General features: G+C 35.9%; 57 protein-coding genes, 4 pseudogenes and 1 other annotated feature (2 of these 62 only partly in view). Of the genes and pseudogenes, 18 read left to right on the forward strand and 43 right to left on the reverse strand.

Annotated features, from left to right (window positions below; genetic code table 11):
- The 3 genes from QUF91_RS14530 to QUF91_RS14540 all read right to left on the reverse strand — a co-directional run.
- On the reverse strand, nt 1-879 hold the 5' portion of the coding sequence (locus tag QUF91_RS14530; RefSeq protein ID WP_289417678.1) for an IS4 family transposase. The gene continues 249 nt to the left of window position 1, outside the view; the window shows 879 of its 1,128 coding nt (coding positions 1-879); the start codon lies at nt 877-879; its stop codon lies off the left edge, out of view.
- 115 nt (nt 880-994) lie between these two features.
- Nucleotides 995-1,612: a YkyB family protein gene (locus QUF91_RS14535; RefSeq protein WP_289418220.1), complete on the reverse strand. Its 618-nt coding sequence runs from the start codon at nt 1,610-1,612 to the stop codon at nt 995-997.
- A 220-nt stretch (nt 1,613-1,832) separates the two neighbouring features.
- The gene (locus tag QUF91_RS14540; RefSeq protein WP_289418222.1) at nt 1,833-2,249 is read right to left on the reverse strand and encodes a phage integrase SAM-like domain-containing protein; all 417 of its coding nucleotides are present in this window, start codon (nt 2,247-2,249) and stop codon (nt 1,833-1,835) included.
- A 360-nt stretch (nt 2,250-2,609) separates the two neighbouring features.
- Here QUF91_RS14540 and QUF91_RS14545 point away from each other — a divergent pair, with 360 nt between their 5' ends.
- Nucleotides 2,610-2,981, forward strand: a complete 372-nt coding sequence (locus tag QUF91_RS14545) for a nucleotide excision repair endonuclease (protein ID WP_285395263.1) — start codon at nt 2,610-2,612, stop codon at nt 2,979-2,981.
- Between the two features lie 62 nt (nt 2,982-3,043).
- Here the strand turns inward: QUF91_RS14545 and QUF91_RS14550 are convergent, their stop codons facing one another.
- Together QUF91_RS14550 and QUF91_RS14555 are read right to left on the reverse strand one after the other, a co-directional pair.
- Nucleotides 3,044-3,826, reverse strand: coding sequence for a TrmB family transcriptional regulator (locus tag QUF91_RS14550; RefSeq protein ID WP_285395264.1), 783 nt, complete (start codon nt 3,824-3,826; stop codon nt 3,044-3,046).
- A gap of 120 nt (nt 3,827-3,946) precedes the next feature.
- On the reverse strand, nt 3,947-4,420 hold the full coding sequence (locus QUF91_RS14555; protein WP_289418224.1) for a MarR family winged helix-turn-helix transcriptional regulator: 474 nt from the start codon (nt 4,418-4,420) through the stop codon (nt 3,947-3,949).
- Nucleotides 4,421-4,547: 127 nt separating this feature from the next.
- Here QUF91_RS14555 and QUF91_RS14560 point away from each other — a divergent pair, with 127 nt between their 5' ends.
- The 4 genes and pseudogenes from QUF91_RS14560 to QUF91_RS14575 all read left to right on the forward strand — a co-directional run bounded on the left by QUF91_RS14560 (nt 4,548) and on the right by QUF91_RS14575 (nt 6,931).
- The gene (locus tag QUF91_RS14560; RefSeq protein WP_289418225.1) at nt 4,548-5,132 is read left to right on the forward strand and encodes a DUF3238 domain-containing protein; all 585 of its coding nucleotides are present in this window, start codon (nt 4,548-4,550) and stop codon (nt 5,130-5,132) included.
- 22 nt (nt 5,133-5,154) lie between these two features.
- A pseudogene (locus QUF91_RS14565) lies at nt 5,155-5,382 on the forward strand (NAD(P)H-dependent oxidoreductase); the annotation flags it as partial.
- A gap of 373 nt (nt 5,383-5,755) precedes the next feature.
- Nucleotides 5,756-6,529, forward strand: coding sequence for a sulfite exporter TauE/SafE family protein (locus QUF91_RS14570; protein WP_285395267.1), 774 nt, complete (start codon nt 5,756-5,758; stop codon nt 6,527-6,529).
- A 51-nt stretch (nt 6,530-6,580) separates the two neighbouring features.
- Complete coding sequence (locus tag QUF91_RS14575; RefSeq protein ID WP_289418226.1) at nt 6,581-6,931, forward strand: hypothetical protein; 351 nt, start codon at nt 6,581-6,583, stop codon at nt 6,929-6,931.
- Between the two features lie 38 nt (nt 6,932-6,969).
- Here the strand turns inward: QUF91_RS14575 and panF are convergent, their stop codons facing one another.
- The 4 genes from panF to QUF91_RS14595 form a co-directional block, all read right to left on the reverse strand.
- Nucleotides 6,970-8,415 carry a sodium/pantothenate symporter gene (gene panF / locus QUF91_RS14580; RefSeq protein WP_285395269.1) on the reverse strand — a complete coding sequence of 482 codons (1,446 nt, stop codon included), beginning with the start codon at nt 8,413-8,415 and terminating at the stop codon, nt 6,970-6,972.
- Nucleotides 8,415-8,678: a YhdT family protein gene (locus QUF91_RS14585; protein ID WP_289418228.1), complete on the reverse strand. Its 264-nt coding sequence runs from the start codon at nt 8,676-8,678 to the stop codon at nt 8,415-8,417. Before QUF91_RS14585 ends, panF begins: the two co-directional genes overlap by 1 nt.
- 319 nt (nt 8,679-8,997) lie before the next feature.
- A complete protein-coding gene (locus tag QUF91_RS14590) occupies nt 8,998-10,692 on the reverse strand; it encodes a methyl-accepting chemotaxis protein (protein WP_289418229.1) in 1,695 nt (564 codons plus the stop codon).
- Nucleotides 10,693-10,779: 87 nt separating this feature from the next.
- Nucleotides 10,780-11,004 (reverse strand): hypothetical protein, encoded by a 225-nt coding sequence (locus tag QUF91_RS14595; protein ID WP_289418230.1) that lies wholly within the window; start codon nt 11,002-11,004, stop codon nt 10,780-10,782.
- 196 nt (nt 11,005-11,200) lie between these two features.
- On the opposite strand from QUF91_RS14595, the gene QUF91_RS14600 reads away from it, so the two are divergent.
- The gene (locus QUF91_RS14600; RefSeq protein ID WP_285395273.1) at nt 11,201-11,761 is read left to right on the forward strand and encodes an AAA family ATPase; all 561 of its coding nucleotides are present in this window, start codon (nt 11,201-11,203) and stop codon (nt 11,759-11,761) included.
- Between the two features lie 74 nt (nt 11,762-11,835).
- Here the strand turns inward: QUF91_RS14600 and QUF91_RS14605 are convergent, their stop codons facing one another.
- The 12 genes from QUF91_RS14605 to QUF91_RS14660 all read right to left on the reverse strand — a co-directional run bounded on the left by QUF91_RS14605 (nt 11,836) and on the right by QUF91_RS14660 (nt 22,841).
- Nucleotides 11,836-12,693: an MBL fold metallo-hydrolase gene (locus QUF91_RS14605; RefSeq protein ID WP_285395274.1), complete on the reverse strand. Its 858-nt coding sequence runs from the start codon at nt 12,691-12,693 to the stop codon at nt 11,836-11,838.
- 4 nt (nt 12,694-12,697) lie between these two features.
- Nucleotides 12,698-13,147 carry a MarR family winged helix-turn-helix transcriptional regulator gene (locus QUF91_RS14610; protein WP_285395275.1) on the reverse strand — a complete coding sequence of 150 codons (450 nt, stop codon included), beginning with the start codon at nt 13,145-13,147 and terminating at the stop codon, nt 12,698-12,700.
- Nucleotides 13,148-13,461: 314 nt separating this feature from the next.
- Complete coding sequence (locus QUF91_RS14615; protein ID WP_289418232.1) at nt 13,462-13,830, reverse strand: hypothetical protein; 369 nt, start codon at nt 13,828-13,830, stop codon at nt 13,462-13,464.
- Nucleotides 13,831-14,024: 194 nt separating this feature from the next.
- Entirely contained in the window at nt 14,025-15,491 is a 1,467-nt protein-coding gene (locus QUF91_RS14620) for a class I adenylate-forming enzyme family protein (protein ID WP_289418234.1), read from the reverse strand.
- Between the two features lie 16 nt (nt 15,492-15,507).
- On the reverse strand, nt 15,508-16,239 hold the full coding sequence (gene fabG, locus QUF91_RS14625) for a 3-oxoacyl-ACP reductase FabG (RefSeq protein WP_289418236.1): 732 nt from the start codon (nt 16,237-16,239) through the stop codon (nt 15,508-15,510).
- Nucleotides 16,223-17,134: an intracellular short-chain-length polyhydroxyalkanoate depolymerase gene (phaZ, locus tag QUF91_RS14630; RefSeq protein ID WP_289418237.1), complete on the reverse strand. Its 912-nt coding sequence runs from the start codon at nt 17,132-17,134 to the stop codon at nt 16,223-16,225. Before phaZ ends, fabG begins: the two co-directional genes overlap by 17 nt.
- 12 nt (nt 17,135-17,146) lie before the next feature.
- Nucleotides 17,147-18,151: a 3-oxoacyl-ACP synthase gene (locus QUF91_RS14635; RefSeq protein ID WP_289418239.1), complete on the reverse strand. Its 1,005-nt coding sequence runs from the start codon at nt 18,149-18,151 to the stop codon at nt 17,147-17,149.
- A complete protein-coding gene (locus QUF91_RS14640; protein ID WP_289418240.1) occupies nt 18,148-19,164 on the reverse strand; it encodes a branched-chain amino acid ABC transporter permease in 1,017 nt (338 codons plus the stop codon). Before QUF91_RS14640 ends, QUF91_RS14635 begins: the two co-directional genes overlap by 4 nt.
- Nucleotides 19,161-20,033: a branched-chain amino acid ABC transporter permease gene (locus tag QUF91_RS14645; protein ID WP_285395282.1), complete on the reverse strand. Its 873-nt coding sequence runs from the start codon at nt 20,031-20,033 to the stop codon at nt 19,161-19,163. Before QUF91_RS14645 ends, QUF91_RS14640 begins: the two co-directional genes overlap by 4 nt.
- A 15-nt stretch (nt 20,034-20,048) precedes the next feature.
- Nucleotides 20,049-20,756, reverse strand: coding sequence for an ABC transporter ATP-binding protein (locus QUF91_RS14650; RefSeq protein ID WP_285395283.1), 708 nt, complete (start codon nt 20,754-20,756; stop codon nt 20,049-20,051).
- Nucleotides 20,731-21,507, reverse strand: a complete 777-nt coding sequence (locus QUF91_RS14655; protein WP_285395284.1) for an ABC transporter ATP-binding protein — start codon at nt 21,505-21,507, stop codon at nt 20,731-20,733. Before QUF91_RS14655 ends, QUF91_RS14650 begins: the two co-directional genes overlap by 26 nt.
- A 95-nt stretch (nt 21,508-21,602) precedes the next feature.
- Nucleotides 21,603-22,841, reverse strand: a complete 1,239-nt coding sequence (locus QUF91_RS14660; RefSeq protein ID WP_289418243.1) for a substrate-binding domain-containing protein — start codon at nt 22,839-22,841, stop codon at nt 21,603-21,605.
- Nucleotides 22,842-23,513: 672 nt separating this feature from the next.
- Between QUF91_RS14660 and QUF91_RS14665 the strand changes: the two genes are divergently transcribed.
- A complete protein-coding gene (locus QUF91_RS14665) occupies nt 23,514-24,065 on the forward strand; it encodes a sigma-70 family RNA polymerase sigma factor (RefSeq protein ID WP_289418245.1) in 552 nt (183 codons plus the stop codon).
- Nucleotides 24,062-24,643 (forward strand): hypothetical protein, encoded by a 582-nt coding sequence (locus QUF91_RS14670; protein ID WP_289418247.1) that lies wholly within the window; start codon nt 24,062-24,064, stop codon nt 24,641-24,643. The genes QUF91_RS14665 and QUF91_RS14670 overlap by 4 nt, the downstream gene beginning before the upstream one ends.
- Nucleotides 24,644-24,808: 165 nt before the next feature.
- Here the strand turns inward: QUF91_RS14670 and QUF91_RS14675 are convergent, their stop codons facing one another.
- The 9 genes and pseudogenes from QUF91_RS14675 to QUF91_RS14715 form a co-directional block, all read right to left on the reverse strand.
- Nucleotides 24,809-25,090 (reverse strand): hypothetical protein, encoded by a 282-nt coding sequence (locus tag QUF91_RS14675; protein ID WP_285399690.1) that lies wholly within the window; start codon nt 25,088-25,090, stop codon nt 24,809-24,811.
- A gap of 10 nt (nt 25,091-25,100) precedes the next feature.
- Nucleotides 25,101-25,490 (reverse strand): SHOCT-like domain-containing protein, encoded by a 390-nt coding sequence (locus QUF91_RS14680; RefSeq protein WP_285399689.1) that lies wholly within the window; start codon nt 25,488-25,490, stop codon nt 25,101-25,103.
- A 12-nt stretch (nt 25,491-25,502) separates the two neighbouring features.
- Complete coding sequence (locus tag QUF91_RS14685; RefSeq protein WP_285399687.1) at nt 25,503-25,868, reverse strand: DUF2089 domain-containing protein; 366 nt, start codon at nt 25,866-25,868, stop codon at nt 25,503-25,505.
- Between the two features lie 288 nt (nt 25,869-26,156).
- Nucleotides 26,157-29,345, reverse strand: a complete 3,189-nt coding sequence (locus QUF91_RS14690; RefSeq protein WP_289418248.1) for a BTAD domain-containing putative transcriptional regulator — start codon at nt 29,343-29,345, stop codon at nt 26,157-26,159.
- Between the two features lie 371 nt (nt 29,346-29,716).
- Nucleotides 29,717-29,989, reverse strand: a complete 273-nt coding sequence (locus tag QUF91_RS14695; protein ID WP_289418249.1) for a GrpB family protein — start codon at nt 29,987-29,989, stop codon at nt 29,717-29,719.
- Nucleotides 29,990-30,140: 151 nt separating this feature from the next.
- Nucleotides 30,141-30,469, reverse strand: a pseudogene (locus QUF91_RS14700) (P-loop NTPase family protein); the annotation flags it as partial.
- 411 nt (nt 30,470-30,880) lie between these two features.
- On the reverse strand, nt 30,881-31,816 hold the full coding sequence (locus QUF91_RS14705; RefSeq protein WP_289418250.1) for an alpha/beta fold hydrolase: 936 nt from the start codon (nt 31,814-31,816) through the stop codon (nt 30,881-30,883).
- Between the two features lie 93 nt (nt 31,817-31,909).
- Nucleotides 31,910-32,104 carry a hypothetical protein gene (locus QUF91_RS14710; protein ID WP_289418251.1) on the reverse strand — a complete coding sequence of 65 codons (195 nt, stop codon included), beginning with the start codon at nt 32,102-32,104 and terminating at the stop codon, nt 31,910-31,912.
- A gap of 293 nt (nt 32,105-32,397) precedes the next feature.
- Nucleotides 32,398-33,378 carry a diaminopimelate dehydrogenase gene (locus QUF91_RS14715; protein ID WP_289418252.1) on the reverse strand — a complete coding sequence of 327 codons (981 nt, stop codon included), beginning with the start codon at nt 33,376-33,378 and terminating at the stop codon, nt 32,398-32,400.
- A gap of 282 nt (nt 33,379-33,660) precedes the next feature.
- On the opposite strand from QUF91_RS14715, the gene QUF91_RS14720 reads away from it, so the two are divergent.
- Entirely contained in the window at nt 33,661-33,969 is a 309-nt protein-coding gene (locus QUF91_RS14720) for a hypothetical protein (protein WP_285399682.1), read from the forward strand.
- A gap of 572 nt (nt 33,970-34,541) precedes the next feature.
- Here QUF91_RS14720 and QUF91_RS14725 read toward each other — a convergent pair.
- Together QUF91_RS14725 and yeiL are read right to left on the reverse strand one after the other, a co-directional pair.
- Nucleotides 34,542-35,210, reverse strand: a complete 669-nt coding sequence (locus QUF91_RS14725; RefSeq protein WP_289418253.1) for a YqeB family protein — start codon at nt 35,208-35,210, stop codon at nt 34,542-34,544.
- A 385-nt stretch (nt 35,211-35,595) separates the two neighbouring features.
- On the reverse strand, nt 35,596-36,258 hold the full coding sequence (yeiL, locus tag QUF91_RS14730) for a transcriptional regulator YeiL (protein ID WP_285399678.1): 663 nt from the start codon (nt 36,256-36,258) through the stop codon (nt 35,596-35,598).
- A gap of 97 nt (nt 36,259-36,355) precedes the next feature.
- Between yeiL and QUF91_RS14735 the strand changes: the two genes are divergently transcribed.
- Entirely contained in the window at nt 36,356-37,507 is a 1,152-nt protein-coding gene (locus QUF91_RS14735; RefSeq protein WP_285399676.1) for an MFS transporter, read from the forward strand.
- Between the two features lie 48 nt (nt 37,508-37,555).
- On the opposite strand, the gene QUF91_RS14740 is transcribed toward QUF91_RS14735, so the two are convergent.
- The 3 genes from QUF91_RS14740 to QUF91_RS14750 form a co-directional block, all read right to left on the reverse strand.
- The gene (locus QUF91_RS14740; RefSeq protein WP_289420080.1) at nt 37,556-38,731 is read right to left on the reverse strand and encodes an oxalate decarboxylase family bicupin; all 1,176 of its coding nucleotides are present in this window, start codon (nt 38,729-38,731) and stop codon (nt 37,556-37,558) included.
- A gap of 84 nt (nt 38,732-38,815) precedes the next feature.
- A complete protein-coding gene (locus QUF91_RS14745) occupies nt 38,816-39,331 on the reverse strand; it encodes a GNAT family N-acetyltransferase (protein WP_285399675.1) in 516 nt (171 codons plus the stop codon).
- Between the two features lie 1,189 nt (nt 39,332-40,520).
- Complete coding sequence (locus tag QUF91_RS14750; protein ID WP_289418256.1) at nt 40,521-40,877, reverse strand: hypothetical protein; 357 nt, start codon at nt 40,875-40,877, stop codon at nt 40,521-40,523.
- A 38-nt stretch (nt 40,878-40,915) separates the two neighbouring features.
- On the opposite strand from QUF91_RS14750, the pseudogene QUF91_RS14755 reads away from it, so the two are divergent.
- The 6 genes and pseudogenes from QUF91_RS14755 to QUF91_RS14780 form a co-directional block, all read left to right on the forward strand.
- Nucleotides 40,916-41,314: pseudogene (locus QUF91_RS14755) on the forward strand (transglutaminase-like domain-containing protein); the annotation flags it as partial.
- Nucleotides 41,315-41,809: 495 nt separating this feature from the next.
- Nucleotides 41,810-42,430 (forward strand): annotated as a pseudogene (locus QUF91_RS14760) (alpha/beta fold hydrolase); the annotation flags it as partial.
- A gap of 227 nt (nt 42,431-42,657) precedes the next feature.
- Nucleotides 42,658-43,050, forward strand: coding sequence for a YkvA family protein (locus QUF91_RS14765; RefSeq protein ID WP_285399670.1), 393 nt, complete (start codon nt 42,658-42,660; stop codon nt 43,048-43,050).
- A gap of 64 nt (nt 43,051-43,114) precedes the next feature.
- Nucleotides 43,115-43,618 (forward strand): DinB family protein, encoded by a 504-nt coding sequence (locus QUF91_RS14770; protein WP_289418258.1) that lies wholly within the window; start codon nt 43,115-43,117, stop codon nt 43,616-43,618.
- Between the two features lie 566 nt (nt 43,619-44,184).
- On the forward strand, nt 44,185-45,033 hold the full coding sequence (locus QUF91_RS14775; protein WP_289418260.1) for an MBL fold metallo-hydrolase: 849 nt from the start codon (nt 44,185-44,187) through the stop codon (nt 45,031-45,033).
- 179 nt (nt 45,034-45,212) lie between these two features.
- Nucleotides 45,213-45,380, forward strand: a complete 168-nt coding sequence (locus QUF91_RS14780) for a hypothetical protein (protein ID WP_289418262.1) — start codon at nt 45,213-45,215, stop codon at nt 45,378-45,380.
- Between the two features lie 124 nt (nt 45,381-45,504).
- Here the strand turns inward: QUF91_RS14780 and QUF91_RS14785 are convergent, their stop codons facing one another.
- Nucleotides 45,505-45,951, reverse strand: coding sequence for a hypothetical protein (locus QUF91_RS14785; RefSeq protein WP_289418263.1), 447 nt, complete (start codon nt 45,949-45,951; stop codon nt 45,505-45,507).
- A 476-nt stretch (nt 45,952-46,427) separates the two neighbouring features.
- Between QUF91_RS14785 and QUF91_RS14790 the strand changes: the two genes are divergently transcribed.
- On the forward strand, nt 46,428-47,036 hold the full coding sequence (locus QUF91_RS14790) for a CPBP family intramembrane glutamic endopeptidase (protein ID WP_289418265.1): 609 nt from the start codon (nt 46,428-46,430) through the stop codon (nt 47,034-47,036).
- Between the two features lie 239 nt (nt 47,037-47,275).
- Here the strand turns inward: QUF91_RS14790 and QUF91_RS14795 are convergent, their stop codons facing one another.
- On the reverse strand, nt 47,276-47,482 hold the full coding sequence (locus QUF91_RS14795; protein WP_285399696.1) for a zinc ribbon domain-containing protein: 207 nt from the start codon (nt 47,480-47,482) through the stop codon (nt 47,276-47,278).
- Nucleotides 47,483-47,621: 139 nt separating this feature from the next.
- A complete protein-coding gene (locus tag QUF91_RS14800) occupies nt 47,622-49,049 on the reverse strand; it encodes an aminotransferase-like domain-containing protein (protein WP_289418266.1) in 1,428 nt (475 codons plus the stop codon).
- A gap of 107 nt (nt 49,050-49,156) precedes the next feature.
- On the opposite strand from QUF91_RS14800, the gene QUF91_RS14805 reads away from it, so the two are divergent.
- The gene (locus tag QUF91_RS14805) at nt 49,157-49,759 is read left to right on the forward strand and encodes a LysE/ArgO family amino acid transporter (RefSeq protein ID WP_289418268.1); all 603 of its coding nucleotides are present in this window, start codon (nt 49,157-49,159) and stop codon (nt 49,757-49,759) included.
- A 321-nt stretch (nt 49,760-50,080) separates the two neighbouring features.
- Here QUF91_RS14805 and QUF91_RS14810 read toward each other — a convergent pair whose 3' ends face one another.
- The 5 genes from QUF91_RS14810 to QUF91_RS14830 form a co-directional block, all read right to left on the reverse strand.
- Nucleotides 50,081-50,863 (reverse strand): putative protein N(5)-glutamine methyltransferase, encoded by a 783-nt coding sequence (locus tag QUF91_RS14810; RefSeq protein WP_285399664.1) that lies wholly within the window; start codon nt 50,861-50,863, stop codon nt 50,081-50,083.
- Nucleotides 50,864-51,016: 153 nt separating this feature from the next.
- Nucleotides 51,017-51,601, reverse strand: coding sequence for a DUF7010 family protein (locus QUF91_RS14815; RefSeq protein ID WP_289418270.1), 585 nt, complete (start codon nt 51,599-51,601; stop codon nt 51,017-51,019).
- 483 nt (nt 51,602-52,084) lie between these two features.
- Entirely contained in the window at nt 52,085-55,174 is a 3,090-nt protein-coding gene (ileS, locus tag QUF91_RS14820; protein ID WP_289418271.1) for an isoleucine--tRNA ligase, read from the reverse strand.
- A 52-nt stretch (nt 55,175-55,226) separates the two neighbouring features.
- Nucleotides 55,227-55,466 (reverse strand) — a binding site (T-box leader).
- A 182-nt stretch (nt 55,467-55,648) separates the two neighbouring features.
- Nucleotides 55,649-56,494, reverse strand: a complete 846-nt coding sequence (locus QUF91_RS14825) for a DUF2785 domain-containing protein (protein WP_289418273.1) — start codon at nt 56,492-56,494, stop codon at nt 55,649-55,651.
- A gap of 271 nt (nt 56,495-56,765) precedes the next feature.
- Nucleotides 56,766-57,671 carry the 3' portion of a DUF3221 domain-containing protein gene (locus QUF91_RS14830; RefSeq protein WP_289418274.1) on the reverse strand. Its footprint extends 54 nt past the window's final position, so 906 of the gene's 960 nt are visible here — the last part of the coding sequence; its start codon lies off the right edge, out of view; the stop codon is at nt 56,766-56,768.

A 57,671-nucleotide genomic window follows, 5' to 3' on the forward strand; every position in this document is an offset into this window, starting at 1 on the left:
GTTTTGTTTAATCCAACGGAAAAAATTTTCAATCGCCCAACGTGACTTATACATGTTGGCAATTTCTTCAGCGGTGATATCCATTAAACTTGTCACGACACGTATTTCTTTATCTTCATGATCTATGAATTGAACGACACGATGGCGTTTTTTCGTTTGTTTTTGTGGCGTCCCAAGCGTACAAGTAAAATCAGCTGTCACATTGGAATCGTTGGTACGACTACCTTGGAGCGATTTTTTGCGATTTAATTGCACATTGTCTTTTAAACGTAACACAAAATGTTGATATTCTTTCAGGTAGCGATCGACTTTATCAATAGAAAAGTAGGCACGGTCACAAACGAGGATAAACCTTTTATCTTCAAGGAATTCGCCAATGGGACCATCATGTTTTAAACCGGTTGTTTCTACGACTTTTAAGGGCATCGCAGTTTCATTAGTAAAACTAACATGTAATTTGATTCCTGAACGTTCGCCGTGATAGACAGCCCAAGGTAATCTTGTTTTGCCTACTGTAATGGTAGTTGAATCAACGGCTAATAATCTTTTCGGCAATTTCAATTTACGACGAGCTGCACGGTTGAGCTTCCCGACAATCACTTCAAAAATTCGTTTGATGATGCCATAATCAAGTGCCTTTAAATGTTTAGAAAGCGATGAATGATTCACCGAAACAAGACCGTTACTTGGACCCACATCCGCTGCGTGGCGTAAACTTTTCCACTCGTTCGTGGCAGCACCAATTAAATACGAAATGAGCGTGGGAACTGTACATTTTCGTGCTGTTTCTACATAACCGAATTCGCTTAAGATTGATTGCCATTCTTCCTCTGAAAGAAAGGTTTGAATGAGTGTAAAAATCGTGTTATTCTTGTTCAAGAGAGATTCCTCATTTCGTAATTGTTTGTGTAGTAACTAACATTTTACATGAGAATCTCTCTTTTTGTATAATTTTTATTGGAAGAAATTAGATAATCAACACGCGTGTTCTCATTTATACATTATCTATGTATCTATTTAGTAGATTTTCAGCTTCAAAAAAATTAAGACTTACTTTACGTGTTCTTTCAGATGAAATTTCATTTTCCAACACCCCTAAATGTGTTAGATTGGCTATTTCATTTTTAAAAACTGGTAAATGGAATGTAAAGTCATTAATCTCTAGTAACATTAAAAAACCACCAAACATTGTGTGATAACCTTTAATTTCAATTTCGCTTTCTGATAATAATTTTTTAATTACGGACACCTTTAAATCGTATAATTTGGACTGTCTAGTTTTAGCAGCCTGTACAACTGAATGGTTTTTCAAATGATAATTATCCTTCTTAGTATCACGACTTACTTTAGCTGATTTATTGATTAAATAAAGTGACTCAGCAATATTTTGTAATGTAATAGGGTGTTCCGTAACTTTACGCTTTTTTATCTCTACACAGTTGTCAATGTGATATAAAACATAATTGCCCCATTTGGAGTTTACATATAACTTTGCTGTAGCGTCATATTGCGATTCATCAAACGGTTTTAAACCTAATTCATTTTTCAATTTAGTTTTAGTGTAGTAACCTTCCTCGATATTCTTCCACGAATGAAAATGCGGTACTTCCATTAAAATCTCCTCCTTTTCAGCTTCCCTTTATTCGGTATTTAAAAGAAATATAATCTACATTATTTTACCCAAATTTATTTACATCCTTTTTTCCACATGCTATACTCAGTATACAAATCTTATACATATAAATTTACCCTTCCTTCTAAATAGTTAATTTTAACTCTACCACCCTTGCATTTTATTTGCAAGGTTATTTGTCGTTGTTCTATTAATTGTTTTATTTGCGATAACTGCTATATGATTGATGTCTCTTTCTTTTGGTACGATAAAACGCTAACATTTGATTAATTTGTTGATCTGTAAAAGTATCAATCTTCACATCTACTTTTTGAGTTTTTATCTTCTTCGCAATGTTTTCATCGACATATCCCTCTTCAACGCAATAATTTAAAAAAGCTTTAGGTCGTAAAATAATTGTGTTGATTGTATTTGGTTTCTTATTGTGTTGCTGTGCTATTATTAAATAATTCTTGAAATGGTTACGTGTCACATCCTCAACATTAACTGCTCCTTCTTTAAGGCAATAGTCAACGAAGGGTTTGATCAAGTATTTATAACTATTGATATTTGAATCAGTTGTGTTATTAAATCGTCTATCCGCTATAAAATCATCAAACGCAAACTTTAAAAGCATAAAAAAATACACTCCTTTTCATCTAAATTAATAGACAGTAAGAAGTGTACTATTGATAACAAATAAACTGTATTTTACTCCACATCTTATCAAGTGCCTTGAACCCTTGGTATTACTGACTTTTCAAAAATTCTTTTAAGGCTTCTCTTGATAAGATTATTTAATTAAAAAGAATTGTAACATGAACAATTAGGAATCTCAATAATACATAGAATATTTTGTTATTAACATGCATGTTCTACTATGAATTGATGAACACTACTCTTGACGCAAACCATATTTACACGATGAAATATTATGGTAAACAAGCCGTAATTATGTTACCATATACCTTTAGTAATAGAGAGGAACGTGAATAGTTTGATTAAAATTGAATTTCCAAAACCAGATTTAGTAATTCGCCAACGCGAACAAGATTTAAAGCCAGGTGATGTACCAATCACACCATACCATGGTTTTATTGATTTCCATAAAATCACACGTGAAAATGGCGGCATTTTCTTATTCTACAATGAACAGAATGAATTATTATTTGTCGGTAAAGCTCGTAAAATTCGTCAACGTATTAAAAAGCATTTCGAGGACAATGTGTCACCGATGAAAAATCATCGTAATGAAATTTTCAAAATTGAAGTGTATGAAGTGGAAGATCCAATGGAACGTGAAATTTACGAAACATACGCGATCAACTCATTCCGCGCTAAATACAATGTTGATAAAGTTTTTTATTAATAAGACAGCCAAAAGTAAGAATCTGCTCTCCTTTACGTAGAGCAGATTCTTTTTTACTGCTTTTAATCTAAGAAAAAGGCTTTACGTTCTTTTGTAATCCATTCCTCAAGCTCCTTATCATCACGCTTTAATAGTCGATTGACAAGGACGTCATGCCATATATAATCCTCTAATAAATAAATCTGAACAGGGTCAGTTGTAATAAAAGCCGTTTCTTGATTTGATGGTGAGTGACCATAAATCATTTCCTGACCATCTACGGATAAAATAAACCAATGGGGCGTGGAAGCTTTCCTCGTATATTGTGTAATACGATGTTGGTCAATGGATGCAACATTTTCATCCACATACAATGTAATGCCATGAACCGGAGTATGCTGGTTGACCTCATGTATATCTTCTCGTAATTCTTCGTACATATCTTCCCACATCGATAATAGTACTTTTTTCTCCGCTTTTTTTAATAACGACTGACAGTAATTGACGATTGCCTGTTTCCCTTTAAGCATTAGCACTTTATGTTCTGTTTCCTGCTCTTTTGTTTCTAATTTTTCTAATTGTGTACTAATCGACGTAAAGTTCGATTGCCAACTTTGCTGAATTTGTTGTAAAAACACAGCTACAGGAATGGAAGAGTAAGTCGTTTGATCTGTAGTTTCTTCTTTCAGTACTAGCCCTTTTTCAACAAGTAAATCAAGTATGTCATATATTCTTGCCCGTGGAATACCGGAGTTTTTGCTTACTTGATAGGCACTTACATGACTATTTTGTACGAGTGCTGTATAGGCCTTAGCTTCATATTCTGTAAATCCCAGTTCTTTTAACTGGGCGATTAATTCATCCATCCAATCCCTCCATAACCAAATTTTAGTCCAACCATCATAACGTGTGGTTGATGGGCCAAATTTTGAAAGAAAAATGCTTATTTTTAGGTGTACAAATAGTCCCTGTTATAAGCTCTATAATTACCAGACAGGTCTCAGACTCGTTGGTAATTTACCTTCATTTACATCATAAACTAATGTGGTTAAATCTTCTTTGAGCGTTTGCAGTCGTTCAACACCTATTTTTGTAATCCATTGTTGCTCAATCTCAGCTAGTATCTTCTTTTTTGCATTAACTACTAACCAACCTCGTTCGGTCAAAACAATAATTTTCCCTCTCTTATCAGTGGGATGAGCTTTGCGCATTACATAACCACGGTGCTCAAGATAATCCACCATTTTACTTACAGCTTGCTTTGTAATTCCTAAATATTCGGCAATTTCTATACCTGTGGCTCCATTGGGAATGATACATTTAAACATAAAACCATGTACAGGTCTAATATCTCCAAATCCCATTACACTCAATCTGTCATGCAGTTCATTAATTGATGTACTAAAGGATAATGATAAAAGTGATGTAAGATCCAACTCATTAAATACTTCATGATTCACACATAAAACCTCCTCAAATAAAGTCAATTAGGTTGACTTTATTTGTAACACATTGTACTATACGCAATGTGGTCAATCAAGTTGACTATAATTCGATTCTTAAATAAATAAATCATGGAGGATTCTTATGGCTAACATCATTAAAGTTAGAGCAAGTGTATTTATTCCAATGTCTTGGACTGAACCTAAGAAGGATACTCAAACAGGAAATGTCATTCAATTTGAAGGTGACTCACGTGAATTTACACCATATGCTGTCAACACTATGCGGTCCAGAGTTGAACAAGAAGTAGTTATAGATTTTTATAAAAAAGAAATTTTCACATATGCAAATACTGGAATAACAACAGAAAAAATCATAACTCCCGGTGGATCCGTTAATAAAAGAACAGGAAAAGCTAGTACGGAAGGTATTTTATGTACTGATATTGTATGGGGATTAGATGACGTTAAATTTCAAATGAGTGCTAGTGCTAGCAACCCATTAAATGTATATGCACCTCCCGTTGATTATCTTTTAACTGTACATGTCAAAAAAGATGGTACTGTCGATATTCAAGGTGCACATGACGGATTCCCTTGTTATGAATTTTATAAGCAAGTAAGTTTTGGTCCTTTTGAGAAAATTCATACACATGACTTCAGAGAAACTGGGGATACTCCTGAAGCTCTAGGTGGAGACATGGAGTATAGTTTTACTAAGATATTGTAAAGACAGTATGATTCCCTACTTTGGAGATACAAAAATTACATTATTAAACGCAAGTGGCGGTGTCTATTCTGAAAGACCAAAAGCTGAGTTAGAAATGGCTGTTACATATGTAACAAACATGATGAACTTCTTCGGTGTAAAAGATTTAGAGAAAATAGTGATTGAAGGTCACAATCAATTCCCAGATAAAGCGAAAGAAATTATTGCAGCAGGACTTGAAAAGGCTGTTAAAGTAGCAAGTACGTTTTAATTAGTCAAAACTAAGACTCTTTATGGCAGTACCAACACTATTATTTTCATGTAAAGTATGGAGTGAAATTGGATTTCGCTCCATATTTTTTATTCTACCTTTTATTCAAAGGCTTCTTCGCAATCTATGCCTTTTTAACCCCATACCTATCCTCTTCTATCCTTACTTCAAGTGATAGAACTCTCTTTAATTCAACTTAGATACAAATACAGTCTAGATTTAATTTAATGGTATCGTTTTAAAATAGTATTACCCTCAACCAGTTTCTAAGAATCTAAATTTTGCAGATCATTTGCTTACTAAAAAGTTAGTCTTTACAGCAAGCAGAATTTTAGTTACTATTTCAGTAGTAACTAAATAAAGAGGTGCAAACATGCCAGTTGAATTAGATTTAAATTTAGTAATATTATTAATATCTTTCGGTTTTTTAGCCGCCTTTGTGGACGCAGTCGTCGGAGGGGGTGGCTTGATTGCATTGCCTGCCCTCATGTTTGCTGGTTTAAATCCAGCAGCTGCTGTTGCGACCAATAAACTTGCCGGAACATTTGGGGCTTTGACATCGACCATCTCCTTTTATCGATCTGGACAGTTAGAAATTCGTTCTGTGATTAAATACTTTCCTTTATCCTTTATTGGATCGTTACTGGGTGCATGGACAGTTCATTTAATAAATCCTGAATTATTAAAACCAATCATGCTCATCATGCTTGCTGCTGTTGCAGTCTATACGATCTTCAAAAAAGACTGGGGCTCTGTATCTGCAGTTAAACATTTATCACGTACTCATTTACTGTTATTTATGCTGTTGTTATTTAGCATTGGATTTTATGATGGATTTCTAGGTCCAGGGACTGGCTCATTTTTAATCTTTAGCTTTTTACTTGTAGGATTTGATTTTTTAAAAGCGGCAGGAAATGCGAAGTTTTTAAATTTAGCAAGTAATTTTGCTGGACTTTTGATGTTCACTTACTTAGGTCACATCCATTATGTTTATGGATTATTGATGGGGGTAGCTCAAATTGCCGGTGCACTTGTAGGCTCACGTATGGCGATAAAAAAAGGGAGCGGCTTTGTTCGCGTATTGTTTATTATCGTAACAATTACCTTGCTCACTAAAAATGCTTATGATTACATAGTAGTTCGTTAAAAAAACGCTGTAGATATATTATCTACGGCGTTTTTGCTTGTCGACAAACTTTTGGACTTTCTATCCATCATTTCGAAGGTTCTATCCACGACTTTGAACGTTCTATCCATCATTTCAAAGGTTCTATCCACGATTTTGGACGTTCTATCCATCATTTCAAAGGTTCTATCCACGGTTTTGGACGTTCTATCCATCATTTCGACGGTTCTATCCACGATTCCGGGCGTTCTATCCATCATTTCAAAGGTTCTATCCACGACTTTGAGCGTTCTATCCATCATTTCAAAGGTTCTATCCACGACTTTGGACGTTCTATCCATCATTTCAAAGGTTCTATCCACGACTTTGGACGTTCTATCCATCATTTCGAAGGTTCTATCCGTCGCTTATTGTCTAAAATAGAAAACGCCGTAGATATTCACTCTACGGCGTTTTCTTAGTTAAATAAATAATTTTTCGTCTTTAAATTTATGACTTGTTAATAAGCTAACAATAACAAAAATGAAAAGTGAAGCGACAATTGGAATTGTTACGGTATGCATACCAAAGACGGATGGGTAAAAACGATCAATGATTATATATAAGGTCATACCTGAAATCATCGATGCAATAGCACCATATTTATTGGCCTTTTTCCAATATAGTCCTAAAACGACGGACCAAATAAAGACGGCCTCAAGTCCACCAAAAGCAAATAAATTAAGCCATACTAATAAATCTGGTGGGTTTAATGCAAAGATAATAACCGCAAAACCAATAACCGTCGTGACAATAAAGCTTGCCCGCTTAATTTCAGTATCGTTCGCAGTTGGCTTAATATAATTTAAGTAAATGTCTTTTACTACCGTGGAACTTACAAGCATAAGTAGCGCGTTGACTGTAGACATTGTTGCTGCCATTGGTGCTGCTAACACAACGCCAGCTAAAAACGGTGGCAAAACCTTCAATGTCAGTAGCGGCATAACTTTATCTCCAATTTCTATTCCCGGTAAAACTGGACGAGCAAATACACCAATTAAATGCATCCCAAACATGATTGTCCCAATGGCAATAGTGCCAATGATAATAGCTAAATGCATGCTTTTTGAATCTTTATAGCTCATGGCACGAACTGCGATTTGTGGGAGTCCTACAACTCCAACACCTATTAAAATCCAAAATGTAGAAACGTATAATGGCGTTAAATCACCTTCAGCTCCAAATGGAGACACAAGATTTGGGTTTTCTGCGACAAGTGAGGCCATAATATTATCGATTCCCCCACCAGCGATGATTGTCCCAATTAATAAAATGATTGTTCCGATCACCATAATTGACCCTTGCACTGTATCCGTTAATGCAACTGCACGGAAGCCCCCAATGATTACATAAACTAATACGGAAATCGCAAAAATAAAGAGTGCAGTTGTGTAGTTTAAGCCAGTTAACGATTCGATTAAGCGAGCACCACCTACCCATTGAGCCATCATCGCAGAAAATAAAAATACGATAATACTAATAGCTGATAAAATCACAATAACATGGCTTTTATAGCGTTCTCGTAAAAAATCAATTAATGTAATGGCTTGGTAACGTCTTGCGATAATAGCGAATTTCTTCCCTAAAATCATCAGAACAAAGTAACCTGCAGGAAGCTGCGCCATCGCCAACAATACCCAGCCAAGCCCTTTCGTGTAAGCTACACCTGGACCTCCAATAAAGCTACTCGCACTACCGTACGTTGCAATCATAGTCATGGCCAAGATGAAGCCTCCCATTTCACGACCACCAAGGAAGTACTCCTGTAAAAATGAATTGGAAGAGCGTATATGCTTATTTGACCAAATACCAATCCCAAAAATGATGACTAAAAATAATAGCAGTGGAACAATAACTTGCCAGTGCATTATTGATCCACCTCCTCATCATCAAATGGTACCTCTTTGAAAAAGAGTTTCAAGACGAGCCAGATTAAAATAATCATGAAGCCTGTCCCTGCAATACAGCTATAGAAAAACCATGCAGGGAAACCGAATACATACGTATAGTTCTTCGGATCACCCGAACTAAGTCCATAGGCAAAGCCGTACCAAATCGCAAAGTTGACGATCACAAGCCCGATGCCAATAAGCGCCTCTCGATGCGCAATTTTAAAGCGTTGATCTTTCAAAATAAAGTCCCCCTAACCTTCTCTATTTTACTGGTATGTTCGCATTCTGGGAACCTATATAAAAAAAATAAATGACAGTTTGCACAATCATTTAATTTAAATAACGATAAACAGAGATTTTCCTTTTATATCGTGTTTGAAATCTTCTAGCGTGGGGTTGATTTCCGTTCCGGCTTGGCGCTTCCGATTTCATGAACACCCTTATCTTTCTCTAACAGTTCCTACCGCCATGCCTGTAGTAGGCTTTCAGCACCAAGTTATTGCACATGCCTGGCGCACCATTAAAAAAACGCCTGGATATCCAAGCGTTTTCTCATCTTTAATATTGGAATTTTTTGAGTAAGCCTTGCAGCTCATGTGCCTGTTGTGCCATTTCTTTTGAGGAAGTGGCCATATTTTCTATGAAAGCTAATTGCTCTTTCGATGTAAGCGAAACATGGTCTGTACTTTCACTTGCTTTGTTGGCAATGCGTGCCATCTCTTCTGTTGACGCTGTAACTTCTTCAATACTGGCAGACATTTGCTCTGTTACAGCAGAGATGTCATGTAGCTGAGTACTAACTCCCTTAATCGAATGCATAATCTTGTGGAAGACCTGCTTTGTTTCATCTACAACATCCCTACCTGCTGCTGTTTCCTTCGAGTTACTAGAAATGGCCGTAATAACATTGGCCGTATTATTTTGAATAGAAAAAATAAGTGATGCTATTTGATCCGCAGATTCCTTTGATTGTTCTGCTAATTTACGAACCTCATCTGCAACGACAGCAAATCCCTTTCCTTGCTCTCCGGCACGAGCCGCTTCTATAGCAGCATTTAAAGCAAGCAAGTTCGTTTGATCGGCGATACTTGTAATCACATCAACGATATTGCCTATTTGCTGTGACTGATCACCTAATATTCGGACCTGCGACTCTACATTGTCAGATGAATCATTAATGATTGTCATTTGTGTCATTACACGATTCAAAGAGTCATTTCCTTGTGCTGCCTCATTGCTCATTAAATCAGCAGCATCTGAAAGAGTCGAAACGGTTTCAGCAACTTGTTGGATGCCAACCGCCATTTCCTGCGTTGCATGTAAGCTCTCACTTGTACTATGCAAAGTCGTTCTTGAACCAGTTGCTATATCTTGTAAGGTTGACGTTAGCTGTCTCGTCATATCCGCCGTTTGCTGTGCTTTAGATGTTAAGCCATCCGAAGATATATCAACCTGTTTAGAAGAGTGTGCTATTTGTTGCATTAATACTTTTAAGCTTGTCAGCATTTTATTAAAAGATTGGGCAAGCTCACCTGCTTCATCTTTTGAATTAATTTGTAGCTGCTTTGTTAAATCTCCCTCTCCATCAGCTATATCTCGTAGCTGATCATTCATTTCATGAAGTGGCTTGACAAAAGCCCTTGTGAAAAGGAAACTTCCTAATACTGCAATGACAGCTCCGATGAATAAGACAATGAGTATCTTGCCAATAAATGTGAAAATAATAGCATTCATCTCATCAATCGGTTCACCGACAAACCACATCCCAATGATGTCTCCATTTGCATCTTTAATTGGTGAATATAGCGTTAGATACTTTGTTCCTACTACATCCGCTTCCCCTATGAAGGTTTCCCCTTTATTCATTACATTTTCAACAACTTTTGGATCTGCGTCTTTGCCAACTAAACGTTCTCCATTTAGCTGTAGATTGGTGATCAGTCCTTTTGTGCCTTGGAAAATGGTTACACCACCATCGATGCTTTCTCCTACCTCATCCACAAATGCCTCCTGATCAACCATTTTCGTATTCCCTTTGTAAAGCTCACCATCTTTTATGGCCCAATCGCCCTTAAAGCGTTCTTCTAGCAGCATATAACCAACCTTTGAAATATGGGTTATACTCTTCTCAAAATTGTTAAGCATAATTTGCTTCACTTGTATATGAGATACAAATCCAATCATAATGCTTAAAAACAGAATAACGCCCACTAAAAGCAAATTAAATTTCGTACTAATTTTAAAAGTGCGCACAAAGTTTTCTCTCCTTTCTCACATCAATCAGGAATATTATGTATAAAATGTAAACCATTTTTATTAAACATGATTCTATAAATAGTTTCAATACATTATCAATAAATTAACAATTTTAATATAAATGAGTTGTTGGTGAGCAGTGGCTAAGGGAGATACAATGAATTCACAACGTGTCGTTGATTTCCGTTCCGACTGGGCGCTTTGTTGCTGCCGCTTCGCTTTCGCACGGAGCAGAGCTTCCTGAAGGCGTCCGATGAGCCACTTTGTTGCTGCCGCTACGTTAACACTACGCTTTCGCACAGAAAACATCCGCTTTGCTCCAGGGTCTCATCTGTGACCTAATCCCCGAGAAGTCACCCAGTCTTCACTCCAATCAACTTATCCGTATAACATACACTTTAACAACATAATGTCACCATCATCTCTCGCTGGTGAACTAAAATTCTTCATTTTTATGGTGTAATTTTAAATTTATGTTAATATATCTTTTAAAAGGGGAGAGTTTATGAAACTTATTTTACTATTTGGTCCTCAAGCAGTTGGAAAAATGACTGTTGGACAGGAATTAGCTAAATTAACGGATTTGAAGCTTTTTCATAACCATATGACGATTGATTTGGTTGGTCATTTTTTTGGTTATGGTACAACAGAAGGAAAAAGATTGGTTAATTTGTTTCGTCAGGAAATATTCGAAGAGGTATCCAAAAGTAATTTGTATGGGTTAATTTTTACTTATGTCTGGGCATTTGATATGCAGAAGGATTGGGATTATGTCGACGATCTTGCAAAGCTTTTTGAATCTAGAGGTGGTACTGTTTATTATGTAGAGCTTGAAGCTGATGTAATAGAAAGATTGGAAAGAAATAAAAGCGGTAATCGACTTGAGCATAAACCTTCAAAAAGAGATATTGAATGGTCCGAAAAGGATTTGAAAAGCTCAATGGAAAAATACAGATTAAATTCCTTAGAGGGCGAATTAAAATATCCAAATTATCTCAAGATCAACAACACAAACTTGAGTGCTGAAGAAGTTGCTTTAAGCATAAAGGAAACATTTCATTTGTAGAATTGGAAAACGCCTGGATCTCCAAGCGTTTTTTCGGTTCTATAATGGAACTACATACCACTTACAACTTTATTTTAATCAACTGATAACCCGTTAATAAAACAAAATACTATTTCTTCTTCTATCTGACTTAATTTACGATTCAGTTGAGTAGATAGTTCATTAACCAAATTCGAATGGTTTCTTTGCTGTTTTTCTGTTAAATCACAAATTAACTTCAACAACATTATATACCCCATAAACTCCTCTTTAGACAATGGGGGCTCATGCGAAAGTACATAAATTTCGGCATCAAACATTTCGATGTTTTCTAAGAGATGTCTAACATTTTCAATTTTATATTGTGGTTGTTGTGTGTAAATACTTGGATACAAACAGTCCCCTAAGAAAAGTACCTTTTCTTCCTCTACATAAATAAGTGATGAGTCATCAGAATGATCTCCACCTACATGTTTGACTACACACCGAATACCACCTAATTCAATCTCATATTTATCTTTAAAAGTAATATTAGGTAATTTGATGGTAATATTTCTGTCTTCTCCAAATTCTTTTTTTATCATGTCGGAACAAAATTGATTCTCTAGGCCTTTTTCGACACGATTATTTAACGCTTCATCTGTCCAATCAAATTCCATCATTTTTTCAAGATGCATTTTTGTGTTTTCATGTGCAATGGTTAAGAGATTCATCTGATTTGTTCCAAAGCTATGATCCCAATGCCAATGCGTCAATACTACAGAATGATAATTAGCAATTTGGCTTTGATTTAGTTCATCAAAAAATAACTTAGCATGTTTATCAGAATTTCCTGCATCTACAATTAGGGTTTGCTGATTCCCACAAATGACAGACAGTATTGGTCGATCTGTATCAGGATCATGCGGCAAATAATGTATACGATTCGTTAGTTGTTTCAAATTTTTCTCCATTATCTTAACTCCCTTTGTTTTCATTAGTTCCGACAATCTTATTTAATGTATCAAGAACATTTTTTAACTCTGTTAAGCTAACTTTCGAATAATATTTTTCAACAAGAATTGCGTCAATTTTATTTAGAAGCTGATGAAACTCTTGACCTCTATCCCCAAGATAAATAAAGGTCTCTCTACGGTTTATTGAATTCTCTTGTCGATAGATCATTTTCATTTCTTCGAGCTTTGAAATTACTTGGCTAACCGCACTTTTTGAAATACCAAAATGATTTGCAATTTCATTCGCGATTAAGGGCTCATTGCGAATGATATAAAACATAATAATTTCTTGTTGAGGGGTTAAATGAAAGTTTTCTAATTCCTCAACCTCTTTGGTTTCTTGTAAAACTAACAACTTGAACTGCTCAAACTTCTGATTGATCTGGTCTATCATTATTAAATAATCATGCACAGTTTTATCAGCCCCAATTCACATTTAGTTAAGTTAAGTTTACTTAACTATTATTAGTTTGTCAATTATTGTATGAACTTATTGAAGATGGAAATCATTCTATTCCCCTTGATCTTATTTTTTCATAGCCACTGCTCACTAATTAGTGAGCAGTGGGAAGACAGTAAATTCACAACGTAGGGTTTATTTCCGTTCCTCCTAGGGGCGTCGGGGCAACAACAAATGGTTTTTGTGCGAAAGCGAAGTGCTAAGGAAGTGGCTGTATATATTCTTCAAAAGGATTATTATGATTTCTTATTAAATCTCCTGATACTTTATTTAGTTATTGAATGTTCATCAATAGCTTGAACGGCGAGTTCCAACGCTTTCATTCTTCTTTCTAATAGCGTTCTTTGGGGACTACCAACCTTCGACTTAATATATATGTTCTCAATTGATGGTAATAAACCAGTAAGAACATTGCGAGCTTCAGCTAATTCTTCTGGGGTATAATGATGGGGGCTTTGATTCCAAACATTTTCTAGCATTGCTAAGCCAATGCAAACAGCGTTGAGTCGTTTCTTAACTAAGGTAGTATTTGCGCCTTTCTGAGTCATCTGGGACAAGGCATTTTCGAGTTTTCTGATTGTCGATTGTAAAGAATTAATTGATTCCAATTTTTCTACATTTGATACATTTTCCATATTAGTACTGCCCTTTCTTCGTTACCGAATTATATTATTGATACTTCCTTAAGAAACTTATTTCACTCGCAATATTTTAACATAAATACTCCTTCCTCGATTTAGGATGATTCTAGGAAGAAGTCGCTTTGAGCAATAAGAAAATATTTCATTTATAGACCTAAAAAAACGCCTGGATCTCCAAGCGCTTCCTGTTAATTCGTAGTTTTCACATACATTTGCAATGCTTTTTTATCAATTTTTCCGACACTTGTTTTTGGCAATTCATCGATGACAATAATTTTTTTCGGTATTTTATAGCTCCCTAGATGCTTACTACAGATTTCTTTAATTTCCTCTATTAAAGTATCTTCCCGATCATTACAAACGATAAAGGCTACTACAATTTCTCCCCAATAATCATCCTCTACGCCAATCACCGCGACTTCTTGAACTAGTTGATGGCGTAAAATATATTGCTCAACCTCCTGCGGATAAACATTTTCACCACCAGAAATAATCATCTCCTTACTACGACCGACAATATAAAAGTCACCGTCTTCATCCATCATTGCTAAATCACCAGTTTTTAACCAACCGTCATGAATGATTTTTTCAGTCTCCTGCTGATTATTCCAGTAAAAGCGAAACATATGCTTTCCTCTGACCAATAGCTCGCCCACTTCATTTGGTGTACAGCTTTCTCCAGCACTATTGATAATTTTAGCTTCATTGAATTGCATGCTCTTTCCTACAGCACCCTTTTTCAAATAAGCATCCTCGCGAGCAATATAAAAATTATTTGGACCTGCTTCCGTTAAGCCGTAGCCCTCTTTAAAAAATAGTCCTTTTTTATAAAATTCATCATAGATTGGATACGGACATGGTGCCCCTCCCGATAAAAATACTTTCATAGAAGGGAAGCTACTCTTCTTAAAGTAATCCGTCGCAATCATCGCTTGGTACATCGTTGGTACAAAAAGCGAAATCGTCGCCTTATACTGATTCGTTGCCTTAAGTGCCGTTTCTGCGTCAAACTTATCAGCTATAACAACCGTACCCCCAGCCATTAGCAGCGGAATACATAGGGCATTCAAACCTCCTGTATGAAACAACGGCATGTAATTTAACGTACAATCAGTATCATTTAAGCCCCAGCTAATGATGGTATTGATGGCATTCCAATTAACAGAATTAAAGGATAGTACAACACCCTTCGCCTTGCCAGTTGTGCCCCCAGTATAAATCATTAGCCAAGGATCATTCAGTTCTACCTCTCGAATGCTAAGTGTAGCCGTTTCCCTCGCTAAACGAAGGGAATGCATATTTTCTAAAGATAAAGGGCAATTCATTTCTTCATCGTAAAGCAGTAAGGAAGGCGTAGCATCCGTCAAAATATCATTTAATTCCTTCACACTCATACGCCAATTTAATGGCACGTAGATCAGTCCTCTTAATCCACAGGCGAATAAGACGGCAAAAAGCTGGATGTGATTTTTCGCAAAGACGGCTACACGACTCCCTACCTGTAAGTTTTGGCGCTCAAAAAAATGACTCCATTTTGTAATTTCTTCCGTTAATTGCTGATAAGTCCATTGTTCCTTTGTTTCTAGGTTCACCAATGCTAGACGTTTAGGTGTTAACGATGCACGTTTTAATATCCAGGCTTGCTCTACAAACATCTTGAAAGCCCCCTTATCACATCATAATTGCTCCATCTACATGAAGCGTGTGACCGTGGACATAGGAAGCTTCATCAGATGCTAAAAATAAATAGGCATTGGCAATATCTCTTGGTGTGCCTAATCTTTGCAGTGGTACGACTGAACGCATTTGTGCTAACACATTTTCCGGCATTTTTTTCACCATGTCAGTTTCTGTAAAGCCAGGTGCCACCGCATTAACGTTGATACCCTTACGCCCCAATTCCTTCGCCCAAGTTTTTGTCATGCCAACAATAGCAGCCTTTGTGGCAGCATAATTCGTTTGACCAACATTGCCATATACACCACTAACAGAAGATGTATTAATGATTTTGCCCCCGCCGGCAGCAACCATATGTGGAATAACCTCCTGTGTACAATGAAAAACGCCTGTCAAATTAACATCAAGTACTTGTTGAAACTGATCCTCTGTCATCTTGGTTAACATCGCATCACGTGTAATACCTGCATTATTCACTAAAATATCGACTCGGCCCGCATACTCTATGACCGTTGCAACTAGCTTTTTAACACACTCTCTATCCGCAACATTTACTTGCACAAATAATGCCTGATCCCCTAATTGCTGAGCAGCTAATACACCAGCCGCCTCGTCAAAATCCGCAATAACAACGAATGCACCTTCTTCTATAAATCGTTCAGCAGCAGCATAGCCAATTCCGTTTGCAGCTCCTGTAATTATGGCAACCTTATTGTTTAAACGCATAATTCTTTCCTCCAATTTCTAAAAAAGATTCGATTTCAGATGTAAGCTGTGGTAAATCATCCATTAATGGGGAGTGACCGCAGTCTTTTAAGCTAACAAATTGTGCATTGGCACCTAAATCGAGCATTGTTTCATCATTCATTTCTTTTGTTATCACGTAATCACGATCCCCTCTTAACACTAAGACAGGAATGGTGATCTGTTGTACTTCTTGAGTTCCTTTCGCGACCTCATTGTCAACTGCACTAATATTAAAGGTATTTAATGCATGATAAACTTCAGCTAAATTTCTTTGCGTCAGCATATCTTCCACATATTCCTGATACTGTTTCGTGCTTGGTTGCTGATGTGTGTATATAAGGGCGTTCCAAATCGCCTGTAAGCCTTGCACATTTTTCGAGTCATACAAACCTTGAACTAATTTTGTTTTCGATGTATCGACGAGTACCTCTTCATAAGAAAATGCCCTTTTTAAAGATGCTTGATTGCCAGTACCTAAATCTGTGTAGAATGGATAGCCTCTCGTAGATGCCGAGGCTAATAAAATAAGCTGCTGACAATAGCCTGGATAATTTGCGACAAATTGCATACATACTGCTCCGCCCGTAGACCAGCCAATCATGTCAAACTGTTTCAATTGAATGGCATCCACAAAAAGCTTCACATCATCGCTAAAATCTTTAATCGAAGAAATTGGTTTATGATAAGATGAACCACCAAATCCTCGTAAATCCATCGCATAAATTGTATATTTCTCATCCAATGAATCTATTAAAACATCCCAATGCTTAGAGGATGTCATATTGCCGTGAATAAGTAATAAAACACGTTCTCCCCCATGACGTTTACGATAAGCAATCGTTTCTCCATTTGATAGCTGAACAGTTTTTAACATCGCATTTCCCCCTTAACCCCATCGAATTGTCATAGCTCCCCATACATAGCCAATACCTGCACTAACTAGTGTGATGATGTCTCCATCGTGAATACGACCCTCTTCTACCGCCAACTGCAATGATAATATTTGGTCAATCTGTCCGATATGACCATAATTTTCTAAGTATATGGATTGCTCCTGCTCTAGACCAAGTTCAGATAAAATATAATGATGAGCAGATCTTTTCATATGAAGCATCGCTAAATAGCTAAGATTTTCCTCACTTAATCCACTTTTCGCCAGAGATGTTCGAATGACCTTCAAAAAATTGCTTAAAGATTTTTGTTCTAAGCGCTCCTTCATCCCTATTGGATCTATGACATCAAGTTGATATAAATTATTCTCTAAATCAAATGGTGTCAAAGGTTTCTTAGTACCACCAACAGGCACGACCACATCCTCCGAGAACGAGCCATCCGTCATGATATCCGCCTCTAATAATTGGTTTTTATCATAGTTTTTTTGTAAAAGGATAGCGCCTCCACCAGCTGCTAAATTGTACATAAAGCGTGTTCGAGGATTACTGTAATCAATAAAATCAACATTTCGATAGCCACCAGCCAGCAGAATAGTTTGAATAGAATCATCTGATGCCATTAAGCTTTTTGCTAATTTTAGAGCCATTATAGTCGTGCCGCATCTTAATTGCACATCGAATGCCCAAGCATTTACGGCCCCAAGCTCCTCCTGCATTTTTATAGAGGCCGTCCACAGGGGATATTCCTTATGCTCTTCCCCCATATAAATAACAACATCAATATCCTTAGGCTCGATATTAGCCTTGCGTATAGCCTCCTGAGCGGCCCAAACACCCATTTGAACGGTATGATCATGCTCACCAGGAATAGGCTTTTCATAGATGCCCATTTTTTGTCGAATAATATCTTCTGGAATAGTAGAACGTACTGCTATTTCTTTAGATGTCATTTTTGTTTGTGGAATATAAATTCCGGTACTTACAATGCCTACAGTCATTCAAATCGCTCCTTTTCCTGCGACAGGGCACCCGTTGTTTTTCTTTCTTTTATTTTTAATCTCCATTTCCAATACAGCATGCGCAAGGATCCAATAATTCCTTTTGGGAAAAAGATAACAGCTAAAATATAAAGAATCCCAAAGAAAATAATCCAACGTTCAAATATTGGATAATCACGGGCTAATCCTGAAAGTGCATGCTGTGCATATTCAATAACACCCGCTCCGAGCAATGGTCCAACTAATGTGCCAACACCCCCAATAATCGTCATCAATAACGCATCTAGCGTAATGTCCATTGTCATCACACTCGTATTGACGAATCGGAGTGATACAGCATATAAAGAGCCTGCTAAGCTTGCAACGGTCCCTGCGACAACTGATGCAATCACTTTATAATGTAAGGTGTTGTAGCCTAATGATTTTGTTCGTTGTTCATTTTCCCGAACAGCAATTAAAATTCGACCAGTTGGTGAGTTCACGAAGCGATATAACGCAATAAAAATAACGACTAAGCATGCCAGGACGAAGAAATAAAACGTCATTCTATCTCTAAATAGTTCTGGTGCTCTGAACGTAAAACCATCATTTCCATAAGTGACCGAACGCCATTTTTCTGCAACGACTAAAAACAGTCCTGAAAAAGCTAATGTCAGCATCGCAAAGAAATGACTTTTTAATCGCAGTGTCAGTAACCCTACTAAAAAGCTAATGAACCCCGCTAGCAACATACCGACTACGATTGATAATAAAAATATCGAAAGAGTTGTATCCGTCTGTTTCAGCATGACAGCCGTTGTGTAAGCACCTATCCCAAAAAACATCGCATGCCCGAACGACACAATGCCTGTGTAGCCAAGGAGAATATCATAGCTCATCGCTAAAATACCGAAAATAAAGATTTGCGTTAATAAAATAATGAGCGTCCTTGAATCATTGACGAAAGGGAGAAGCACTAATATTGCCAGCATGAGGAAAAAGCCTACATACTTTAATGAAAGTTTATTTTTCATGTCGATCTCTCCTTTCGCATTGCAAATAATCCTTGTGGACGGAAAATTAATACTATCGCCATTAATATCATATTGACCGCAAGCGATAACACTGGCACATAATACGCCATAAAGCTACCTGCTAAACCGACTAATATCGCTGCTAGTAGCGAACCTGAAAAACTGCCCATCCCGCCAATAACGACAACGATAAAACCTAAAATCGCATACTCCATGCCCATTTCCGCATAGATCACACCTGAATACGGAGCCATTAACATACCACTGAGGGCTGCAAGTGCCGCTCCGACCATAAAGACATATAAAAATACCCGTTTAATATGAATGCCAAGTGCCTGTGCCATTTCTTTATCCTGTACACCAGCTCGAACGATTAGCCCAATCTTTGTACGCTTCAGCATGTACTGGAAAATACCGAAAATCACAAAACCTACTACAATAATAAATAATCGATATTTTATGATAATTACGTCTCCAATTTCCCAGCTTCCTGATAAATAACTAGGCGTTTTAACGGCCACACCATTTGGACCGAAAACAACTTTAATCATCTCCTGTAGCACGAGCATCAGCCCTAATGTAATTAAAATTTGTTGAATATGATTGCCATACACAGGAGTAATAATTAATTTTTCTGTAATGAGGCCTAATAAAGCTCCCGTTACAATGGCACCTACAATTCCAATAAGAAAGCTCTCTGTGAACATATACGTAAAGATCCCCGCATAAGCCCCCCACACAAATAAACCACCATGTGCAAAGTTCAAAACATCCATTAATCCAAAAATTAACGTTAGACCTGCCGCCAGTAAAAAAATTAACATGCCAGTCGCTAGGCCATTAATGACTAAATTTACGAATAGCTCCAATAAAGTACACCACCTTTATCCGATTCCAAGATATTTTCTTTTTAGTTCTTCATGATGGATAAGATCCTGCATTTTACCTGAGTGAACCGTTCTCCCGTCATCAATTAATGTATACGTATCACCGATTCGACTCGCCATAATAAAGTTTTGTTCTACAAGTACAATGGACGTTTGCTTTTTCATTTCAACGATTGCCTCCATTACTTTCTCTACCACTATTGGTGCCAGTCCTTTTGAAGGCTCATCAATCAAAATTAACTTACTATCATTGATAAATGCCCTGGCCATCGACAGCATTTGTTTTTGACCACCCGAAAGATGTCCACCAGCCTTCTTCCAAAATTTCTTTAAATCCGGAAACAGCTCCAACACATAATTTTGTCGCTCTAAAGTAGCTGTATCTTCTTTTCGCATCGCCACTTTCATATTTTCCTCTACTGTTAAATCTGCAAAAATCCCTTGATTTTCAGGTACATAGCCTATTCCTAATTTCGCCACTTTATAGGTAGGGCTTTTTTTAATAGAATGCGAACGAAATTCTACCTCTCCCTTTGAAGCAGGTGTTAACCCCATAATCGTTTTTAAAGTGGTAGTTTTACCTGCACCATTTCTTCCAAGCAGGACACTTACTTGACCCTCCATGGCCTCAAAATTGACCCCCTGCAAAATATGGTATTGACCGATATGCGTGTGAACATCATTTAATTTCAGTAAGGTGTTCATCGTACAGACCTCCTAAATAAGCATTTTGTACGGTTTCGTTTTTCATGATGTCCTCTGGTGTTCCATCCGCAAGAAGCTGGCCATTAAACAGCACCATAATCGAATCCGACAAATCTAGAATCATATCCATCTTGTGCTCAATGAGGAGAATTGTTTTATCGCCCTGTTTTTTAATGGTGCGAATAACCTCTAATATTGTTGGTACCTCCTCTAAGGACATACCAGCCGTTGGTTCATCAAGCAAAAGGATTTCCGTATCAAGAGCTAACAACATAGCAATTTCAAGCTTTCTCTTTTCCCCATGGGACAGCATTGTTGTTAGGGCATCCCTTTTATTGTCAAGTAAAACAAGCGTTAAAAGCTCCTCGGCTTTTTCTGTGATCGCTTTATAGCTTTTATAATGGCGAAATAATTGGTAGCGTACTTTCTCCTTTGATTGCACAGCTAAACGGACATTTTCTAAAACCGTCAAGTTCGGGAAAACATTCGTTATTTGAAAAGATCGCCCAAGCCCCATTCTTGTTCTTTCTATGGCTGACTTTTGGGCAAGTGATTGTCCCTTAAAGTAAACATCCCCTACAGTCGGCTGTAACTCTCCACTAATCAAATTAAAGAAAGTTGTTTTGCCAGCCCCATTTGGTCCAATAATTGATTTCAAATGCTTTTCTGGCATATTAAAATTCACATGGTCGACAGCAGTGTGTCCGCCGAAACGAATCGTTAAGTTTTCTGTTCGTAAAATAGGATCCATCGTATTCTCCTTTCTAACACTTCTATCTCTCTTCATCCATTCTCAAATAAAAGTAGATGAAGAGAGACAGAATTGTCATTCTGTCTCCAACTTCACTAATTCATAATTGGAGGGGCTGTTTCTTCAGGGCTAAGCTCACGAATTAGTACTGGAACCGGATAATCTACCCCCTCTTGTTTTTCAAGACGGATCGAATACATCGACTGCAATGCTTGATGGTCTTCTTTTCGGAAAGTCATTGTTCCTTTTGGCGTTTCAAATGACATTCCTTCCATAATACCGATCAGTTTTTTCGCATCTGCGTCACCCTCTGATTTCTTCAAAGCCTCTACAATAGAAATTGCAGCGGACATTCCTCCTGGCGTAAATAAATCCGGAACCTCATTGAAGCGTTTTTTATGTTCATCAACCAACCATTTATTCACATCATTTTGTGGTAACGTGTGATAATAAACAGAGAACCCTTCCATACCTATTAACGGATTCATAAATTTTAGTGCAATAATATCTGGTGCACCTGTCGAAATTTTAATGCCCTTTTCTTGAATTTTTAAATCTGCAATTTGATTCCACGGTGAGTTTGCTCCAGCCCACACAACAAATAAATAATCTGGTTTTGCATCAATTACTTTTTGCAAATTAGACGTAAAATCAGTTGCTGCCGGATCTGCATATTCCTCTAAAACAATTTTTGCACCTAGCTTTTCCGCAGCAGTTTTAAATGCATTCACCCCGTCCCAGCCAAAAGAATAGTCTGGTGCAAACGTTGCAATTTTAACATCCTTTCCTGCTATTGCTGCAGCTGCTGCATAAGCGTCCTGAGAAGAATTTCGACCTGTTCGGAAAATATAGTCATTAAATTCTGCGCCCGTAATGCTATCCGCTACTGCAGGCTCCACAACCATAATTTTTTCGTATTCTTCCGCAAGTGGAAGTACAGCAAGCGTATCCCCTGAGCTAGAGGAACCTACTAAAAAATCAACCTTGTCATCCTCTAATAGCTTCGTTGCTTTTTGTACCGCAACCTCAGGCTTTGTTTCTGTATCTTCATAAACAATCTCAATTTTCTTACCGTTAACCTCCATCGTACCGCCTGTAGCGTAATCAATCCCTAAATCAAATCCGCGCTGCGTTTGTTTTCCATACGACTCAAGAGCACCCGTCAATGACGCAAGCACACCGATTTTAATAGTCCCGCCTTCCTCAGTAGTCCCCTTTGTATCATCCTCCGAAGCCTTACCACCAGTTGAACTATCCTTCGTATCATCCGAATTACAAGCCACCATCAACATCGCCAGCATTAATAAAAGCACAAATAACCAATGCTTCTTCATCCCATAACCCCTTTCATAATGAACTAAAAAGAAAGCGCTTTCGTTGCTATGTAAACACTATATAAAAGACTAGTTACAAATTAGTTACAAGAAAGTGGGGCGGTAGCGTAACGGCAGCGACAAAGCGGGGTTGAGAGATTTATCGGAACAAATTTGTGTTTTATCGGAACAATTTCAGATTTTATCGGAATGTTTCATCGATTTATCGGAACATATTAAAAAATACAGTATCTTTGTTCGCATTCAGATTTTATCGAAACAGTTTTCAGATTTATCGAGAACTTTTGATCGTTTATCGACCAACTTTAACGATTTATCACCCAACTTTTTTAATTTATCACCCAACTTTCGAAAAATATCGACATCTACCTTCATGCAACGCTATCTGACTGCACTGATAGTTTGCGTCCCTTCACTTGGTCAAAGGGATATTTCTAAAGTCATCTTCTGCGACGAAAATGGAGAGGTAGCGGAACGGCAGCTGCAAAAGTCTTTAAGTAGCTGCCCTTTTAGGGGAGCTACTTTTCTCGAAGTATGCTAAGTAAACACAATATTATACAAGCGCTAAAAAGCTTTTTTTAATAAACGAAGAAAAAACTTTCCATTTATGCGCGAGTGTTCCATAAAAATTTCGTTATAGAATGTATAACGATCATAACGAGGAGTGACAAAATGAATGATTTTATCGAGGGTCTTCAACGGCATGACGAAAAAGCACTTAAATATGTCGTTGAACACTATTTAGGTTTTGTGAAGGCAATTGCCCTAAAAATTTTAGAAAAACCATTAGATTATATGCTAGTAGAAGAATGTATAAATGATGTATTCCTTCTAATATGGCAAAAAAGTAACTATTTCACTGGGGATGAAGCGGATTTTAAAAAGTGGATTGGGATGATTACAAAATACAAAGCGATTGATATTTACAGAAAACAACAAAAACGTTTAGCTACTCTACCTATTGACAATATCCCACCTCCTATCGCTTCAGACAATATTGAACAACAGCTTGATAAATTGTATGCGAAAGAACTATTACTTCTTGGAATAATGCATCTACCTGATTTGGATAGAGAATTATTTTTAATGAGGTATTATCTAGAATATTCAAATAGTGAAATAGCAGAAATTTTACATATTTCAAAATCTGCAGTGGAAAATCGTTTATATCGAGGAAAGAAGAAGCTTGCTAAAAATCCTAAATTAAAGGAGTGTTGGACATGAGTAAGGAAGAAAATTTCTTACAATTGGATTTAGAAAATATAACACCGATAGTGGTTTCAAATAATGAAAAGCAAAAGGTAATCAACACTGTTTTACAAAAGAAACCTAAGCCAAATCAAATCCGTAAATGGGCAATTGCTGCAATTTTTGCAATTGGAACTTGCTCAGCTAGCTTAGTAAATTTCCCATCTAAGGCATCCATATTACCAATAAAGGATTTAATTCTATCTGAAACACTTTTATCAAAACAGCATGAATTTACTTTTAATCGTATTTCGATTTCAGGAAATACAGCGGACATTTACTTTAGTTGTGATCTGAACTTTAAGACTGAATTCATAACTTTAGACATTGCTGATAACTTAGAAAACCAATATACTTACACTACTGAAACGTTGACAACAAAAGTAACCGATTATTACTCAAATGGTCAAGCAACAATAAGTGGCTTTAATACTAAAGCTACATCTATATTTATTACCCCAATCGTTCATACAATGGATAATAAGGGGGAAATCACAAAAAAAAGACTGGAAACTATAAAAATTGATATAAATTCCGATGAGGAAAATAAGTGATAAATAATTAGACAGAAAGAATCCTTTGATTATATTGAGTAAGTGATTCCTCAATAAATTCAAAGGATCTCGCCTGTCTTTTTGGTTAATTTATAAATGAGAAAAGCATTAACCAACAAACTATGATTATATATTTGACAAGTGGTCGGTGTATTCCATCATAAATTATAGTCTAACCTTAACCTCAGTACCGTCCTTAGCTTTGACATCTACTAGCACGATCCCTTTATAATTTTTCAGTTCCTGGACGATAGGCATTAGCGTTTTTTTGTCTATTAGCGGAAAGGTAAAGTCCAGTTTTTTTCTTTCGAAGTACTCCTTTGTCCATTTGTTTAGACTTTGCTGAAAAAATTTTGAAGACAAAATTGAAACAACGATGTTTAAAATAGGATATGGGATTGGGATGGTAAACCGAACGTTTTTTGCTTTCACTTTTACATGCATCATAGGCAAAACACTATTCAATGATGACCGAAACGGTATCCCCGTTAGCCGATTTAATATCAACAATTTGGCCATCTAATTCGTTTTCGATTGCTTCCATAATAAGGTTTATGTCTATATCTTTAACATATTTTTCCGATTGGGGAATACTCGCTGCGATGCTGTGTCCAGCCATTAATACTACTTTGACAAGTTTTATAGGCAAATTGACCATGACGTTATCATTTTCGGCTGATACAACACGGACTTTTAAAGTTTTATCTAAATATTTTGTCGGTTTATCTAAAAGCTCATTACCTGTTTCTTCTTTCTCTTTTAATACTTGAATCAATTCAGATGCCTTCTCTGCATCAAGATTACCTTCTTGAACCATCGCTAACACTCTAGTAATTTCCTCTTTCATGATAATTCCTCCCTATTCTCCTTTTAAGAGCTTAATGGCTTCTTCTGGTGTAATTTCGCCATTTTCCAACATAGTGACAACTTTTTTCTCATCTACTTCATTTTTCTTCTTCTGCACATATCCAAGGGATGAAATGATGTCTGTTAGCTTGCCTCGAACCGTCGGATACGAAATCCCCAGTTCCTTTTCAACTTCTTTAATATTCCCTCTACATGTTAAAAATACTTCCACAAAATGCAGCTGGTCCTTTGATAAGGATGCCAGCTTCGATAATTCAAACTCATTTTCAATCGTAGTGTGACAATGAGAGCACTGCAACTTCGTAATTTTCATTGTTTTACTGCAGACAGGACAATTTGTGATTACTTTATAAGCCATAATAAAATCCCTTCCTATTTGTTGATTCAATTATACAACAAGGAATTAAAAATACAAATAAAAAGAATTAATTTTTTTAATTAAAAAAATCAATAATATTAATTCATCATTTAATAACGTTGATTACCCACTTCGTTTTTCATTCAAATATTATATTTACTGATGATTCTGCAGTCGTTACTATTGTTGAATAAAACTTAGATTTTTTAAGTATCCCAACTACATTTTTAACCCCGTCCTAAATTTAGAACGGGGCTATAATATAAATATGCAATTTTCCAAAATTCTCTAACCCATTATTAAATCATAAACAACCATTGTCGATTCCATTGGTGTTGTATTTAATTCCTTTTTTAATAGCTGGACACATTTTTCATACCATTTTAAAGCAAGGGAACGGTTTTGTAATTGATAGTAACTATACATTAACAGCCGATAACCTTCTTCCCATAATGCATCCTCACGAATCATTTTTTCCGCATAAAAAATAGCTTGTTTATAATTTTGTTGCCTCGTCGCATTTTGCGCTAATCTTTCTAATACTTCAATATATAAGGACTGTAACTTTTCACGATCCTGTATGAGCCAATCTAACTGCGTTTTTTCAGCATAAAGTGCATCCGTATAACTCGATTCAGCAAGATGCAGCCACTCGTTTGACAATTGTGGATCGAACTCCTCCATCCCTAATTCATAAAAATAGAGAAAGCGTTCGACATCGATTTGTAGAAAATGAATATGCTGCAATTGATACATATTATTTTTACGCTGAATAAAAAAACTGTCCTGACGCGCATTTCTATTTGGCTCAAGAACCTTTAATAACGTATTCAACACAACTTTAAAATCCCGATCTAGTGAATCAACGTTCCGCTCTGGCCATAATGCCTGTGCAATCTCTTCCTTTGGCGTGAAGCGTTTGCGATGACAATATAAATAAACGAAGAGCTCCTTTGATTTATCACGTTGCCATTCTTTATCCTCTAGTTTTCGATGCTTTCTTATTAAATCTAGACTTCCAAAAAAATTCACCTGTACCTCCTCTTTCGGATAAGCGATACTATCCTCTACTTGAAAATAGCTACGCATCTTTAAAATAGCAGCATTTTCCCCATCGCTCTTTCTACTAAATTGTAAAAGCTCATAAAAAATCATCATATTTGGTGGACCGAGAATGGTTTTTCTTTGTAAAAAATAGTCATAGCGATTGGAGATACACAAGTGTGCAAACTGCTGGAAATAAAGATTGAATTGTTGAGCATTTTTTTCTTTGAAGGCAATAACAGATTGATAGAATAGTACATGTATTTCTCCGTTTTGATCGCCACAGTCGTGAAAAAGTCGCTGTGCTTTCAATAATAATTGTTGTGCTCGTACAAATTCATGTTGAGATAGAATAATTTTCACCTCAGCAATTAAAATAATGGCGGTCATCCATGCATCTTGTACTTGCTCCGTTTCCTGTAGGCCAAGTGCTATATATTTTTTAGCTGATAAATTATCACCTTGCGCATGTTTGACAATTGCTAGACCCATATACGGCTCAGCCTTAACGCGTGAAATATTAATTGTATTCATCAATGTAAGGGCCTTCTCATAAGCATCACTTGCCCCCCGATAGTCAGGATAATCTATTAATAATAAAGCATGTGCTTTGCGAATATAGCCGACCGCTTCTATAAAAATAGATTTTTCACGTAAACCCCTACGAATCCCATGCTGAGCGGAATACCAAGCATCCTTCCCCAGCCCCAATAGCACATAGACAAATGATGCTAACAGCTCACTCTCTCTATGCGTCGCTACAAGCTGTGGCGGTAATTCTAATCTGTTCGCCAATAAATTCTTTGCCTCCAGTAACTGCCCCGTCCTTAACATTATTCGAACATCGACATTCGCTCTTTGCAACACGTCCACCGTCAAAGCAACCTCATTAGTAAAATTTTGTGCGCCTTTCGCCTTCCCTAAATTCACCAAATTTTCTGCGTACTGACGTTGTAGTTCAAGAAGTTCCTCATTGTTTAACGGCGTATGTTTCGCTAACTCTAATGCCCTTTTTAGATGCGGCTCTGCCAATGCTGGCTGAATTGTATCGAGATAAATATGTGCTAAACCTGCCTGTGCTTTCGTCATAAAGAGATAATCATTTTTACGTTTCGCGATGTTTGCACAATTTTCATAGGATTGCTTCGCTTTTTCATAATAAGCACGATAGCGGTGGCATTCACCCTCAAAATAATATAATTTGTAATATTCCGACTTTTCTTCAGCTGTAAATCGATTTATTTTTTCTAATAACCACTCAAACTGCCCAGCACGCACAAGACTTTCAGCATGATTTTGTAAAAGCTCCCCACAAAAATTCTGATCGTTCGTTTTAAATGCATGATGAAGAACAGCTTGTACATTGTTTTGTTTTACATAATACAATGCCGCTTGTCTATGCAATTCAATATACTGTAAAGCATTTTGTTGCCATTTCAGCTCTAAAAATCGACTAAACAAGGCGTGAAAACGATATAATCCATCAGTAGTCATTGGTTGAATAAATAAGTGCCGCTGTACAAATTGTTTGAACGCCTCTGCTATTTCTATATCATAAAATTGTGTGATAAACTCCTCTGAGAAAGTGGGAAAAATCGCCAGCTTTAATAATGTCTCTTGCTCGAATGTAGACATCTTAAGATAAACTTCCTCCGATAAATAGGTGAAAAGATCATTGGTAGAGATATTTAACCAATGATCTAATGTCTCGTTGTTCCATTGCTCCGCTAATAAAGAAATACTAATTGCCCAGCCCTCTGTAATTTCCATAACCTTAGCTATTTCATCTTCTGTTAAACGGACAGCTACATAATCCTCGAAAAAAACAGCAATCTCCTCTGAAGAAAATGCTAATTCTCCTTCTGAAATAACGAGTATTTTTTTTTGCAGCTTCAATTTCCTTGTAATATCCCAATTCGGCAACGTTCTAGAAGCGATGATAAAATGAACATTCGGCGGTGAAAATTCAATAATTTTTTCCATAACATAATTAATATGAAATTCATGGTCAACTAAATGGTAGTCGTCAATGACAATTAACATCGGTCCTTCAATTTCACATAAACTATTAACAAACAGCTTAAACCAACGATTGAGTTCTTCTATTTTTGGAAAGCGTGATAATTGATTCCATGCATCAAATTCTTGACCAAAGCTTGGAACAATTCGTTTAATACTAAAAAATAAATGCCTCAAAAATGGTAATATATTGTCATCTTCCTCCGACACACTATACCAAGAAAATTTGCTGGATGCAGCATGTAGAAATTGTGTAAGGATTGTTGTTTTGCCATACCCTGCTCCACTATGAATAAATGTACAAGTATGGTCTAGACTTTTTTTAAATGTTCTCATTAATGTAGCTCTACTAATACAATGTTTGGACGGACTCGGTGGAATACATTTTGATTGAATAATAATGTCTGTTGTCATTTAATGATAACCTCCCCATTCAACTGGTTATGTAAGGTTATAAGTGTTCATCATTATAACGCGGGGGTGATCTTGTAATCTTATCGAATAAAAGCAAAAACTCGCGTATGGCAATTGCTTGTGAGACAAACCACGAGAGGAATTTTCGCTTAGTACTCCAAGTTTATCACAACTTTTTTTCAAGCTTCCTTACCATCCGATAAATGATCAATATTATTTATCGTATTCCTTAAATTCAGGAGTTTTCATTAGTCTTAAAAGATATCTTTGGCTTCCCTATAGGTATCCATTTATTTAGCCTCGTATTCTTTCTTCAATTTATCATATGCATCGCGATATTTATTATTTGCCAATAAAACTTATCTGAATTTTCAAAGGAAATCCAATTCAGAATCATTTCCAGTTAATTGAATCCCTAAAGGAGGATTACTTGTATCAACTTTAAATGCCCTAAATGTATCTATTTTTGCACTTTCTTCATTTCTTTCATATACATTAGATAGTAGTTCTACTGCTTTCGAAAATTGTTCAGTACTAACACGTACTTGGATGTCTAAATCACCTTTAGTCACACTATTAGGAATTGCTGAACTACCAACATGCTGGATATCAGCCTCTGGTAGTAATTCGCATTTGTACTTCATCCTTTATTTACCATCATAGCCCAATTTTACCCTATCGCCAATATGAAATGTTTGATCTGGATTCTTCTCAAGATTTACAATCACTATCTTCAGTTTTAGAACTTCCATAAAAGTGGAAGCTCTATTTTCTATTTGCTTCTTAAACTAATTTATCTGGTCTTGTTTTATTTCGATACCGAAGTATTCTTTTTAATGCACGAAAGACACATACTGGTATCGGAATATCAAGAAAGATTATTGTATCAGCAGCATTAAGTCTAATCTCCATTGTCCCACCGTAGTTCCCATCAATAATCCATTCTTCTTTTTTAACTAAATCATTTTGAATTGTTCTTTGTTCATCTTTTGAAATACTTACCCAATTAGGTTTCCAAAACAATGTATCAAGATGATAAACTTTAATTTTAACTTTTCACCTAATTGTCTTACCAATATGGATTTTCCTGACCCACCCGACCAGATAAGTACAGCCTTTATCATAAGACAACCCCTCGTATTAAATTAAACTAATACCACAAAAAAGTAATAGTTCTTTTTTAAACAACCCTGCTTACGTTAGTTCAAAGAAACAAAAATTTATAATCGTGAACTTAGATAACTTAAGAGTATGATATATTTCTGTATTTTGTATTAGATTTCCTTTAATTATCAAGTCTTTCAAAGGGAATTACATTTATCATAGAACGTAAATGATCCTTTAAATCAATGTTCGACAACAAACATTAACAAAGCCTATTTTAAAAGAATCCATTTTGAAAAGATTGATCAAAATGGATTCTGAACCAGAAATTTAATTTATGTTATGTTTTTCAATAGATATTAAAATCGTTGATGTTTCCCCATTTAATGGAGGGTAAATTGCAGACGTTACAGAAATCAATAGCCTATAATCTAATTCTGCGTGTTCATATTTATCAACGATTGATTAAACTTGATTGACTCTTCCCACTGTGGAAAATGACTTGAGCTCTCGAACCAAATGAGTTTTTTTGGTGTTTTTATTGTGTGATAGTAATCCTCTACTAATGAAGAAGAAACATGCCGATCATGACGTCCCTCAAAAAACGTAACAGGGACATCGAAACTCTTGTATTCACTAAAATCAACTTCCATGAGCTCTTGCCACAAATATTGTATAGATTGTAGACTCCCTTTTTCGCGATGGATTAAATCTTTGAATGTGTACTTTGATGAAAAAATGAAATCCTTTACCAATTGGTTGTAATTGCTTTTTCCATATAAAGAATGTCTGTATCGAACCACTAATTTAGTAACAAATAATAAATCGTTTAACCAATTTTTTTGAGTCAATGATAGGTCAATAGTTCTCAATCGCTGAACAACCTTTTTTTGATTTCGTTCTTCACTTTCTTTCAGAACAAAATCGTATTGACACTTCAACCCTTTTTTCATGTTAACAACTTGACCACAACCAAAATAACTATGCACTAGCTGTGGATATTTTTTAATGAACATTAAGCCTAGGACACTTCCCCACGAGTGCCCCAAAAGATAAACTTTTTCTTGGTTAAATGTTTCTAACAAATAATGAATTAAACTGTGTAGGTCTTCTATATAAGTTTCAATAGATATTTGTTCCTCTTCAGAAAATTTATAATACGATTTTCCAGCCCCTCTTTGTTCCCAGACTACAACATTAAACGTTTTTCCAAGTTCTGAGTTATATTTATACATCAGTGGTAAAGCCGCATCACCTGGACCACCATGCAAATAAACTAAAAGAGGTAGATTGTTATCTTCACCAAAAATAGAAATAAATTGTTCGGAAGAGCCTATTTGTATATACTTAGACACTTGAGTTTTCATTTTCTTCTCCTACCTTACTATCTATATGTTAAGAAAGCTTACTACTGTCGTTAAAACGATGACGTGGAATCGCCATCTCAATCCCAATCACTCCTAGGCGCAAGCATAGCCATGACGAAAACAACGTAACGTTTGTGCATGGCGAATCGTTTTCCCTTGGCAAATTGGACATGCTACTGAATAAGCACATACAGTAATAGGAAATACATTTGGTTCTTCATCAGATGAAAAAGAAACTTCGAAAAAAGATGGTAACGGTAATAGCATTTTAATAAACTTGGAATACAAAGTGAAAACTCCTCTCGTGGTTTGTCTGGACAACAATTACGATACGTGAGTTTTCGCTTTTTTTCTATAGTAAAATGTAAAATTATTGAATTAATAGAAAATCAACCACAAGTTTTGGTAAAGAGCCAATTAATTACCATGAAAAAATCCAATGATTTGTTATATCGATGAGTTCGCTTTATGCAAAGTTAACGATTGTGCAATCGTAAATTTTGTCATCTCCAACTGACTTACTAAAATGAAAAATCCCGATTATCAAATATATGATAATCGGGTATTTGTATAGTTCAAAATTATAAAAGTTCTTTACGTAAGTCAGCAGCTGATTTTGGTGATAACAGACCGAATGGGATATCGAATACTGTTTTTGCACCTTTATCTCCAGCTTGGCTTAAACGATGTGCCGCACGTGCATAGGCAACAAGAACACTTGACGTGAAGTTTGGATTACTTTCAAGTTTTAATGAGAATTCAAGAATTTGTTGATCGTTAGCGCCACTTTCACCACTACGAATGACGAATCCACCATGAGGCATACCTGTGTGGTTCGCTTTAAATTCCTCTTCAGAAATAAAGTTTACTGTTGTATCATACTCATCAAAATAGTTTGGCATTGTCACAATCTCTTGCTCAACTTTTACTGCATCTGCACCTTCCTCAAGTACAACCCAACATTCACGTGCATGTTTTTCACGTGTTGTCAGCTCAGGATTTTCACCGTTACGAACACGTTCTACAGCCTCTTTAATCGGTAATGTGTATTGTACAGCATTTTTAACACCTTCGATGCGTCGTACAGCATCTGAGTGACCTTGACTTAAACCATCTCCCCAGAATGTATAAGTTGTACCTACTGGTAGAACTGATTCCCCAAGTACACGATTTAATGAGAATAAACCCGGATCCCAGCCAACTGAAATGACTGATACTTTGCCAGATTTTTGTGCCGCTTCATCTACAGCTTCGAAAAACTCAGGAATTTTCGCATGTGTATCAAAACTATCAATTGTATTAAACCATTGTGCAAAGTGTGGTCCTTGCTCTGGTAAATCAGTTGCAGAGCCACCACATAAAATCATTACATCAATGTCATTTTGGAATTTTTCAGCATCATCCACTAAATACACGCTTGCATTACTTGCGATGTTTACAGTTGAAGGATCACGACGTGTGAATACAGCTACTAATTCCATATCTGGATTTTGTGAAATTGCATATTCCACTCCGCGCCCTAAATTTCCATAACCTACAATACCTACTCGAATTGAACTCATTAAAATTCCTCCTCACGATTACGTGACTATGTGAAGTCCTTCACGTTAAATCTACTTACAATAATACGTTGTGTTATAAAAATTCACAATAGTTTGAGTACGTGTTTTTTTCTAAAAATTATACAAATTTTCTATGATTTCTATTCGTCAAAGGCATGAATACGGTTACATATTACTAAATTGATTTACTAACCTTTAAGTTTTCGTAAAAGCCTTGTAAATGAAGACTTTTCTCACAACATGTCTTGTACAATAAAACTAACGACAAAGGGGGCATGTTGAATGAAAAGTAATTGTTACTCACCAAGCACAACATTGGAACAAGGAGAATTACTTGCTAGTCCATTCCGAAATGCACAAAAATCTGCTAAAGCTCATAGTACAAACACCGAAACTAAGGCAATGGTTAAAAGATTTTCACCTAACAAACACCAATGTATAGGCGTTATACCTTTTGGCGTTACGGAAGAAACCCTAGATCCATCCATACAAAAACAAAGAAGCAATGAGATTAACTCTTATCATAGCGGCAAAGAAATTGCGCGCTGGTTGATTAAAAAAAGTGAATATAATAAGGCTAGGACTGACTAAACCTGAAATACGTTTCCTTACTTCTTCAGCATAGGATCGAGGTTCCCTAGTCTTTTGCACTTTATTTGGACACTATCTTTATACAAAAAAGTTACATTTAACTTGTTTTTCGACATGTTTTAAGTTGGTGTAGAGCTAGAGATTCAAGATGCTTTATTGGTTTAAAAGGAGTAAAAACGGAGAATCAATATATATTATGAGATTTTTAGACTTGTTAGGAGATAGTAGCTTAAATCGATTATGACTCTGCATACTTGCATCTGGAGGCTTTAACTTATTTCAGCGAATGTTTGGACACCCACTGAAAAATAATTAAAACCTGAATTCATCTCATCTTCTATAGAGGTAAGAGACTTCTGTAACTGTGTTGCACTTACGTTACAAAACAACATTTGTAACTGACGTTTTGCTTTCGCTACAAAAACATATACTGAAAGAATTTATATCTGACTTGTTTACAAGAGAATAGAGCCGAAAAAACTCGCTATCAAGCTTTTTTCGGCATAACTTGTATTTTCAAAAACTATTAAAACATATTTTTCACATTTACGAAGTAAGTCACTTATTGTCATTTATCGATAATATTGACTCTTTTTTATTTCTTTTACTGATACTCTTATTTTCCAAAGCTCTTTAGCTAACTGAAATACTTCTTCATCATCGCCATCTTCAATTGCAATTTTCCTTGCTTTAAATAGAGCATTCGCAGTAGGTGATAGATCAGGACAATCTACTACCCACTTTTTATAATCTTCTTTAAATGGCTCACTATCACTCCAACGATAATCATGTTTTAAAAATGCAGCACCCACTGTATTTTTATTCAGCTCTTGTTTAAATCGGAAAAGTTCTTTCTCATCATTACCTAATAATACTATTTGCTTTCCATCCATAAAAACAAGTGAGATATCTTTCTTTTTAAAGTTCATTTCATCATTTCTAAGTTTTAAAATAATTTTGTCATCGTCTATTGTCATTTCTAAACTTTCATGAAAAGACCAAATAGTTAATGCGATTCCCGCAATCAAACCAAGAGCCATAGTGATGAAACCTACCCATGCTCCATGATAAGATGCAATAAAATTTAAAGGTCCTTGAAAAGGTACCCATGGTAAAGTACTAGCCCATTTAGCAATACTCGGAAGAAACCATCCTAGCACTAAACCGATAAGTGGGAAGCCAACCCACATTATAACTTTATCGGTTTTTGAAAAATTTAATATTGTATGATTATTACTCATTAAAGTCCACCCTTTTAAAATAAAACTCTAGTAATGGCTTTTCTTTATTTTGCCATGACATATAGTTGAATAACGCTAATAAAGTTGTTATTTAAAAACACCACACACTTTCTTCTATGACCCTCTCTAAAAATTTCTCCCGCGTATAGTTATTAATATGTAATTATGTTTAAAAATTACATCCCTCCAAAAACTTGTTGCCCCTACTTTTTTTCACCATTATAAACGTTTTTCACCAGACAATAGTAAATAATACCATCTATAGAGGTTGACCGTCAAAAAAAGGTTTTTGTTATTTCCCAATTACATTGTTTCCTTGAAATGAAACTTTGGACTGTTCATGTATTTGTTGTTTATGACCTTTAAAAGCTACTACATTCTTTCCTCACTGTATTTCCTGAGCCAATTCGGAAAGACGCTCTTCATTTATAATGTGATAGCCATTCTTTTTCTTTTCTAAAATTTGTTCTTCGCAAAATTGCGCAAGTACGTATAATAAATGTCGATAAGACACCCCTAAATATTCACAGATTTCAGTATGCTTTTCTTTATAGACTCCTTGATCTGACGATAATTGGATAAAGGCTGCAAGTCGATTTTCAAGTGGATATGCTTGATTTTGTGTATATTTAGAAGTCATATTTGTCGCCTTTTCCCCTAAAAACACACAGAGATTACGTAAAAAAAGCACATCGTTGAGTAATTTTTCTTTACACGACTGTTTAATAGAGTAACAAATCGTTTCGGTCAACGTTTGGATCCCCTTCGTATATCTCGCTTCATTTAGCAATTCAATTTCCCCCATAAAACGCGGTGCCTCTAGATACTCGATAAGCGAGACTTTACCGTTTTTATGCGTCATATATAGTTTCGTTTTTCCTTCGATCATGTAGTACAGCGTATCTGGAAATGATCCTTCTTTAAAAATCCATTCGCCTTTTTCAAATTTACATACTTCCAGAAATGGATCAATATCAAAGGAGAAAAAATCATCAATCGGATATTTTTCCAAATAGTTGGAACGTTCTTCAGCTGTCAGTATATGCATTTTTTACTCTCTCCTAAGATAAAATATGAGATATCTCACATTATTGTAGCGTTGAACGTGCTATTATTCAACATAGTTAATGGAGGTACGTAAAATTATGAACAATCAACGATGGCTTTCTCAAAATTTCTTTGCATTTTTTATTACATGGGGTATTTTCTTACCTTACTGGACAGGTTGGCTTGTAGATGTTAAACATCTTACAGTATCACAGGCAAGTGTTGTGATGGGCTGTGGTCTTTTAGCACGAGCTATTTCAAATCTTTTTTTCTTCCCGACTCTTGCAAAATATGTGCACAATAAGCGACTAATTAGCATACTAGCAATAGGTGCACTAATTACAACTTTCCTTTACATACCAAGCACAAGCTTCATCTCGCTTCTTATCGTTACCCTGTTATTTAACGTTTTTTATCCAGCTTTGCTACCTGCTGTTGAAAGTAGTGCAGCAACACTAGTACAGCATGGTCATGTACACTATGGTAAAAGCCGCTCATATGGCTCAGTTGGTTTTGTCATTGCGGTATTAATTATTAGTATGCTGACTGGTGTATTTGGTAAAAACGCTATCTATTGGAGTATGATCCTCAGCCTTATCGGAATGCTGTTAATGCAACAATTGGCTACACCAAAAGAGTTACTCGTTGTGCCAACAAAAGAACAACGTGCAAAATCGTTGTCGATGAAAACATTATGGAGTATTAAAGGCTTCCCTATTGTTTTATTAATCGTTACGCTATTGCAGGGCGCACATGCTTCTTATTACAGCTACGGCTATATTTATTTAGGTGATTTACATGTTGATCCATTCTATATGGGAATGATTATTAACATCGCCGTTATTTGCGAAATCATCTATTTTATGAAGGCAGATACACTATTTAAAAAATGGCGTTCATCTTCTTTATTACTTTTAGCTGCAAGTGGTTCTTCCTTACGTTGGTTACTGATTTACCTATTCCCTAATGTCTGGGTATTTATCGCCTCTCAAACATTGCACGCATTATCATTTGCACTCGCACATTTCGCTTTTATTGGCTATTTAACAAAAACATTGCCGAAGGAGCAAATTCCGAATGCACAAGGCCTTTACTCGGCATTAGCAATGGGATTAAGTACAGCTATCCTTACATTTTTAGGTGGCTATTTATACGAAATTTCGCCTGGACTATCATTTGCAGCAATGCTTATTTGTACTATTCCAGCAATCGGTATATTGCTTGCTACTAGAAATAAATATCAATATTAAAAAACAAGCAGGTGAAGACATTGGATCTTCACCTGCTTTTCTATATGCTCACCTTGGATAATAAGAAAATCCAGGATATTTTACAACCGGCCACTTTTCCTTTCTTAAAACATTGAGAAGTTCAGGACCAACATGTAAATTGCTCTTTACTATTTCAGCTGGAGTTAAAGCCATCCATTGATTTAACGAGACATCCTGAAATCTATCACTTTTAAACATTTCAAGGAACCATAATGTCTCAGTACCGGTATTCTCAATATAATGACCATTTGCAAACGGCACATAACCTACATCTCCTGCACGATAATCGAATGTTCTAGCCACACCGTTAGCTGCAAACACTGTCATACGACCTTTTCCTTGAAGATAATATTGCCATTCGTCGTTATTCGGATGCCAATGCATCTCTCGCATAGCACCGGGCTCAATTTCTACAAGTGCGGCTGCAATATTTTTGGAAATTGGAAAGTTTGTAGAATCCACAATTCTAACACTGCCACCAGGTGTTTTGATAGGAGTTTGTGTAAGTAGACGATGTTTGAAGGTTTGAGGGACTTTACCGTATGGGGATTGTACCTTCTGTGTGTCGATAGGTCCTGGAACTTTATCTTGATAAATATAGACCTGTTCTTTCGGGATTTGGTTAAAAGCGCTAATAGGGACGCCAAAATTGGAAGACAGCACATCTTTAGGAGTATGAGCAAACCAATCAGATATAGAAAATGTATTAAGATCTGAGAAATTTCCATCATCAAACACCAGTAGAAATTCACAGCCATCTTCAAGACCTTGTATGGAATGAGGAATTCCTGGTGGGAAATACCATAAGTCCCCCGGTCCTACATCAGCAATAAAATTATGTCCATTTTGATCAACAGCTGTAATGCGTGCATGACCAAGAAGCATATACGACCATTCTGCTTGTTGATGCCAATGAAGCTCACGTACTCCACCTGGTGTCAAACTCATATTGACCCCTGCCAATGTAGTAGCAATTGGCAATTCACGAGCAGTAATTTCCCGGGACCAACCGCCATGATTTAAGGTCATATACGTATCAGAAAAAGAGAACTTTAAATTAGGTACAAGTCCAGCATCTGTTATTGGAGGGACAAGCATATCAGGGTTTTCCAGATCCCTCATAACATCTCTTGGCCCTTTATCTACCCCTCCCGCCCCATCTTTCCGAATAGGCTGTGGAACATATGAATAGCCCTCTGGCATGTTCTCCAATGATTCACCTCTTCATAAAGAAATCGTTATTTAAATATGTATGGATTCTTTACTTGGATTATTCATTACTCGTTGTTAAAAAATAGAACCACCCAGAGTTGAAAAAACAATGACTTGTTTGTCTTTTAATACAATCTCTCGCTCTTTTTTCATCCCCATATTAATCGCTACTTTTTGAGATGCTGAATTGCCAATTTGAATAAGGGCTATTAACTTATTTAAAGATAATTCTTTTTCACCATAAGCTCTCAAAGCTTTCGCCACTTCTGTCGCATAACCCATCGCCCAAAAATTTGGTGCAATCCAGTAGCCTATTTCGATTTGTTCTTCCTCCATAATGCTTTGAGGCACAAGTCCTGCATGTCCAATTCGTTCGTTGGTTGCTTTTAGTTCAATTATTTTCAATCCATATGCTTCATTCTTTTCATAAGACTCAAAAATCCAATTTAAAAAACTTCTAGCTTGCTCTTCGTTACGAGTTTCGCCGCTTCCAATGTACTGCATCACCTGTTCATTTGATAACAGTGATTGTAATAAATCAAAATCCTCTTCTTTATAATCTCTAAGTTTCAATCTTTTAGTTTCTAACATGATTAACCTCACTTTCTAAAACTTTTATATTATTTCAGGTGTTGACCATTTTTATCCAGCCTTATTAATTAAAAAGCTCTGATTTCCGCAACAGGCTACAATTAGTTGAACATGGGGTATATTAGCAAAACACTCCTTTTATCATTCAATAATAAACCTATTTTTCCTAATCAACATGCCTGATATCATTTTCAAGAATATAATGAATAATTTCCCGTGATTTGACCACCAAGTACAGATAACAATCTTCTAGCCTCATCCGAACAAGAATACTCGAAATTATGTCTTTGGGCTAACATTTTGCTTGGCAGTAACGACAAAGGATAAACCCTTGTCGTTACTACCTTTTCATTTGAATCATTATTTATTGTATATACATTATTTTATACATTGTTGTCGTGCCAGCTTTTGCGGTTGGATAGAGTGTATAAAATCCTGTATAAATTGTTGAGGGGGTTTGATATAAAAAATAACAGCTGGACCTTTATGGAACAATAGCGTTCAAAACCTCTATATTTTGGTCACTATTAGTTTCTATTCGTTCATTATTAGGTGTTGTGACTGCTACTTCTTTATTAGTTTCTATTAGTTTTCTATTCACTTTAGAAGTTTGCTTTGATTGGGTTCAACTAAAGGGAAAAGCAAAGGAGGAATCATTTTATAGAGGAAGGTTTGACATCTGGTTCTAAACATGTTGGTGTTAATGGCTTTTTTACTGATAACCATGTAGCGTTATTCGAACATTAAGAGAGCGATTCTTTCGTTATCGACTTTGTAAATACTTACATATTCTTATAGACATATGGTTTTCATTCGATAAACTGATTATAAAACCATCTAAGGAGTTCTCACTATGCCACCGTTAATTTCAACCCTATTGTTTTACAGCACCACCATTTATTTCGTTTCCTTACTTTTATTTGTGTTTTTCAGAGTTATTGTTTTTAATTTTGCTTTAAAAGATATTAAACGCCCGTTAAGTATCGGATACGATATATCCCTATTTATCTTTACATCCGTTTGGTTATTGAGTTTACACATGAAGGATATTATTTATTACGGCTACGACTCCCCCGCATTATTTATAGCTGCATCGGCTTATGTATTTTCGATTTTCGACTTTATATACAATTATATTCTCTACAAAAAGAAAAAATCCACGAGTCCATAACTCGTGGATTTTTTACTCTTATCGAGAGTAAGGTACGAACGCAATATACGAATTCTTTGTAACCACCTGTCCCGATTTCGAATTACCATTACTATCTGTATAAGGTATTTGAGTAAACCGCGTTTCCACCCTCGCTCCACCTAAAGATTGAGCGATGAAAGTAACGTCCACTTTATCTCCGACTTTCGGCATAGGGAAATCTACAGTGGTACTCGTAATCGCCGTTGCGCCAAAATAAACAGTGAAAATCGTCCCTACAATTTTGAGTGAACCCAAAATTGTTGTTGCAGCAAGAACAATCTCCTGTTTAAGTTTTGCTTTTTCTACCGCAGCTTTATCATAAACAAATGGCTTTGCTTGAACTGACCCCGTCATTTTCACCGTTGGGTAAATTACATGCGAACCAATAGCTGGCATCAGATGTATTGAAGTATAAACAAGGCATTTGCTATGCAAAATCAAACCTTTTAGCAGCATTGTTACGTTCGCAAGGTATTCCAACAGGTTTCTGTTATCAACGATTAATGTTGTTTGATACCCCAGAAAAAGGATATTCGATTCACGCTATGAATGCTGTATATCTTAAATCCCATAATAAGTGGATACGATTAGATGCTCGTGGAAACAAAACTGGCGTTAATGCTCAGTTTTCAATAGATGAAGAAAAATTAGCTTTTCCAATTAACAAGGAACTTGGTGAAAAAGATTATTCTGTTATTTTTATAAAGCCAAACCACAAAACCATTGCTGTATTAAAGGAGCATACTGACGTATTGGAAATGTATGAGCACTATTTACCTGAAAGTCTATAACATGGCTTTAAGTAATTAACGCTTATCGTAATAATTTTGTAAAAAAACTCTATTTTTATCAAAATTTAAACAAAGTTTTTTAATTCTTTCATTTCAAACCATTTACTTTTATGAATCGGGAGCGTGTAATTGTTATCAAAGATCTCTGGAGTAAGAAAGGAACCATTAGCGATAGAAAGCTCTGACTGATCCCTTTCAGTTTTAGAATATTGAACGACCTTCTCTTTGTTGTATCTATTCTGCTATCACCAATATTCCAAACCTAGATGTTTGTTTGTTTAATACACTATCCCTCGCATGCTACAATTAATTTGTATTTCTTCTAAAGAAAGGATGTTTTTAATGAAAGAGTATTTTGTCAAACAAGCGAATTGTATTCTTCGCTATAACGACTTCCCAGGAAAAGAAATACCCGTTTTATTTATCCACGGACTTGGATGTGCGGGATCCTTTGATTATCCACAGGTGGCAACTTAGGAAGCACTAAAAAAACATCGTTGTATTATAGTGGACCTTTTAGGTTCTGGCTATAGCGACAAACCAGATGACTTCAATTACACAGTCAAAGATCATGCGGAATATCTTGCAGAATTTGTTACCTCCATCGGGTTAGAATCTTTTATTTTATTCGGTCACAGTTTAGGTGGAGCTGTAGCACTTTCTTTAGCAGAAAAATGCCTTGAACGTATTGATAAAATTATTTTAAGTGAAGCCAATTTAGACAAAAGTAGTGTTGGATCAACCAGCAAGTACATTGCTGATTGTGATATGCAAGAATTTCTGGAAAATGGTTTTAACGATTTGGTACAAGAAAGCCAAGAAAGTGGCAATCAAATGTGGGCAGCATCATTAGCTTTATGGTCACCTAGAGCAGCCTATCTCATTTCTAAATCAGCAGCAAATGGTGAAGAGCCATCGTGGAGAGAAATATTATACTCACTCGATTGCCCTAAAACATTTATCTTTGGCGAAAATTCACTACCTGATTCAGATATGCAAGTACTCGATGCACATGGTATTCATATCGAAATTGTAAAAAATGCAGGGCACTCCATGGCTTGGGAAAATCCAATAGGTTTGGCTAAAGCAATTGAAAACGGTATACAAAGAAAATGAGTATACATATAATTAGCTTTTAAGCATCTGATTAATGGCTTTGGTTAAATTAAATCAGGCCATTTTTCAACTTATAGACATGGCGTTTTAACAAAAGCCATCCTCAACATTTTGAGCGATGTATTAATCGAACTTGATTTGTGTTTAATCCTCATATTGTTGATTTTTTTATTCCCCAATTTACTCAGATAATTTATAATTCGAAGTAATGAAAGGGAAGATTTTCAATGAAAAACAGTTTTATATCGAAATTAAAAGCCTATGCAAAAAGTTTAAAACAAAATTTGTTTGTACTTTATCTGTCTTATAAAGATCCAAGAACCCCTTGGTATGCGAAGCTTTTGGCAATGTTCGTGGTTGCATATGCCTTTAGTCCAATAGATTTAATACCAGATTTTATTCCTGTTCTCGGATTTCTTGATGACCTGATAATTGTACCTTTGGGAATTATCCTCGCTTTAAAACTAATTCCACCACATGTGATAGAAGATAATAAAGAAGCCGCAGAAAAATTAAAACAAAACGGAAAACCAAAGAATTGGTTTGTTGGTGTGCTTTTTATTATTATTTGGATTATCTTTGCAGTTTGGATTAGTAACATTATTTTTCATCATATTTAAAATATGGCTCAAATATAATAACATTGTTGCATAGAAAGAAAACTAATTTTTTAGGAGGATTTTTATGTTCCAAACTTTAGACCATTTTTTGAAATCTTGGGAGTTTGAAGCTGGTGCTACACAGAAACTACTAAATAATTTAACTGATGAATCGCTTGAACAGGAAATAACTTCACAAAATTGGACTTTAGGACGTATTGCTTGGCATACTGTTACTGCTATTCGTATTATTACTTCGAATACAAACCTTACGTTCGAAGCCCCATCTAAAGATTATCCCGTTCCTACTTCAGCTCAGTTTATAACAGACAGCTATCACGAAGCTAGTAATGCTTTTGTACAGGCATTAAAAACACAATGGAATGACCATACAATGAATGAAAGTATTGAATTTATTGGTCAACAAATGCCAAATGGTTCATTATTGATGTTTTTGATTCAACATCAAAGCCACCATCGAGGACAAATGACCGTTCTTATGCGACAGGCAGGATTAATTGTTCCAGGTATTTATGGTCCAGCAAAAGAGGAATGGGCAAATTTTGGTATGGAAGCCCCACAAATGTAATCCAATAAAAAATTCCTATCTATATCTAAATATATTGAATCTATTTTGATTGATCTTCTTTCAAAATAGATTTTTTTGTTTCCTTGCCTAAAAAGGATTATATGAGATCTTTTTATCAAACTATATCGAGTTCATCTGCTATCTAAAATCGCTTGCAATTCTTCTTCACGTCTAACTGCATATGTTACATTTCCAGATAACTCAAAGGTCTTCTACTCTCTACCATGATTTCACATCACTTCCTGCGCAAAATTTTTCGATAATCGGAAAAATGTTATTGAAATACACATCCATTAAGGATTCCAACGTTACGGCAGATTTCCATGTACAATGGGTACCCCGCAAAAACAAACAGAAAAACGCTGAGGTATTTAGAATTTTCCTAAAAAACAGTCTATTCAATTTGCAATATGTTATAATTTTCCTAAGTGAAAAAGGAGGTACAAGTCCAATGGTAAAAAAATAAAAAAATAAAATGAGAAAATCTTAAAATATTTTATTGTCTTTAGAATAAACATGCAGATTTTCTCTTTCATTAATATCTAAAAAAATAGAGGAGAAATAACATGTTAAATAAATTAAGTGATACTATTTATTATTTATCAAATCAAGATGATAGAGAACGACCAGCATTAGGATTGGTGTGTGGTGACGAATATAGTCTAATTATAGATTCTGGCAATTCAACTCAACATGCTAAAGATTTTTTACTAGAAATTGAGAAACTAAATGTACCGCCTATCAAATATTTGGTCATTACACATGCGCATTGGGATCACTTCCTTGGTATGAATGAATTTGATGCAACTGTTATAGTTAATAGTCAAACTAACGAAATGTTAAAAGAATGGCAAAGTTATAAATTTGATGATAATTCACTGCAAAAGTATGTTAATACCAATCAGATGAGTGCTAAGTGTATGGAGATAATACAAGCTGATATACCAAACAGAGGCAGTTTTAAATTGAATTCTCCAGAGGTAATCTTTGAAAATACAATAACCATTGATTTAGGTAATAAAATTTGCATAATTGAAAGAATCAAAAGTACTCATACAGACGACTCTACAATTATTTATATTCCTGATGAAAAAGTTATTTTTTTAGGTGATTCTGCATATGGTACAACCACAAATTTTCTTTTTCATTTCAAGCAATCATTGTTATTTCCTATGATTAAAGACATTAAAAAATATGATGCTGAAATGTTTCTACTTGGTCATGAATCGATTTGTGATTCTAATGAAATGAACATTTATTGGGAAGAGTTAACAACCGCAAGTCGAGTTGTAAAATCCACCTCACTAGAAAATGCTATTGAGTGCTTTAAGGTAGAAAATAAAAGGGATCCTAATGATAATGAATTATTTTTCTTACAAGCATTTGTTAATGACCATATAGTTCAATCACAATAATTCTTAGTAGCCACTTCATTTAAAAATTTGATATGAAGTGGCTTTACTTAATATCATTCTGTACATTTAGTTTCAGTTAATCATCATACCTTTTTCTTTAACTTACAGAGAAATTCAAAAAAAATCATTTATTACAATAAATCGGAAAAGAGATTAATTTTTCTGAAGGGAGCTTTTAAATGTTTAGCAAACTATCCATTATTTTCGCAGTAATTGGTGCTGTACTAAAAAGAGAACAAGGAAAAGCCAAATTTTTGCCTGTTCTAACATTTTTCCTTTTTAGTTTCATCATTACTTGGAACGAACCATTTCAAATTGTAAGATTACTTACTTGGATGAAAAATTAATTGTTAGAAATGTAAAACAATATTATATAGTAAGTCACTCATTTTATTTTTCTAATGTAGTGACTTTTTTAATGCTCTATGTACAAAAAAGACCGAAATGATTAATTTATCTTGGTCATGATTTTTAAATTGCGGGTTTATGAATCCAATAATGCAAAGAATTTAAAATGAACTTTCCTGAAGGTACAGTTATTGGCAGGAGTACAATACTATAAATGACGCCCCATATCATTGAATCTTCTAAATTAAAAGTATTTAAATTACCGCGCAATATCATTTCACTAATTAAAATACCTAATGTGCCAATAAATAAGCTGACAATTAAAGCTGCAAAGAAACTAATCCACCACATTTTCTTATTAGAGATATTCTTTTGAGTAGATAGATAATATCCTATTATGGCCATGGATAGAATTATAGGGATAGAAAATGCTATATATAACCAATTTTCTCCCCGGTAGCTCATACGACCTCCAGCTAAAGTATCCCCTACATTAGAAAAAAAGTATGGAATAATAATTGAACAAAAAATGCCTATAGTCATTCCTTTTAAAGTACCTTGTGCTTTCATACAAACTTCTCCTTATAGGTTTACGTTTATGTCAATGAGTTTTAGTTGTAGCAGGTTTCAAAATAGTAACTGGAAATAATGCTATCCTACGCAAAAAAATCTTCATTACTAAAGAAATATGCTATACCATTAATATACATAATAAGGATATATTCCACTATACCATATTTTTTGATATATCCTACCCAAAATCAGTTCAAACTTTAAGCATTTCCCCTTGTGTAGTTTACCACCACTAGCACAGATAACAGCCTTTCCTAGGATTTCTCAAAATCCCCGTCTTCTGACTAACACTTTACTCTCTTAACCAATTCTGAATTATATGAATTTTAATAATTACATGTTTACCTTTTCTAACCTCAATATTTTCTCAATTAATGCTATTTAGAGGAAAAGTAGTAGTGATTGCATTTTCTGCTAAAATATTATGGTAAAATATTTCTTTATTCTATAATCATCAAGAAAGAAGGAAATATATGGAGCATACAAAAGATAAACCCAAAGAGACTAAGAAGAATTTTAGCCCAAAAGACGCTGTTTTTGTATTCACTTCTTTTACATTCATTTGTGTGGCTACCATTTTCGTTCTTATCGTTAATGATGTATTCACAATACAAAATTTCTTATCATTTAATCAGCCATTCAGATTGGTAATGAGCGTAGTTCTCGCTTCATTTAGTCTTCTTTTGTTTGGGGTAATTTTAACATTGTTTATTCCCTCGAAATATATTGATGAAACTAACAATAGCTATCAAGACTATTCGGTGTTAGGTATTGTTGCCTTTATGTTTATAGGGGCATTATTTGAAGAAATATTGTTTAGGGGAATAATTCAAAATTTGCTTCTTGTTTTTATAGAATCACAGTGGACTGCAATTATAATAACAACTTTATTATTCTTAGGGATTCATACTCAATACTTCAAAAAACCTATCATGCTAATAAATATAACTGTTCCAAGTCTAATTTTTGGGTGGATATATTTTGAAACAAACAATATTTTAGTACCATTTCTTGTACATTTTTTGTTGAATTTAGGAATGACACTATTATTCAAATACAATGTAATTAGCATTAAAAAGTAATTTTCTAATATTTTAAAGCGCTAACAAGTATTACCCCATTCTAAATCAAGGACGAGGTAATACTTGTTTATTTTTGACATTAGATATTTAACTACACTAGCAAATATAACAATAGCACCCGTTACTTAATTAATTTCTATCCTTAATTATAGATAGTCCTTTATGTGTCTATATACAATAAACGCTTATAAATTCCAAAATCACAAAACTTTCCATTTAGTTTTATTTATACTATTACCTCAAAATAATGTACCTTTAAATTTCTCTGGCTTTTTTACATAGCTTTCGATTATAAATCCACATTCTGTGCAAATAATGTATTCAATATCTGAACCTAAACTCATCTTATTTTCTGGATACATAACTCCATATCCACTTTGCTTGCCTCTCCCCAGTTCCTTCTCACCACATTTTGGACATTCTATTACTTTCGTAGAATTCTTCAATTTAAAACCCTCCCTTAATATATCTGAGCTAACTATTATTACGAATGAGCTGTAAATTGGTTCCATCTAATTCAACAGCTTCGTAATTGAATAATTGAGAGCTTCATGTCACTTTACAGATTGTATTCTTTATGTCGTTTTACAACCGCTTCAACACGCATTCATATAATATTTGCATGCCAACCTCCAACTCTTCATCCGTTGCATAAGCATATGATAATCGAATATGCTGGGTATCTTGCGGATCGTAAATATAGCCAGGGTTAATGAGGACTTGTCGCTGCAATAGTTGGGTAAATAACTCTTTATCAACGATTGGTTCATGAAACTTTAACCAAATATAAAAGCCACCTTTTGGCTGACTCCAGCTAGCAATTTCCGTAAATCTCTCATGCAATATCCCCTCAACAAAATTAGCTCTTCGTAATAATTCTTTTCGTAAACTCTTGATATGCTTTTCATACTTTCCAGATTGCAGCCAGTGTAGCACAATTTCCTGTGAAATCGCGCTTGAACCGTAATCCGTTTGCATTTTTATATCCGCTAACCGCTCAATCACTGTTGTCGGACCGATTAACCAGCCAATTCTAAGTCCTGGGCTTAATGTTTTCGATACACTCCCAATATATAGCACTTGCCCGCTGTCATCCATTGATTTTATGGGAGGCGTTGTCGCTTCAAAGAGCAATTCATGATAGACGTCATCCTCAATTATAGGGATGCGAGATTGTTTACACGCTTCATAAAGTTGCTTTTTTTCAAGCTCCGTCCACACCCCTCCAGTCGGATTGTTTAACGTAGGAACTGCATAAAACACAGCCTGTCTTTTTCTTTTCCTTTGGGCTAATGTTTGCGCGAGTTGTTCATCACGATCGATAGAAAGCATTTGCATCCCAACTGACTGGAAAGGGTGAACTGAATTTAAATAAGACGTCTGTTCCTGGAATACGATAGAACCCTGCTCAAGTAGTCCAACAGCAATGAGCTGCAACGCCTGAAGTGCACCAGATACAATACAAACATTTTGGGGCTTTGCATGGATCCCTCTTTTTTTCACATATTCGCAAATTGCTTCTCGCAGTCTATCACTACCCTGTGGCGATGAATAGCCTAAAGCTTTCGGCTGCAAAGTAAGCTCTTTCAATGATGCTTCAATTTCAGCAGTCGGCAATAAACTCGGTGCTAGCTCCCCAGTTCCTAACCGTATGACATCATCACGCTGCTCGTATTCATTGATTAATTGAATGGTATGATAATTCGGCTTATGAAAGCTCGTGTCAATATAGCTTTGCCAATTTGGCTGTGTTTGTGTAATTAATGAATGCCAGGAATTATGAGCTACATAAATGCCTGAACCTACCTTCGATTCTAATATTCCAGCTGCTTTTAACTCCTCTAAAGCCTGCTGAACAGTACTACGGTTTACCCCGAATTGCATAGCAAGCTGTCTTTGTGTGGGCAGCTTTGTGCCTGCCACCCAATCTCCTCGTTCTATATGCTCCGTAATCCATGCCACAATTTGTTGCTGTAATGACATTTCGCTCTGTCTAATTGGCTGCCAGTTCATTCATATCTCCTCTCCCCCCGAAAATTGGGTGGGTAAAAAACCATCCAATTGGTCGTTTTCTTTTATTTATAACATAACTAGAATATTAAATGAAAGGAGGGATATTCATGGAAGCATTTCTTCATGGAATGATTTTAGCATTTGGACTTATTTTGCCCTTAGGCGTACAAAATGTTTTTGTATTTTCTCAAGGCGCAACTCAACCAAATCTAGTTCGAGCATTACCAGCCAGCATTACTGCTGCAATTTGTGATACGCTACTCATCGTACTTGCGGTTTTTGGTTTATCTCTAATCGTGCTGCAATTTGAATGGCTACGCATCACTCTAATGACTGTCGGTATACTTTTCTTACTTTATATGGGCTACACAATTTGGCGCTCCAATCCGGCAACTGCCGATAAAAATGAAGCACTCCCTGTTAAAAAACAAATTTTATTCGCACTCTCTGTCTCTCTCTTAAATCCACATGCCATTTTAGATACAATTGGCGTTATTGGGACGAGCGCTTTAAAATATAGTGGCACGGAGCAAATGTTGTTCACCGCAGCATGTGTTTTGATTTCTTGGTTATGGTTTTTCGGTCTTATTATCGCTGGTGCATCCCTGAAAAAACTCGATAGCTCTGGAAAACTTATGAATATATTTAATAAATGCTCAGCCGTTTTTATATGGGCAACCGCTATTTATCTTTTGACTGGCATTATGTAAAATTTGTTTACATAAAAACGCTCAGGTACCCAAATCTTCGGAGTACCTGAGCGTTTTGCGAGTTGTTGGTTTGGAATAAAGTTTGATCTAAAATATCCTAAAAATCCATATTTCAAGTTAAATGGTAAGAACTCATTTTGAAAAATGATTGATCAAAACGGGTTATTTCTTTGTGAAATACTATGCAATTTTTATAATAAAGTTTGATCATTTTCTACCTAGTAATTCTAAAACAATCGCGCCCTTTAATTGAATAAGGATTTTTTGTTTATTTGTATATTGCTAGGAAATTATCATTTCAAGACTACGTACTGATTTATGCTAAAAACCAGAATTCGATCCTATAACGACAGTAGCGTCTAGTTCCTCGTCTCTAACCACCTTCGTGGTAAGCCCAGCACCAACAAAGATTTCAAGGGTCTGAGTTGCCTGCATTTCGCTCGTCTCTATTAAAAGATGTCCTCCCGGTGCTAGCCAGAGAAAAGCTTCTTTTGCTACTCTTCGCTGAATGTCAAGTCCATCCTCTCCTCCGTCAAGCGCCATCTTCGGTTCATGTAATCGAGCCTCCTGTGGGAGCAGCTTTATTGCCTCGGTAGGAACATAAGGTACGTTCGCAACTAGGGTGTTCACATGGCCTTTAAGTGCGTGAGGCAGAGCTTTATACAAATCACCTTCAAAAACATGGCCACCGAAATCGGTTACGTTGCGGCTTGCACATCGTACTGCGACAGGGTCAATGTCAACAGAATACAATTCAACTCGTCCTAAAGCTGCCGCCAGTGCTACACCCACAGCACCTGACCCGCAACATAGATCAACGACGATATCACCAAAACATGACAGAGTTTCCGCCTGGTGAACAAGAAACTCGGTACGTTGACGAGGCACGAAAACGCCTCGGTCCACTTCTATCCGCAACCCACAGAATTCTGCGTATCCAACAACATATTCAAGTGGTAAACCATCGGCTCGCATTTCCACCATTTTCTTGAGGTCCTCTGGAGTTCGTGCCTCTGAAATAAGTAACCGGGCCTCATCTTCTGCGAAAACACAACCCGCACTCTGAAGCCTGTTAATTATACATTTTTCCGTTTTATTGTCCAAAAAGAAATTAACTTCTTTTCCTATTTATCTCACCACTTTCGCTTATTTATAACTCTATATTCGTTAAAAATTGGAGATATCCTTTTTCAACAAAAAGTCCAATTCAAAAAGATTCGCACTTATTCCATTAAATTTTAATGAAATAACCCGAATTTATCCTTTGATGGTAAAGTTATATCCTTTTAATGGCTGTAGAGTAGAATAGTGAATAATAATTCCAGTTATTAAAGAAATTAATCCCCAAATTAATGCAAGGAAGTGTACCTGAGAGCTTGGTAGAGTATAAATAAAAAGGCAACCAAGTGAAACTCCCAACATAACAAGTATGAAATACAAATAATCTAAATGAACCCAGCAAAGAATGAGAAGATGAGCGACATTTATAATACATATTACGGGAAGTAACATATCCACGTTTAGTTGTTTAATGAGCAACAATACTGGAAGGCAAACAACTATGACACCGGAAGAAAATCCAACTAATGATGAGTACTGATTCGGTTTTGTAGACATTTTCATCACTTTAAATAATGCTGCTCCAATTACAGGAGTGAGTAATCCACCCCAGATATAGAACTCTACTACTGCCTCTTTAGGTAATACATAAGTTAATAGAAATGCTAATAACCAAAAAATAGCACCCGCAATTAACATAAATCCTCCGCCTCGAAATCCTTTGATAAAATCATAGCGATCTTGATTAATCTCAATATTTTTAGGTACAAAAGGTATCCTCACAGTTTCCCTCCTCAATTAGACTTCCACATCATTAAATGGCCCGTTTGTTGAATTGTCATAATCCATGTTGTCAACCTTTTTACAAATTATTGGACTTTATTACAAATGATCAATCTTTATTTTAAATCTACACGAGTTATACCTGATTACTTTTCCTGCCTACATGAGCAGTTCCGGGGCTGACCTGATCACTTCTTCTGCTGACCTGAGCAGTTCCCGGGATTACCCGATCTACTTCTTCTGCCTACCCGAGCAGTTTCCGGGCTGACCTGATCACTTTCTCTGTCTACCTGAGCAGTTCCCGGGATTACCCGATCTACTTCTTCTGCCTACCCGAGCAGTTTCCGGGCTGACCTGATCACTTTCTCTGTCTACCTGAGCAGTTTCCGAGCTGACCCGATCACTTCTTCCCCCAACCCGATCAGTTCCCGGGATTACCTGATCACTTCTTCTGCAGACCCGATCAGTTCCCGGGTATAGTTTTTACAGCTTAAAATAAACGGTCATCTTTTCATTAAACACTTCTGTCTCAATATATCGTTCACCATGATCGTCATTCACATAGTGAATATCATGTAACAGTACATTTGCCTTTAATAGTGCTTCGTGCTGCTGGATGATAGTTGTTGCTTTGGCACTTCCGGCAATCGAAATCGATATATATTGCTCAACTGGAAGTTTCATTTTTTTGCGTGTATCTTGAATTGTGCGAATTAGTTCTCTAATTTGCCCTTCTTCAAGTAAGCTAGTTGTCAGCTGTACATTCAAAAGGACTCGACATGAAGCATCTTCTGCTAAGATGTAATGGTCCTTTACGATGGATTCAGTCAACACGTGCGCTTTTAACAATGTTACCTGTTCCCCATCAATCGTTAACTCTATAGCCCCTGTTCGTTGTAATTCATTTTTCTCCTCATCATTTAAATTCACTACATAATCTTTAACGCTGTTCACTTTTGGTCCAAATGCTGCACCTGCCGTTTTAAAATTAAGCTTATACTGAACAGTTTCATATGCTGAAAAATCATTTGTCCAAACACATTCTTTTATATTTAATTCATCTTTTACGAGCTCGCTATATGGTTGATAATCTGTTAACTCGCCGTCAACAGAGACAATGATTTCACTTAACGGCTGCTTTACCTTGATCCCTTGACTATTCCGTATACTGCGTCCTAGCTCTACAATTGTTAAAATATCGGCCATTTCTTTTTCAAGCTTAGTATTAACGAGCGCTTCATTGTATGTTGGGTAGTTTTGTAAATGCACACTTTTTCCGCATAATTGTCGATATAAATCTTCTGCGATAAATGGCGTGAAAGGTGCTAGTAATTGACAAATTGTCATCAGAAGCTCATACAGTGTACTAAAGGCACCTCGTTTATCCTCTGACAGCCCATTTGCCCAAAATCTTGCTCGTGAGCGACGGATATACCAGTTACTTAGCTCTTCTACAAGCTTGCCGATTTCACGTGTTGCCTGCGTAAATTGATAATCATTCATAGATTTTGTCACAAGCTGGATTGTATGATGTAATCGAGACAAAATCCAATGATCTAGTTTTGTACGTGTACCAGTCTTATCAGCATCGTACTGGAAGCCATCGATTTCTGCATAAAGCTGATAAAATTTGAACGTATTATCTAGTGTATCGACTAGCTTCGATTTCGCATCCATTACATTCTTCTTTGAAAAGCGTTTAGGATTCCAAGGAGAACTGTCGACTAAAAATGCCCACCTTAAAGCATCCGCTCCGTACTGTTCTATCAGTTCAACTGGCTCTAATGCATTTCCTTTACTCTTCGACATCTTCTGTCCGTGCTCATCTAAAACATGCCCTAAAGAAAGTACATTTTTATAAGGTGCTTTACCTGTAAATAAAGTCGAAACAGCTAAAAGACTATAGAAAAATCCACGCGTCTGGTCGATACCTTCAATGACAACATCGGCCGGGAATTGATTGTTAAATGTATCAAGATTTCCAAAAGGATAATGATGCTGAGCGAACGGCATTGAACCACTGTCAAACCATACATCAATGACTTCAGGTGTACGTTCCATATCACCCTTACAATTTGGACAAGTACAAACAACCTCATCGATATACGGCTTATGAAGCTCTATGTCTTGTAAAGTGCTCTTCGATAACACTTTTAAGGCAGCAATACTATTTGGCGCCTCTTCATGACCACAATCCTTACAAACCCATACATTGAGTGGCGTTCCCCAATAGCGATTTCGGCTAATATTCCAGTCCACTAAGTTTTCCAAAAAGTTTCCAAATCTACCGTGTTTAATATGATCGGGATACCATGTGACTTGTTCATTATTTTGTAAAAGCTTATCTTTCAATGTAGACATATTGATAAACCAGCTGTCAGTCGCGTAGTAAAGCAAAGGTAAATCACAGCGCCAGCAATGAGGATAGCTATGCTCATATTTTTCCTTATCAAACAATAGCTCATCTTTAGCGAGTATTTTTATAATGTCGACATCACAATCTTTCACAAATTTACCGACAAGCTCTGGGACATCTTCTGTATAACAGCCTTTCAAATCAACAACATTGACAAACGATAGTCCATTTTGCTGAACTGTTTTATAATCGTCCTCCCCATAGGCAGGCGCGATATGGACGATTCCAGTTCCACTATGCTCTGTGACGTAATCGGCCAGCACAACGACATGACCTTTACTAACGGTTACGTATGAAAAAGGTGGAATGTACGATACACCTTCAAATTCATGCCCCTCATGTTCACTTAACACTTCAACAGAATCAGCAAACACTTTATTCACTAGTGATTTTGCTAAGATATAGACTTTATTGTGCTGCTTCACTCGAACATACATAAGTTTAGGATTCATCGCCAGTGCAACATTAGCAGGTAATGTCCATGGTGTCGTTGTCCAACCAAGAAAATATTCATCTTTATCCTTCAGTTTAAACATTGCCGTGACAGATAAATCTTTGACATCCTTATAGCCTTGCGCAACCTCATGAGAGCTTAATGGTGTTTGACAGCTAGGGCAATACGGCGAAACGCGGTGCCCCTTATATAAAAGCTTTTCCTTGTGCACATGACTTAAAATATTCCAAACGGACTCAATATAATCATTGCTTAGCGTTAAATAGGGGTCATCCATGTCAATCCAATAGCCAAGCTGCTCTGTAAAGGAGCGCCACTTCTTCTCATAGGTAAAGACACTTCCCTTACACTCTTGAATAAATTGTTCGACACCATATTTCTCAATTTCTTGTTTTCCTGAGATGCCCAGCTTTTTTTCCACGCCTAACTCTACAGGCAAACCATGTGTATCCCAGCCAGCTTTACGCTCAACTAAATAACCTTGCATCGTTTTATAACGAGCCACGACATCTTTAATCGTTCTGCCAAATGCGTGACCTACGTGTGGTAATCCATTCGCTGTGGGCGGTCCTTCGTAAAATACAAAAGGCTTATTGCTAGAACGATTCACAACAGACGCTTGAAACGTTCCTTCTTGTTTCCACAATTGACGAATTCTTATTTCTCTTTCTACTGTTGTTTCTTTTTTCTCTTCGACTTGCATGTAAATTCCTCCTATACTGTTGTATAAAAGGCATACAAAAACCCCGTCCCAAGTAAGGGACGGGGTTAACCGCGAATACCACCCTAATTCTATTGAAACAGCGTTCAATAGCACTCAGCAACGTACAATCATACGTGTTCTTTTTAACGGTAGACACCCGAATCAGCTTACTATGTTCAGCCAATCTTCTCAGAGAGGATCTTCATGTAACACTTGCACACCGACTTCCACCAATATGTCGGCTCTCTGTAGAACAAAATGAAACACTACTCTTTCTCATCAACGAATTTGTATGCTTTTATTGTCACTCATCGTAACAAACTAATTTCCGTCTGTCAATAATTACAAATTACTAATATCGTATTTGATTTCCGTTCCTGCTGAGCGCTTTCCCGAAGACGTTCAGTCGAAGCGGAAATCAACTTTTACTTTAATAAAATATTACCCTCAACTTTTGGTGATGAACCAATTTCCCTATAATTCATCGAGACATGCTTCGATACTTTTATGAAGAGCTGCGAACTTAGACTTTCCATTTGTTTTAATATAAAAGCTTTTTAAAAAGCTTTTACAGTTAAAAAGTAAAATTCTGTGATGATGTACATCGAGCTGTTCTTTTTTTACTTTTAAAGTAGCAGGTAATTGTTGCAGCAACTTAATGATCTCATGCTCCTCTAAACCTTGCTCAAGCATAGTGAAAATAGGAACTAAAATCCGTTCATCTTCATTGTGAATGAAAGCATAATTTTCTTGCAAAATGGCGTTCCATAATGCGCTTACAATTTCGATATAAGAATCTTTGTTTAATTTTGAATTTTTTACCAATTTATCGATTGCATCAGCCATATGTGCAACACTATGAGCCCAGCCTTTACCTGGCACGTAACCTCTTACATCTGTTTCAGCTGATAAATAAGCTAGTAATTGATCTTTACAATCATTAATTTTACGCTCAGATAAAAAATCGTCTTCATGATCCCTATGTAAAATAAGTGCGATAAGAAGCGACGTAAATGTTCGAGTAAAAACTAAATCTGATTCGCTTTCAGTAATACCCTTAAAAAGCAAATTATTCAGACTATAATCTAAAAGCTCCGCTAAAAGTGAATGCTCAAGTAAGTTTTTTTCTAAAATTAATTCATAAAACGTACTATAAATTAAGTCATCTCTCAGTTCACTATCTAATGAACCGATATGTAGTAACATTGAAAGAATTAGCTGCCTTTGATTCTCCTGTTCCCAGATAGTTTCTACACTTTCTAATGCTAGAAGTATTTCTCTTAAGTTATCTTCCTGTAATAAGTTTTCATTCATTATCATAAAGCATGTTCCCCTTTGCTGTTTAACATTAAGTCAATGAAATGAAATATTCAAACAATCCACTTGAATGCTATTATTTTTTATAGTTCACTCCACTTTCTTGATACATTCCACAAGATTTCACCTTTATTGTTGATTGACAATAATCACAATTAGCCTGCATAAACAAAACAAGACATTACCATATTGTACCATAATTTAAATGCAAAAACTATTAGTTTAAAGAAAAAGGCTAGACATTCCTATGGCACGAATGTCTAGCCTTTTATTACTAATATTCCTCTACTATTTTCGTGCTACCGATATCTTTAAAATCTATGAAAGGATTAGGAACATCTAATCTAATACTCTCACTATATTGTACTTCCACTCGATCACCTATTGATAATGTTTCAGGGACATCCACCAAAGGGAACCACGTACCATTAGTATGTTTCCGAACAATTTCATCCGCGGATAATTTACCAATATCAGTTGAATCTACGCCCGATACAACTAAAAACTCATGTTCCTTTATAGCTACGACCGTCCCTTTCCTTGTATGAAGCAATTGACTTTCCTTCGCAGGAATCTTATATTTTTCACGTAAAGAGGCTACTTCCTTACTATAATGCTGTTCAAAATAGTTTTTAGCATCTCTCTCTACGTACCAATTTAGTATCTGGTCATCTACATCCGGATATTCATTTTGAGCATGCTCCCACAATAACTTGAGCATTGCAAATTTATAGGCGATTGGCCTAGCATAACGTTCGATAAACTCTTCTTTTGTAAGATGAAGCATTTGTAAACGTTCTTCTAATGTTGGATTTATTTCAGCGCTAAGTCCTTCCATCAATATTTTTAGATTTTTATCAATTTCTTCTTGTGTAGGCACTAACCCCTTTGATTGTGCATAAGCAAAGGAAGATTCTAGAGATAAAAAACTATTAAAACTTGATGGATACAAGCGATCCTTACCATTTACGAGGGAATCCCTTTGCAAATGTAATTCTAGAATTTTTTCATCTAAAACAGTTGGTATACTTGCTGTTTGCTCCTGATTTTCGCTGAATTGAGTATACAGAAATAGTCCAATACAAACTGTCAATATTATAGACATTACACTATATTGCCAACGCCAAGACCTTTTTTTCATCTCACGCTGTTCCAAATGCTGTACAACATTGGTCATAAC

This window comes from Lysinibacillus sp. G4S2 (assembly GCF_030348505.1).
GTDB lineage: Bacteria > Bacillota > Bacilli > Bacillales_A > Planococcaceae > Lysinibacillus.

What these genes read in the sequence shown, in the direction of transcription:
- QUF91_RS14535 (WP_289418220.1), bottom strand. Translation starts at nt 1,612, where the DNA reads ATGGAAGTACCGCATTTTCATTCGTGGAAGAATATCGAGGAAGGTTAC.
- QUF91_RS14540 (WP_289418222.1), bottom strand. Translation starts at nt 2,249, where the DNA reads ATGCTTTTAAAGTTTGCGTTTGATGATTTTATAGCGGATAGACGATTT.
- QUF91_RS14550 (WP_285395264.1), bottom strand. Translation starts at nt 3,826, where the DNA reads ATGGATGAATTAATCGCCCAGTTAAAAGAACTGGGATTTACAGAATAT.
- QUF91_RS14560 (WP_289418225.1), top strand. Translation starts at nt 4,548, where the DNA reads ATGGCTAACATCATTAAAGTTAGAGCAAGTGTATTTATTCCAATGTCT.
- QUF91_RS14570 (WP_285395267.1), top strand. Translation starts at nt 5,756, where the DNA reads ATGCCAGTTGAATTAGATTTAAATTTAGTAATATTATTAATATCTTTC.
- panF (WP_285395269.1), bottom strand. Translation starts at nt 8,415, where the DNA reads ATGCACTGGCAAGTTATTGTTCCACTGCTATTATTTTTAGTCATCATT.
- QUF91_RS14595 (WP_289418230.1), bottom strand. Translation starts at nt 11,004, where the DNA reads ATGTTTTCTGTGCGAAAGCGTAGTGTTAACGTAGCGGCAGCAACAAAG.
- QUF91_RS14600 (WP_285395273.1), top strand. Translation starts at nt 11,201, where the DNA reads ATGAAACTTATTTTACTATTTGGTCCTCAAGCAGTTGGAAAAATGACT.
- QUF91_RS14605 (WP_285395274.1), bottom strand. Translation starts at nt 12,693, where the DNA reads ATGGAGAAAAATTTGAAACAACTAACGAATCGTATACATTATTTGCCG.
- QUF91_RS14615 (WP_289418232.1), bottom strand. Translation starts at nt 13,830, where the DNA reads ATGGAAAATGTATCAAATGTAGAAAAATTGGAATCAATTAATTCTTTA.
- QUF91_RS14620 (WP_289418234.1), bottom strand. Translation starts at nt 15,491, where the DNA reads ATGTTTGTAGAGCAAGCCTGGATATTAAAACGTGCATCGTTAACACCT.
- fabG (WP_289418236.1), bottom strand. Translation starts at nt 16,239, where the DNA reads ATGCGTTTAAACAATAAGGTTGCCATAATTACAGGAGCTGCAAACGGA.
- phaZ (WP_289418237.1), bottom strand. Translation starts at nt 17,134, where the DNA reads ATGTTAAAAACTGTTCAGCTATCAAATGGAGAAACGATTGCTTATCGT.
- QUF91_RS14635 (WP_289418239.1), bottom strand. Translation starts at nt 18,151, where the DNA reads ATGACTGTAGGCATTGTAAGTACCGGAATTTATATTCCACAAACAAAA.
- QUF91_RS14640 (WP_289418240.1), bottom strand. Translation starts at nt 19,164, where the DNA reads ATGAAAAATAAACTTTCATTAAAGTATGTAGGCTTTTTCCTCATGCTG.
- QUF91_RS14650 (WP_285395283.1), bottom strand. Translation starts at nt 20,756, where the DNA reads ATGAACACCTTACTGAAATTAAATGATGTTCACACGCATATCGGTCAA.
- QUF91_RS14655 (WP_285395284.1), bottom strand. Translation starts at nt 21,507, where the DNA reads ATGGATCCTATTTTACGAACAGAAAACTTAACGATTCGTTTCGGCGGA.
- QUF91_RS14660 (WP_289418243.1), bottom strand. Translation starts at nt 22,841, where the DNA reads ATGAAGAAGCATTGGTTATTTGTGCTTTTATTAATGCTGGCGATGTTG.
- QUF91_RS14665 (WP_289418245.1), top strand. Translation starts at nt 23,514, where the DNA reads ATGAATGATTTTATCGAGGGTCTTCAACGGCATGACGAAAAAGCACTT.
- QUF91_RS14670 (WP_289418247.1), top strand. Translation starts at nt 24,062, where the DNA reads ATGAGTAAGGAAGAAAATTTCTTACAATTGGATTTAGAAAATATAACA.
- QUF91_RS14675 (WP_285399690.1), bottom strand. Translation starts at nt 25,090, where the DNA reads ATGATGCATGTAAAAGTGAAAGCAAAAAACGTTCGGTTTACCATCCCA.
- QUF91_RS14680 (WP_285399689.1), bottom strand. Translation starts at nt 25,490, where the DNA reads ATGAAAGAGGAAATTACTAGAGTGTTAGCGATGGTTCAAGAAGGTAAT.
- QUF91_RS14685 (WP_285399687.1), bottom strand. Translation starts at nt 25,868, where the DNA reads ATGGCTTATAAAGTAATCACAAATTGTCCTGTCTGCAGTAAAACAATG.
- QUF91_RS14690 (WP_289418248.1), bottom strand. Translation starts at nt 29,345, where the DNA reads ATGACAACAGACATTATTATTCAATCAAAATGTATTCCACCGAGTCCG.
- QUF91_RS14695 (WP_289418249.1), bottom strand. Translation starts at nt 29,989, where the DNA reads ATGAAGTACAAATGCGAATTACTACCAGAGGCTGATATCCAGCATGTT.
- QUF91_RS14705 (WP_289418250.1), bottom strand. Translation starts at nt 31,816, where the DNA reads ATGAAAACTCAAGTGTCTAAGTATATACAAATAGGCTCTTCCGAACAA.
- QUF91_RS14715 (WP_289418252.1), bottom strand. Translation starts at nt 33,378, where the DNA reads ATGAGTTCAATTCGAGTAGGTATTGTAGGTTATGGAAATTTAGGGCGC.
- QUF91_RS14720 (WP_285399682.1), top strand. Translation starts at nt 33,661, where the DNA reads ATGAAAAGTAATTGTTACTCACCAAGCACAACATTGGAACAAGGAGAA.
- QUF91_RS14725 (WP_289418253.1), bottom strand. Translation starts at nt 35,210, where the DNA reads ATGAGTAATAATCATACAATATTAAATTTTTCAAAAACCGATAAAGTT.
- yeiL (WP_285399678.1), bottom strand. Translation starts at nt 36,258, where the DNA reads ATGCATATACTGACAGCTGAAGAACGTTCCAACTATTTGGAAAAATAT.
- QUF91_RS14735 (WP_285399676.1), top strand. Translation starts at nt 36,356, where the DNA reads ATGAACAATCAACGATGGCTTTCTCAAAATTTCTTTGCATTTTTTATT.
- QUF91_RS14740 (WP_289420080.1), bottom strand. Translation starts at nt 38,731, where the DNA reads ATGCCAGAGGGCTATTCATATGTTCCACAGCCTATTCGGAAAGATGGG.
- QUF91_RS14745 (WP_285399675.1), bottom strand. Translation starts at nt 39,331, where the DNA reads ATGTTAGAAACTAAAAGATTGAAACTTAGAGATTATAAAGAAGAGGAT.
- QUF91_RS14750 (WP_289418256.1), bottom strand. Translation starts at nt 40,877, where the DNA reads ATGACGGGGTCAGTTCAAGCAAAGCCATTTGTTTATGATAAAGCTGCG.
- QUF91_RS14765 (WP_285399670.1), top strand. Translation starts at nt 42,658, where the DNA reads ATGAAAAACAGTTTTATATCGAAATTAAAAGCCTATGCAAAAAGTTTA.
- QUF91_RS14770 (WP_289418258.1), top strand. Translation starts at nt 43,115, where the DNA reads ATGTTCCAAACTTTAGACCATTTTTTGAAATCTTGGGAGTTTGAAGCT.
- QUF91_RS14775 (WP_289418260.1), top strand. Translation starts at nt 44,185, where the DNA reads ATGTTAAATAAATTAAGTGATACTATTTATTATTTATCAAATCAAGAT.
- QUF91_RS14780 (WP_289418262.1), top strand. Translation starts at nt 45,213, where the DNA reads ATGTTTAGCAAACTATCCATTATTTTCGCAGTAATTGGTGCTGTACTA.
- QUF91_RS14785 (WP_289418263.1), bottom strand. Translation starts at nt 45,951, where the DNA reads ATGAAAGCACAAGGTACTTTAAAAGGAATGACTATAGGCATTTTTTGT.
- QUF91_RS14790 (WP_289418265.1), top strand. Translation starts at nt 46,428, where the DNA reads ATGGAGCATACAAAAGATAAACCCAAAGAGACTAAGAAGAATTTTAGC.
- QUF91_RS14800 (WP_289418266.1), bottom strand. Translation starts at nt 49,049, where the DNA reads ATGAACTGGCAGCCAATTAGACAGAGCGAAATGTCATTACAGCAACAA.
- QUF91_RS14805 (WP_289418268.1), top strand. Translation starts at nt 49,157, where the DNA reads ATGGAAGCATTTCTTCATGGAATGATTTTAGCATTTGGACTTATTTTG.
- ileS (WP_289418271.1), bottom strand. Translation starts at nt 55,174, where the DNA reads ATGCAAGTCGAAGAGAAAAAAGAAACAACAGTAGAAAGAGAAATAAGA.
- QUF91_RS14825 (WP_289418273.1), bottom strand. Translation starts at nt 56,494, where the DNA reads ATGATAATGAATGAAAACTTATTACAGGAAGATAACTTAAGAGAAATA.